The organism is Bifidobacterium simiiventris, assembly GCF_019331715.1.
Classification (GTDB): domain Bacteria; phylum Actinomycetota; class Actinomycetes; order Actinomycetales; family Bifidobacteriaceae; genus Bifidobacterium; species Bifidobacterium simiiventris.
Genome location: NZ_JAHBBG010000016.1, coordinates 1 through 48280, shown reverse-complemented (window position 1 = coordinate 48280; position 48280 = coordinate 1). Strand labels below are relative to the sequence as shown.

The window sequence follows — 48280 nt, the reverse complement described above, 5'->3', positions numbered from 1 at the left end:
ACCGCGCGTGCGCCTTCGAGGATCACGGTCTTGCGCCTCGCGTTGAGGATCGTCTCGGCCAGGGGGCGGGGGATGTAGTCTGTCATGTACATCATTTTATACTATTGATGTACAAAAAATAGTGCACGGAATGTATAGATATTTGTTTTGTTAAGTGGGGAGTTTTTGATGGGAGGGGATGATAATGGCGATGTGGATTGCTGTATGAGTTATCCACATTGTTTTTGCGGCCGTAAAACGGCTATTTTCTGCGGAAATTGACCGTTCGACCACATGGGTCGAAAAATCGCTGGTGAGCGGCCGCAATCGTCTATGCTTGCCCTACTTGGCTTCACGGGGAAGCCGGGGCGGCGCGGATGCCGCGTGTGCCGTATGGACGAGCGATTGGCGGTTTCTTGACTGCCGGAAAGGCGATGTACTATGGATTTGTATTCAAATTTGCTATATAAATCGGAGGAAAAAATGAAGGCTGCCGATCTGATTGATAACTTGGTCCCCATCAGCGTGTTCAACCACGGCGGCGCGAGCAAGGCGTTCGCCAAAGTCGGCAACGACAAGCCGGTCGTGGTGCTCAAGAACAACCAGCCGGCCGCCGTCATTATCAGCATGGACGACTACAAGCGATTCACCGAAGCTGAAGAGGACTTCGCGCTGTACCTCGAGGCAATGGAACGCGAAAAGCGTGACGACGGCACGCGGCTGAGCAGAGATGATGTGTTCGGCAAGGATTATCGGCCAATCGACGACGGATATGAGGTGGAATTCGAATGAACGATTGGACGATGGAATTTACCAAAGATGCGCGGAAGGACATCGCCAAGCTGCGGGAACCCGCGAAAAGTCATGTGTATCTGGCGTTGGACAAAGTGGTGCAAAATCCGTTGCCATTCACCGAAGGCGGTTACGGCAAGCCGTTGGGCAACAAACGCGGGGATAACCTGACGGGATGTTTCAAGGTCAAACTCAAAGGCGACGGCATCCGCGTGATTTACAGGTTGGAGCGAGCTGAATCCGTGATGCGCGTCCTCGTCGTCTCGGTGCGTGATGAAGCCGCAGTATACAAGGAGGCCATGCGTCGGCTGGGATGAGCGCAGGGGCGTGCAGATATCCGTTTAGCTGGGACTTTGACTGAGTTCGTGGGCGTTCGTACATACTGTATGGACACCCACCCACCTGTCAGGGATAAAGGATGAGGGCCGTTTACAGAAAGTCGGCTGTCCGGCCGCTCCGTCGCGGCATTTCCAGCAATCTGGACAGTTCTCGGATCGTTGCGATCGCCGCATCGTGTTCCTGCAATGACAGACTTGCGGAATACTCGCTGTCATCACCTTCCAACAGCATGGTTTTCAGAGTGCGTACATTACGTCGGTCGCTGGGGCTGCGATTGTCCAATCGGGCGAGTTCCTCTTCCGGCTCATCGATGAGAGAGGCCAATCTCATCGCGTCCGCCAAATGTCGTTCCCGTCCAAACTGACTTGTTTCTCGATATGATGCCGCTTTCATCAGCAATGCTCCGAGCAGATCTGGCACGCAGATTGTTGCAGCTTGGTCACCATTGCGAAGATCGACCAGCATACTGCGAGAGACAGCTTTCCTCGAACCGGGCATGCCCAGTAGACGTAGACCATTGATTTCGCTTCTTGGCTGCAGGAATGGTGACAGATGATTGTCGACTAACAAATCAACTACATCATTTCCCCGTCTCATTCGTGTTGTGTACTTGGTCAAAGTGCCAGCCTCTAGCACAAATCCCATGTCCGACAACAGATTTTTCACGTGCCGGACTCCGTTCGCGTGAGTCAGTACATCGACCAGAAAGTCTGCATCTGCGGTGGCGCGGCTTTCCTGCCCGCGCATGAATGCGTGCAGCTGCACCATGAGCCCGCCGGCCAGTCGCCATGAAGTCGGATCTTCGGTTTGTTTTGCTAGCTGGAATACGGTCGACCACGGATGCGTTTGCGCTGGTACCGGCGCGGTCGGATTATTCATAATTGGTCTCTTTCTGATAAGCGGATAACAATTCGGCCAATGCGTTTCGTCCGGCGATGCGCTCGCGAATATCGGTTGATTCCGCTAGGTCGATGGCGGCGAACGCTGTGAGTGATGTTCCGTTTTGTTGATTGATGTACTGGGATACGTGGAACCGTATTTTTGTCGGTTTCAGATCGTTATTCAGACGGTACTGGCGTTCTATGCTCCTCAGGCCTTCCGGCGTTATGTAGCCTTCGGCCATGTCCGTTGCCATCAGTTGCAACTGTTGCCGTATATCTGGAGAAGACGCGGATTCCTGTATCGAGTTTCGTACGGCGGCTACGACTTTGTCGCTTGCTTGATATTCGCGGACAATTCCGCGATTGCGCAGGTTGCGTATGAGCGTATCCACATCCGTTCCGGCGAGCTGCCGTCTCATCCGATAGTTCTGCTGTTTGGTTAGCCAGTTGATATGCGATCCTGACAGTGTGTACAGTACGGCGATCGATGTTCGCTCGGCGTAAGGGCGGCCGCTGTGCCCGATATAGGCTCGGGCATGGAGCATGGATCGTAAGGGGATGAGGCGGATTCTTGAGTTGACAGGTACGCTTTGCAACTGGCCGGCGCGGACCATCGCTTGCACCCGGTTCACGCTCACCCCGAGTCTGTCAGCGACTTCCGCCGGGGTGAAAAGCCGCTCGTCGGTTTGTACTGCCATATAGAAAGTATACATAATTATCATTTCAAAATGATAATTAATGTCATATCGTGTGTGGTCGGAATGATGCGTGCGATGTGTAGGCGAGATGCGAAGGTCCGGCGGTGTTGCGCACGAGTGTGACGTTCCATGCGCAACACCACCGGACCTTCGGGCGGCGGCAGTTAGTGATTGGCCGGCGGGAGAGGCACTGACCTGATCGCTTATTTCTCGCCGCGCATGACGGCGGACAGGGAGAGCACGCGCGGGTTGGCGAAGACATCGTCGGTGTGCACGACGTGGCCGTCCGAATCGGTCAACGGGATGCGCCAGTTCGGGTATTCGCTCGATGTGCCCGGCTGGTTGACCGACTGACGTTGCCCGACGCCGTCCATCAGCGTGGCCTGACGCAGCAGCGACGGCGTGTCCAGCAGCATGCGGTGCATCGCCTCGACGATCTGCTGGATGTGTGCCTCGACGTTGCCGGCGGCGACATCGTTCGCAACGTCGGCGGCAAGCCATCCGCCGCCGACCAGCAGTTCGATCATCGCCCGACGTTCAGCCTCGGCCGACGCCTGGAACTCTTCGACCGACGACGACAGCAGCCCCAGTTCCTTGCGCAGCTTCACGTGCTCGAACTCGAGGTATCCCGCGGTCGGCGGCAGATCGTGCGTGGTGACCGATGCCATCGCCTGCCTGCGATAGTCGCTCGGCGGCGAATACGGGTCGCCCGCGTTCGGTGAATTGTCCACGCGCGAGAACCATTCCACGTCCGTGCCGAACACGCCGTGCGCCGCAAGCACGTCGCGAACGTAGTCAGGCACCGTGCCCAGATCCTCGCCGATCACCATGCCGTTCGCGCGCGTCGCCTCGATGGCCAGCACCGCGAGCATTGCCTCATGGTTGTACGTCACGTACGCGCCGCCCTTCGCGCCCTTGCCCTGCGGGATCCACCACAGGCGGAACAGGCCGAGCACATGGTCGATGCGCACCGCGCCGGCATGCGCGAACATGGCGTGCACCATCTCGCGGTATACGCGGTAGCCCGTCTCCTCCAAGTGATGCGGGTTGAACGGCGGCTGGCCCCAATCCTGACCCTGCTGGTTGTAGAAGTCCGGCGGGCAGCCGACCGTTACCCCGCCCAGCGCGAAACGCTCCGGATTCCACCACGCGTCCACGCCGAGCATGTGCACGCCCACGGCCATGTCCTGCATCAGGCCGAGCGCCATGCCCGACTCCTTCGCCGCGGTCTGCGCGGCGGCCACCTGCTCATCCGCGATCCACTGCAGCCAACGGTTGAACTCGAACAGGTCGCGGTGATCGGCCACCAGCTCGGCCACCTCGGGAGAGTCGCGGTCGTACTTGTCGTGCCACGAATCCGGCTCCCACGGCGCGCCCCACACCTCGAACGCGACGCACCACGTGGCGAACGCGTCCAGATCGGGGCCGGCCTGCTCCTTGAACCGCTCGAACGCGGCCTTGCGATCGTTGGCGATGCCATCGTTGGCTTGTGCGGCAGCATGATCGAAGATGATGCGCAATGCCGCACGCTTCGCCTCCCACGACGCGTTGATGTCGAGCGGCTGCGGGTCGTCGTTGCGCGCGGCGACCGAATCGTGCAGCGCGTCGACGCGCGCCCGGTCGGCGGCGGGCAGCGTCTCGTACTCGGGGATGTCCTGCGGGCGGATGTACGTGACGTTGAGGAAGCGCCGCGATTCCGGCAGATACGGCGACGGCTCGAGCGGCGGGATCGGCGCGCACGCGTGGATCGGGTTGATGAGCAGGAAGTCCGCGCCTGATTTCTCGCCCGCGTCGGCGGCGAGGCGGCGCAGGTCACCGTAGTCGCCCACGCCCCACGACTCGGCGGAACGCGTGGTGTACAGCTGGTCCATCCAGCCCCAGCGCGGGCGTTCGGCCACGGCGGCTGGCACGGGGATGCTCGCCGGCGCGACGATCAGCGTCGCCTCCTCGTGGCGCTCGCCGTATGTCACGCGCAGCGTGTGGTAGCCGATCGGCAGGTCGTCGGGCAGGATGAGGAAGCGGTCTCCCGAATCGATGCTGGGTAGGATGTCGGCCTGGTCGGCGTGCGATTCGTGGCCGTCCTCGAAGAGGATCGTCGCGTTCGGTTCGTCGTCGATGCTGCCGGGGTTGCCAACGGTTGCGTTATCGTCGCCGCAATGCAGGGTGATCGTGACTGATTTGCCTTCGATGATGACGATGGTCGGTTCAGGCAGCAAACGTTCGCTCTTGGCGGTTTCGATCGCGGCGAGGGACTGCTTGATGGCCGCATCGCTGGATGCGTCGATGCCGAGCGCGGCGAGCACGTTGACGAGCACGTCGTCTTCGATCTCGACGTAGGTGCCGAGCTGGTCGATGTATGAGGTGGAGACGCCGCCCGCCTTGGCGAGGCGGATCAGCGGGCGTGCAAGCCGCTCGGGGCTTTCGGTGCGCGGCTTGGAAGGTGTGGCCATGTGGGTGCTCCTTAGCGTTCGGTTGTGGCGTTCCCGGCACGTTCGGACGCGACGGCGGCTATGCCCGCCGTGCCTCGACTGCGTGGCCCGGCTGCGCCCGGTGTGCAAGTATCGTTATCGACTACCATACCGCACGATGACATCGTTTGCAATATATGCGGTGTTTTGTATTAGAAAACCTTGGTATTTCAATAAAATACGTAATGAATAACCTTGTCATTTCCTTGTGTATTTCTCGCCGTTTGCGCACTCATGCGGCTCCTTTCTGTTGGCGGGCATAACTCTCCCGACTCTCCCGGGCATACGGCCGTTTTGAGGCACGGAAACGGCCGTATGCCCGGGAGGCAAGACCCTGGGTTGGGAGGTAGAACCTCAGAGAGGTGGCGGAGTGGTGGAGTTGCGGAGTTGCAGAGTGGTGGAGTGGCAGAGTTGCGGAGTGGCGGAGTAACGGAGTGGTGGAGTTGCAGAGCAGTGAGGTGGTGGAGTCTAACGGCGTTGTATCCTGGCAGTCCTTGATGGTTGCGTTAACGACACGCCGGAATCTCGCTGTGGAGAACGGTGTCCAAAATGTGGCTGGTGATTTTTGGGATTGCGAGAGGCGTTGCAATGCTTACGTTCGCTGCATACCTTTGCAATCGCGACACTCCGAAAACATCGGGGGGGGGGGGGCTTCCGTTTGCCATCGTTTGCAATGAATGATGCTACAATCAGAAACCGGTGAGAGAAAGTACATATGACAGAGCGGTTGGAGAGCGGAGAGTGATCCGACTGATCTGGTCAGCGAACGGTCCACAAGACCGGTGACCATATGCGCGGACTCTTTGAAGAACTGAATACGGTGGGTGACCGAAGCTGATTTCCGGCCGTGCGATGCGAGTTGAGTAACGACGATTCGCGTCGATGACGACGGAGGTTCCGTGCGGACTGAGTAACGACGGTTCGAGCGGAAGTGATATCACTTTCGGACATCTGCTGTGAACGATAACCGCGAAATATCAAAGGATATCGATGGTTGACTGCTGCGTGCGACGATAGCACGCGTGAAGCGGCCGATGGCCGAGATACCTGATATGAGCGGCGGTGCATAACCGGTGATCGCGAGGCGTCGTGGTGACCGGTGAATGAGGTAACGACGCGCAATAGGCGGGACGAGTGCATGGAGGCATCGGCTCATCTCGCATAACACAACACCATAGGCGGAGCTGAGAACCGCGACGAACAGCCTAGCGCAAGCTATACGCATCCGCGTGACAACGTGTGCAAAGCATACGTGGTCGCACAGATGGCGCACCTCTTGCGAACGATGGCAGTTCGATCGTGGCTCGAAGGGGAGAGAGACTATGAACACACGACCGGCGTACGTACGTGACCGGAGAGTGGCGAAGGCCAAGGATCTGGCTGCCGCCTTCCTTGCCGTCACCATGTTCGTAGGCACCGCCGTCGCCGGAGCCATCACCGCCCCCTACGCCGCCTATGCCGACAATAACCTCGCTGATGGCGCTCTTTGCACACCGTCTACCCAGTCGATGGGCACTGACGCCAACCCGGCCAGCAGCCGTGATTCTGGCGTCGCCACGTGGATCGGCGGCAACATGTACGTGGGTAAGAAGCCTGCGGATGCCGCTGCTTGGAAGAACGGCACCGGCCCCGACGGTTCGTATGCCGTGGAGGCCGAGGGCCTGACGGTCGTCAACGGCAAGTTGATGATGAAGCCGGTGAAGAACTCGTGGGTCGGTGCGGGCTTCCGTTTCGGCATTGCCGGTTTTGGTACGCAGTTCCGTCCTGCAAAGAACAGCACGACCTTGGTGGTCGGTGGCAACACCAGCGACACCACCCTGCCGAATTGGACGAACGTGCAGGCATGGTCTCATCCCGGCTTCCTGCGTGATAACGGCCATATCGCGTCGATCGCCGGCGAGAGCTCCGACCTCTGGGGAAAGACGGGCACGAAGTCCCTCGGCAAGAATCCGTCCAACACGGACGCCTCGGTCAACTGGACAGTGACCGATCCGATGGAGCACGTCACCGTCAAAAGTGACGACAACGACACGAACGCCTCCGACGACGTCAGGAACCTTTCCGAGTCCGCATATTACCAGGATTACGTCATCGAGGACATCTCCGCCCCGCTCGCTTTCCAGACCGCAACGGGCAAGGTGACGCAGAGTGTCTCCACATTGAGCACGCTGACCCGTCACAAGTACAACTATTACGACGAGGGGAACGACAAAAAAGGTAGTTCCCTCCAGTACGATTTCACGTACACCGATGACACCAAGAACGGCACTGGCCGCGGCCTTTCGACCACTGACTCGTACACCAACCGTGAGAAGCTGATCACCTTCACCGGTACGTACAATCCGACGATGGAAGTGTTCAACCTCGACGCGAGCATGCTCACCGATTACAAAGACGGCACCCGTTACCGCGGTGTGGCTTTTGCGTTCGAGAACATCGCCGACACTGCATCCGTGGTGATCAACGTGACCGGCAACAAAAACAAGAACATCTCCTTCCACAACGGTTGGCAGTTCTGGTGGAACGGCACGGAGATCTCCGACGGTTATTCCAACTACAACAGCAAGAGCAACGATGAGAATCTGAAGAAGAAGTCGGAGCTGTACGCGAAGGCCGCGCAGAAGATCCTGTGGAACTTCCACGACACGGACAACCTCACCATCTATGGCGGTATCGCCAACGAGGGCAAGGATAATAAGTACACGGAGGATGACCCGGCCGCCGCGATGCTGGGCAGCATCATCGTGGTCGGCAACGCTGAATCGGGCGATGCAGATGCCAATAAAGACGGCAAGGCGGATGGCAATGCGGATAACACGATCGGTAATTTCGAGTCGCATGTGACCACGAACGGCCGTGTGTACACGGAGGGTGATTTCTCCATGTACAACCCGTACTATGCGGCGAAGTTCACCCAGCCGGGCGCGAACGATGGCGACTCCTCGTCCGTCATCGACATGGATCAGGAGCGCCACAACTTCCCGTGGAACGGTCAGACCACCACCGAGTGCGCGGCGATCGCCTGGCAGAAGGCCGACGAGTCCGGCAATGGTCTGAAGGGCACCACGTGGGCGATCTACGGCACGTACGCCGATGCGGCGGCCGGCAAGAACGCCCTGTACACCGCGTTGAAGGACGACGACTTCGCCGACAAGGACACCACGACCACGGGCGGTTTCAAAGTCGAAGGCCTCAAGCCGAACGCCACGTACTACATCAAGGAAGTCGCCACCGGCAACAGCGATTACCAGCTGAACACGAACATCTACTACGTGAAGACCGGCGACGCGAACACCACACAGCCCGTGACCCAGTCGGTCACCAAGGGCGTGGATGGCACGTTCACGTTCGGTACGACCGACATGAAGGACGGCAAGATCGTCAACAAGACTGCCGGCCATGCGGTTGCGTGGAAGAAGATCGCGGACGGCGACACAACGAATACGCCGTTGGCCGGCTCGGCGTGGCAGATCAGCAAGCAGGGCGACGATAAGACGCAGGTCTGGAACATCGAAGACAACGTGAACGCGGCCAAGTCCGTGACCGTCACGCCGACTTCGACCGAACTGAACGCAACCAACAACTACAAGGCCACGCTCACCGCCGCAGTCCAGCCGTCCGATGCCGTGCAGAACGTCACTTGGACGTTCACCGACGCGTCCGGCAACCCGAAGTCCGACGAATCCGCCGCAGTCCTGAGCCTGAGCCAAACCAACGAATTGCGCGCCGATGTCATCGGCACGAGCGACAAGGACGCGGCCGTCTACGTCAAGGCCTGCTCCGTCTCTAACCCGGACGTGTGCAGCAGCGTTGTCGCGATCACCGTCAAAGCCGCAACCGTGACCAGCTTCACGGTCAAGGATTCCTCGAACAATACGGTGCAAAACAATGCGTCGTTCACCGTTGCGCAGAACGGTTCGCTCGGTTTCACTGCAGCCGTGACCCCGAGCGTGCCGATCACGTGGACCTCTAGCGACGAATCCATCGCCACGGTCTCCTCGCAGAAGGACGGCCAATCCGCAACCGTGACCATGCACGCGCTCGGTTCGGCCAAGATCACCGTGAAGGCCGGCAACAAGACCGTCTCGTTCACGATCGCGACGCCGAGCACCACCGTGTACTTCAAGAAGTCGCTGGTGAGCTGGTCGAACTACTACCTGTACTACGACGACGGCACTGGTGGCTCATGGAAGTTCGCGAAGATGGATCGCACGTGCGGCGACTACGTGGCGGTGACGATCCCGCAGACGACCAAGGACAAGCATTTCCTGCTGCGCGACCGCGACAGCAAGGATGGCAGCGACGGCTGGTTCAAGGGCAACGCCGGCTCGGACTTCACCTTCACCGGTAACGCGGTGCAGGTGGTGGACGCGTATAACAACTTCCAGGGTTCGACGGCTCCGTCCGGGTGTGCGGCTGCGTCGGCTGCGGTTGACGAGGGTGCGTCGGCGCAGCCTGATGATGTGGCTGATGCCGACGATACGTCGGTTGCCGTGACTGATTCGACGACGGCGGATGCGTCGGCTGACGGTCAGTCGGGCGTTGCGAAGGCTGCGGCTTGCGTTGCGAAGGATGACGACGGCACGAACCCCGGCACGAAGTGCGATATCGATACGGTCGCCGGTCAGTTCAAGGTCGATGGTTTGGATGCGGGCACGTATCTGATTCACGAGCTGACCGCGCCGGACGGGTACACGCTGAACACGACCGTGTATCAGTTCACGATTGATCCGCAAGGTAACGTGACGTGGAACGGCGGCTACGCGGACGGCAATACGTCCGGCACGTTGAACGATCAGCTCAAGCCGGGTGCTGACAATGCGATCTCCGACAAGCCGACTGAGGTGACCTGGAACAAGGTTGACGCGAAGGGCGGCAAGCTGGACGGTTCGCAGTGGAAGATCGTCAGTCCGTCGAAGAACGCGGACGGTACGGTTAACACTGCGCAGAATACCTACTGCGTGGCCGATAACGTGACTGTTACGACTGATGCGAACGGCAATGTCACGACCGATCCTGCGGGTACTGCGTTCGCGGATTGCGCTGGCACCAAGCTGTCCGACGCGGCCACCGAATCCGGCGTGATCACCGTCAAGGGTCTCCCGGTCGGCGAGTACACGCTCACCGAAACCAAGGCTCCGAACGGCTATCAGTTGCCGGAGAACGTCACGTACAAGCTGAACGTCGTCGCGGAAGGCACGTCGACCATCACCAACTCGAACGGTTCCGCACTGACTAACTCGGACATCGCCAACTCGTCCAAGCCGGTCGACATCCAGATCCCGGTCAAGAAGACCCTGAAGTACACCGACTGGCCGAAGCCCGACGGCAAGTACGTCAAGTTCACGTTCCAGATCGCGAAGGCTGAGTCCAGCCCAAACGATACGCCGATCCCGGCCGATTGTAACGGCAAGCTGCCGTGCACGATCGACCTCGCGCCGGAATCCAACGCGACCGATTTGCAGAACGTCACCAAGTACTTCGGCACGATCAAGTTCACCGACGCTCAGCTCAACAGCGATGCGGGCACGAACGGCGACTACGCGAAGAAGTACACGTACGTGATCACCGAGGTCGTGCCGACGAGCGGTGCCGTGGAGAACCTGCGGTACTCGAAGGCCGAGTGGAAGGTCGAAGTGACCGTGAGCCGTGACATGTCGGACGGCAAGTACCAGGGGCTGAAGGTCGCGTACAAGGTGACGCAGACCAAGAACGACGACGGTACTGAGATGAGCGGTTCGGGTGAGACTGATTCGTTCAATTCGGTTCAGAACGGTGAAGGCACGACGACGGGTGATCGGTCTGAGATGGCTGGCACCGCGTCCGGAAACCTCACTGCCAAAACGACGTTCGTGAATACGAAGGTGCTGACGGGGTTGCCGTCGACGGGTACGGATTGGACCGGTCGGATGGTGCTGCTCGCGGGTGCCGGATTCATTCTTGCTGGCATGTTGATTGCCGGCGGATACCAGTTCGCCAAGCGACGGGAGGCCGTATCTGCCTAAACCATCATCGCCAGCACGTGGCGGGTAGGCTCCTCTCGTGCCGTGAAGCGGCCTCGGCCCCCTCGGCTGAGGGGGCTCCCGGCGAAGCCGGGTGGGGAGCGTCACACCCCGCCACCCATAGCTCAAGGGCCAACCCCAAGAGCTTCCACCCAAACCCAAAGATTTCCCAAAATTGTCCAACTCCTTAATCCAAGGAAAGGAAGAGAAATGAACAAGATCATCAAGCAGGCGCTTGCCGGCGTCGCCGCCTTAGGCATCGCCGCCAGCGGCCTCGCCCTCGGCGCCGCCTCCGCCTATGCGGCGGACCCGGTGACCGGTACCGTCTCGCCGGAAGCAAACGGCATCATCACGATCACAGGAGACTCCCACACGTTCTCCGGTTACAAGCTGGCCTCGTTGGATTCCATCTCCTATGAGACCAAAGCCGGTACCACGTCGATGACCGGTTTCACCATCACCACGAACAGCACCTACACGTCCGACATCGTCGAGGTGCTGAATGGCATCGAAGATTCCGCGTCCAAGACCACTCCGAAGACGACGCTGGGTGCAGAGTACTCCGCCGATACGGCGTATGCCGGCAACCCGATCGGCTGGCTGGCCAACAAGAAGTACAACACGACCAATGAGATCAAGGCTCCGTGGGGTGGCTCCACGACGGGTACCGATTCCGAACTCCGTCAGTTCGCCACCAAGCTTGCAGCGAAGCTGAAGAACAAGACTACTGATGGTACTCTCAATAGTTCCACGAGCGGAGCTGAAAACTCGGTCGCTCAGGGTCTGTGGCTGCTCCGTGATACTACGCTCCTGACGGATAAGCAGGAAACCGCATCCATCCCGATCATTGTGTCCTCCACCTACAAGGCGAAGATTGGCACTTCGGCCACGGAAGTCAAGTTCGACGACGGCATCGGCTCCATTACGCTGAAGAACACCAAGCCGGAAGTCGGCAAGCAGGTCGTCAAGGACAATGCGACCGCTGCTCAGCAGGCTCAGGGTCAGCACGATTATCAGGCTGAAACTGTCCCGGACTACTACGTCGGAGAAACCGTTCCGTATGAGCTGTCTGCAACGCTCCCGTACTACACCGGCTATGACATCGATCCGACGTTGGCTAACGATAATAAAACCCGTACCTTCCAGATTCTCGATACTGCCAGCGCTGGTCTGACCGTGACCGAAGACAGCATTGAGTCCGTCAAGGTGCTGCCGCTGAAGAATGGCACTTACGACACGGCCAACGCCACCACGCTGGTGAAGAACAAGGACTACACCCTGTTGGTGACGAAGGTCGAGTACGGCACCGGCAATGTCGGTGCAGCCAATCAGGATGCCGGCAAGAACACTGCCACCAAGATCGCTATTAACCTCGGCAAGTACGTCAACAAGTCCGGAAGCCAGACGACTGACACCACGGATGATGACGCCACTTCCGTTGCGAACGGCATCCTTGAAGGTGGCAAGGTCGTCGTCATCCTCAAGGCCACTCTGAACAAGAACGCTCTGAAGTCCGATCCGGACAACACGCAGCCGAACCCGAACAAGGTCGCTCTCGAATACTCCAACAACCCGGAGAACCTGGAGAACAAGCACACGACCCCGGGTGATGAGGTCAACGTGTACACCTACCGCTTCAAGATCAAGAAGACCGATAAGGGTGGCAAGTTCGATTCCGCGCTTCTGACCGCCGAGTTCAAGGTCAAGGCCCCGCAGGGCTGGCTGAAGTCGTACGACGAGAACACCGGTTGGTCCTTCGATTCTGATGAGTCGAACGGCAATGTTTTCAAGCCTACCCAGCAGGGCGCGGGCGATAACGCCGAGGCTATCATCGAGGGTCTTGTCGGTCTTGATTCTGGTACGTATACCGTGAAGGAGACCAAGGCCCCGAATGGTTACTCTTCCCTCTCCCTGCCGGAATTCAACTTCACGATTACTCCGAAGGGCGAGAAGGATGCTGATGCTCCGACCAAGGACGAGCACACCAAGAACCCGTGGGGACAGCAGACTTGGGGCGACTTCGTCATCGGCGATGTGACCTTCTCTGGTCTGACTGGTACCGATAAGGTTTCCGGCACTGGTGCGAGCTTCGTAACTGCGGCCGCCAAGTCCGGTGACGAGTTCCAGTACACCGTCTACAACGCGAAGAACATCACCCAGCTGCCGAAGACCGGTGGCGCTGGTCTGGCTCTGATCGTGGTTGTCGGTGGCCTGTTCATCGCCGCGGCCGGCATCTTCGGTCTGCGCGCCCGCCGCTCCTGACCCCGCGTCAGGACTGGGACGGAGCCTCGGCCCCCTCGGCTGAGGGGGCTGTCAGCGAAGCTGACTGGGGGAGCGTCACGGCACGACAGTGCCGTCATAACACAGTATCGGCCTTCTGCCGATGCCGTTACACAGCGGCTCACGCCGCAGACGCTCCCTCAGTCTCGCTAACGCTCGACAGCTCCCTCAGCCGAGGGAGCCAAGGCTCCGCCGGCCCCCATAACCAACACTTGATGCCACAGAAACGCGCACAACTCCATCTCTCCACTCCGCTCGTTCCCGCGCGCATCAACCCCACCTCCGGCCGCTATCTCCCAAACTCCACGGCCGGAGGTTTTTCTGTATCTATATCGGAAGGAATGCAAAATGAAAGATATTATTATATTGCTTGTATCGTCTCTGTTGGCGGGGGGCGGATACATTTTCACGCCGCTAGCTGATCATATGAGAAAAGGTATAGATAATTTTCTTAACTCCAAAAAGGTAGTTGTAGAATCAGATTCTAAATTAAGGGCTAACGATCAGAGTATAAAGTCTAATTCCTTTAAGGAGTTGCCATTTGAATATAAGATATTCTTTCTTTTGCTGGCTGTTGTGATTATTGTACTTGGTTCGCTCTTTGGGGTGGAAGTCAATGGAGACCGTCGACTATGGAAAATGATTATATATCCTATTTTTGCTATTGTTGGAGGATGTTTTCTGGCCTTTTGTGCCACCATTGGCTTTAGTGTGCTTTCCGGCGATTATTTTAAAAAAGACGAGTCTGTAGAAGAAGCGGATGAGAGTGAGACGGATAATGGGGGTGCAGAATAGCGTTCAATCAGAACGTAGTATTGCTGTTGATCTCTGATGTAAGCAAGGTTGATGAAGCGTTCAGTGAGACTGCGACGATCAGGAAAGGAGTAGTGAAATGGCTGGGAGGGGATATTCCCGATATTTAAAAGAGAGGATCGATTTACTGGGTGAGGAGGTTGAATTGTTGAGAGATAAAGTTGGTAGCTTTTCTAAGGTGAGTAAGATCGATTTTGCTTCTCTGATTATTTCACTTGTTGCTCTTGTCTTGTCAGCTATTGCTTTTGTCTGGAGTATACAGGCATGGAATGATGAGGGTGCAAATTTTGTAATCAAACCTCTTTCTGATTCCACATTAGGTACGAGTACATATAAGGAAAATAGAAAACAATATTCTCAACAAATGGAACCGGTAATCCTAACCAATACAGGTAGAACTCAAGGAACCGTGGTCATGGTTGATAGACAAAATGATGATGTGGAGATGGAGGCCTGCATTCCCAATATGAATGATGATGGCTTATCCATGCCGGATGAACTTTCTCATGCATTATTGTCGAACCGTCAAATTACGTTGCAACCGGGGGAGTCCCGTCTGATTTTCTTTACCGAAAAAGGCAATCCTATTCCCGAAGGTGGGAATGTTGATACTCAGATCACGATGGGGGATGGCCCTGTGATTTATCGTCTTTATCGTGCAGATGGAACGTTTGTAAAAGTAGAACCTAGTGGCGTAATATCTGAATCTGTTAGAGAGCATTACGAGAAAATGCTTGGATATGATAATGTGTTGCTTGGCTGTATACAAAATTCACAAAGTTCGGAGTGATCGCATAATCACTATGTGCGAGGACGGATGTGTAAATAGGGCTTTCTTGTTTTGATCGGAACAGTATGTCGCTGGAGGGTTGTTCCTCCGGCTTTTTCTGCCTCACTTTTCTGCCTCATTTTGTTATCAAATGAGGCAGAAAACATGACGGTGATGCAGAAAAGGATGAACTGTCTGCGTCTGGGACGGCTGCTGCCGACGCCCTGCCGTCGGTTCACGCAATCGCGTCGACGGCCGGGCGTAATCGCGCGGCCAACTGCGGGACGTCATGCGTGACGGTGTCGTACAGCGATTCCACGTCGATCTCGCCGTATTCGTGCACCAGCACATTGCGCAGCGCACGCAGTTCGTTCCACGGCAGGTCCGGCATCGTTTCGCGGCAGTCGTCGGACAGCAACCGTGCGCACTCCTGCACTTGCGTCATCTCCATCGCCACGGAATTGAACCGCATCCGATCCGCGAACAGTTCGTCCGCAGACGCGACGCTGCCAGCATCCTCAATCGCGTGATCCAGGTGTTCCAGCAGCCGAATCAGCGTGGTCTGGTCGCGAAACGTTTGATCGGCGTGGTCGTGCCTGGTTCGGTGCGAACGTATGCGAGCCATCATGCCACCTTCACCATGTCGTGTGCGATATGGTCGAGAAATCGTTTGCTGGCCCGGCTGCGCTGGGCGCTGCGCAACAGCGAATCGTATGAGGTCAGCGACGCCGGGCGTCCGAGCGCCGATTCCAGATCATCGCGCAGCCCCTGCATCGTCATCAGCGAATGCGAGGCGTCCGGCCGCAGCCGATACAGCAAATCGACGTCGGAATCCGGCTGCGCGTCGCCGCGAGCGACCGAACCGAACACGTACATGTCCGCGATGCCGTACTTCTCGATGAGTTTCGACACGATAAAACGGATGGTGGCGATCTCGAGGACACTGGACGAGTCGTCGAACGAATCCGGATGGTCGCGGTCGGAGGCTGCGTTTGTGGCGGTGGCGTTCGTGGAATTAAGGATGGTCGCCAGCGCGCGTTCATAGCGTTGCAGGAAATCCTGCGTCGGGTTCCCTTCGCGTTCCGCGCGTGACAACGCGGATTGCGTGGTGCCCATCGCCGACGCCACCGCAAGTTGGCTGATGCTGGCGTGAATGCGAATGCTGCGCAGCTCTGCGATCGTCTTCATAGAGCGAGTATAGCATATGTGATATATCCGGTGATCGTGACGGTGCGTCCGATACGGAGGCGGACGCACCGCGGCGGGCGATGTTGCCGTGGATGGGGGAGTCGGGTATGTTGGTAGGCAGTAACGAGCAGTTGTGCCGCGCGGCGGGCGAAAGGGAGATTCGCCTGCGGGAGACGCGTGGCGCGGCGGCGCACGAAGCGGTGGATCTGGAGTTGTCCGCTTGGGTTAGGGCAAGTATGCGTGACGACGACGGAGGTGCGTGATGCGTGACCGCGGGATGCGGACCGTGCATGTGGGGGATGACGGGGACGGCGTGAACACGTCAGGGCGTACCAAGGGTGTGACGCTCCCTCAGTCAGCTTCGCTGACAGCTCCCTCAGCCGAGGGAGCCGAGGGGGGAGTTGCGTCGGATCGGGCTGTGGGCGTGACGCTCCCTCAGTCTGCTTCACAGACAGGTCCTGCAATTACGGAGCCTTCGGCCGTTTTGTCGGCTCGGCTGTCGCCTTGCCCTCGCCTAAAAACTCCTCCGGAGTTTTCTTCACGGCTCGGCCCATCAGCCGAGGGAGCCGAGACGACTGAGAAGCGTAGCCGTAGTTCGCGCGTCTTTGGCGTGTTGTCGGTGATCTTTCTGATCATCGGGTTTGTGATTATCGCGACGCCGTTCGTGATGCGTGCGATCAACGAGTATGAGCAGAACTCGCAGGTGTCGCAGACACAGAGTGAGGTGGCGGGTTGGCCGTATCCGCAGGCGGAGAACATGTTGAAGGCGGCGCGTGCGTATAACGAGCGGCTTGCGGCGTCGGGTCAGACGACGATCGGCGAGGTGCATGACCCGTTCTCGAGCAATGCGGGCCAGTCGTCGGCGTCGGGCGCGGATGATTCGCTCGCCGCGCGGGACAAGGAATACCAGGGCCTGTTGGATACGGGTCAGGGTGTGATGGGTTCGATCCGTATTCCGAAGATCGATGTGAACCTGCCGATCTACCACGGTACGAGCGATGACGTGCTGGCGGTGGGCGCCGGGCACTTGTATGGCACGAGTCTTCCGGTGGGTGGTTCGTCGACGCATGCGGTGATCACGGGTCATCGTGGCCTGCCGAACTCGCTGCTGTTCACCAGACTTGACGAACTGAAGGTGGGTGATTCGTTTTATATCGACGTGATGGGCGAGACGTTGGGCTATAAGGTGGATCGGATCAGCGTGATCACGCCGGATGATTCGAGCAAGCTTCGTATCACGCCGGGTGAGGACCGGGTCACGTTGATGACGTGCACGCCGTATGGTGTGAACTCGCATCGTCTGCTGGTGTCGGCGGTGCGTGCGGAGATCCCGAACGAGATCCCCGAGCCTGACGAGATCCAGTCGGTGAACACGACCGCGCTCGCGTTGACCGGTTTGGCGATTTCGTTCCTGTTGATCGTCTCGTGGGCCGTGCTCGCCTCGCGCGCACGCCGCAACCGCGAACAATGGAAACCCCAACGCCACTCTACCCGCCGCCGCGCCCCGCGCATCCGTCGGTGAGCCGATCCGCCTAATCACCTACCGGTCCCACGGGATGCACCACTGAGAGCGCATTGAACGGGGCAAATCCCCTACCAGATAGCCGAGGAGGCGAACCAACCGCACCTCGGCGGGGCCGCTCGGCCGTCCCGGATCAGTTCGTGAGGCCGCAGTACGTGACTTCGATGTAGCGGTTGGCGAGACCGACGAACTGGCCGGTCGTCGCATCGCGGATCGCACCCGTCTCCGGATCGATGATGCCGCCCGTCTCGGCGTCGATCAGCGTGCCGTCGGCCTGCGTGATCACACCGGTCTTCTCGTCATACGTCGAACCATCATCGGTCGTCGTACCATCGGTCGTCGTACCATCCGTCGTACCGTCGGTCGTCGTGTCCGTATCGTCCGTCGTACCCTCGGTCGACGCGTCGACCAGCGGCTCATGGTTGCGCAGCTTCGTCCACACGGCCTCCGCGCCTTCCGCGAACTGGCTGCGGTTCGCGTCCTGCACCCACGGTTCGACCGGAATCGTCTGCGAATACAGGTGCGTGATATCAAAGTCCTTGAGGCTCATGCCCAGGCCCGCGAGCGTCATCGCATCGGCCAGGCTCGCGCTCATCTGCACGGATTCGAGACCCGCCTTGGCAAGCTGGTACAGTTCGCTGGTCTGCGTGAAATAGTTCTTCGACAATGCGGTACTGATGATCTTCTTGATGAGATACTGCTGACGCGTGGTGCGCATCGTGTCCGAGCCGTCGGTGCCGGTCGCATGACGGGTACGCGCGTACTGCGTGGCGGTGGTGCCGTCCATGTGCACGAGACCGCGCTTGAGATCAAGGCCGGTGTACACGTCGGACATGTCGGTCGGCACGCAGATATCCACGCCGCCGATCGCGTTCACCATCTTCACCAGACCGCCGAAATCGATCACCATGAAGTTCTTGATATCCAGGCCGCCCAGCGAATTGACCGTCTTGAGCGTGCAGCTGGCCGCCGACGCGACGTCGCCGCCCTGCGCGTACGCGTTCGCGAAGATCGAATTGAACTGCACCGTATACTGCGCCGGAATCTCGCCGTTCGAGGTCTGGCAGCTCGGCGCGTCGATCATCAGATCGCGCGGCAGGGACACCAGATTGATCGTCTTGCGGTCGGCCGAGATCTGCATGATCATCGTCGTATCGGAATTATGCAGATTCTTCGTATCGTCGGCATCACCGCCGATCGCCGTATTGTCGCTACCGTCACGCGTATCCTGACCGATCAGCAGAATGTCGATCGGCGTGTTCGCGTACGGGTCGATCAGCTTGTCTTCGGTATCGGACTTGCCGTCCTGCGCGATCGCATGGATCTTGTTGTCGCTGATCGTCGAATTGATATCGGAATACGTCGCCGCGGCGAACGTGCAGACGAACGCCAACACCGCCACGATCGCCAACGTCACGCCAGTGAAGACCTTGTGGGTCGCCTGGTATCCCAACGAATGCTGCGGCATGCCGGGGCGATGCCATCCGAAGTTGGGCAGGTGTTCCACATGTTCAGGTCGCCTGGTCATATACTGCCTTCCTGTTGGGATCCTGGGGCCGCGTCAATCGCGTAATAATCGCCAGTGTACGCGCATCGCTCGCCAGTGTAACAGAAGCAAGGAACGGACAACCGGGGCTGCAGGGCACCCAAACGGCCACGTTCTCAGGTTTCTTTCAGTGTTATTGCAGGACTACAGTAGAATCCGACAAGAAAACATCCACATAGCACGGTCATAGTGTTGCCACGGGATGCCTTTCGCCTATGGGCGGCCTCGCTGGCGGCATCCCGGCCAACGCTCACCATGCAGCCGTGCCGCTTGCGGACAGCTCGACGACGATCGCCCGCGGCCCAACCGGTCGCGCCGCGCCCCGCCGCACGCCGTTCGCCGGAGACATGGCCGCACGAACCACAGAGGACTGGAGAAGCCGTATGTTCGTTCTGAAGAACGCTTGGGCAGAACTGATGCGCCACAAACTGCGCACGCTGCTGACCCTGCTCGTCGCATTGCTCGCCGCTTTCGGCACGTTGTTCGGCTGGTCGGTGCAGCAGGCGAACACCACGGCCACCACCACCGACCGCGAAGCCCTCGCCCCCGGCGCAATCGTACGCCTGACCGACGCACAGCAGGCCAAATACAACGGCGCCGACAAGACCTGGGTCAAGAACTACCTGTCCACCGAAGACTACAACAACTACTACGCGGTCGTCACCGCAAACTCGATCACGCTGTCCAACATCAACGCGTCATCGTCGTTCCCCGTACGCCAGACCAAAAACTCCGTACAAGCCATCGCCGGCACCGACGACCAGGACGCCAGCAAAACCGGCGGCGAACTCACCCTCAAATCCTTCACCTCCGTCGACACCGCACGCAACAACGACCTCGGCGCCTACACCGTCATCCAAGGCAAGCACCTGAGCTACTCCGGCAAGGCCCCCAAGGGCGCGCTCATCTCCAAGGCGCTCGCCGACAAGAACAACCTCAAGGTCGGCGACGAGATCACCGTCGCATCCCCGGCCGACGCGTCCAAGACGACGACGTTCACCGTGCGCGGCATCTACGAATACAACGACTCGACCGCGCCCGCCGGCCACGGCTCTGATGCGAAACTGTCGAAGGACAACCGCGACAACGCGATCTACGTCTCCTACTCGACCATGTACAACCTCAACTGGGGCAACGAAAGCGCGACCGACTGGAGCAAGCCGAACCTGAGCTACGTGTTCGAGTTCTCCAGCCTGTCCGACTACAACAAGTACGCGAAGAAGATCGCGTCGAAGATCGACAAGAAGCATGAGTTGGCCTCGCCGACCATCGAGGCGTACGAGAAGAAGACCGAGCCGCTGACGGCGCTCGCCTCGCGCATGGGCGTGGCCAACGTGGCCGTGCCGGTCGTGGGCGGCGTGCTGCTGCTGGCGCTTGTGCTGCTCGGCGTGGTCCGCCGGTCGGCCGAACTCGGCACTGCGCTGGCCTCCGGCGTGACCCGTGGCCGCATGGCGTGGCAGTTCATGCTCGAGGCGTTCTTCCCGGTGTTCCTCGGCCTGTTCGTCGGTCTGCTGGCCGCCGGATTCGGTTCCAAGGCGCTGGGTGCAGCGCTGGCGGGCGGCTATGCGACGCCGGTGACGAGCGCGATTGTGTGGCGTGCGGTCTGGACCGCGCTGGGTGTGCTGGTCGTGCTGATGATCGTGGCCGGGCTGCGTGCGGCGTTCTTCAAGACCTCGACGCTGTTCGCGGCGCGTGACGGTTGGGGCGTGACGGATGCGGCCGCCGCTGACGGGTCTGATGGGGCTGTCGAGTCCGGTTCGGCTGAAGGCGAGCCTGAATCGGCTGATAGTGAATCGTCTGAGTCCGGTTCGGCTGAGTCTGGTTCGGCTGAGTCCGCGGAGGCGACGGCATGAGCGCGACCGACGATATCGACAACGGCAACGTGACCGAGAATCACGAGATCGACATGACCGACGCAACCACCGGAGAGGAACCAACGATGACCGATACCGAATCGAAGGAACACGAGGACGACACGACCGCGGATGCCGTGGACGCCGCGACAGACGGTCAGGCCGCCGAGCCGATCGCAGACCAGTCTGCCGTTGCGGATGACGCCGCGACGGATGCCGCCGCCGAGCCGGCGCATCCGGCCGAACAGGTGCAGTTCAGCATCGTGTTCGATGACGACGACGAGCACGACGACGTCGCGGATCTTGCGGACGTAAGCGTTGCGGCCGACGGCGTGACTGATGCCGGGGTCGCCGATGCATCCGCGGCCTCGGCTGCCGGCTCGGCCGTCGCCGATTCTGCCGACGGAGCCGGCGCGGGCGAAGGCGAGGATGACGGCGTCGCTGCGGAAGGCGCCGCGACCGTCGCCAGCCACGACAGCGTGGCGGCCGAAAACGCTGCGAAGGTCGCGCAGACGCTGTCGCTCGGCAAGAAGGCGAGCGCTGCGGCTTCGGGCACTGCAAACGCGGACAAGAACACAGTCAAAGCCCCCGCCGCGCTGCGCCTGTCCGAACGGCTCGACAAGGAGCTCGGCGGTAACGCGGCCGATAAGGTGCTGCTCAAGTCGTACCCGTCGCTCGCGCTCAACAAGGTGACCGTCACCGACGGCAAGACCGGCCACAACACCCTCGATAGGGTGAGCGCCGACTTCTACGCCGGCCACATCTACGCGGTCAAGGTCGAATCCGACGACGAGCGCGTCGCGCTGCTGAGCGTGATGACCGGCATGACGCGTCCGAACGACGGCGCGGTCATGAACAAGAGCCTCAACGTGCTCGAGATCGAGCCGGGCGAACTGCGCGGCCATCGTCTCGGCATCATCCCGCAGCGGTACGCGGTGCGCGCCGACCTGAACGCCGAACAGAACGTGCTGTACGCGATGAACGCGTCCGGTCGCACGTTCCTGAAGCCTAAGCCGGTGATCGCGCGCGAACTGCTGCAGCGCGTCGGGTTCGACAGCGAGACGCCGAACACGGCCGTCGGCAAACTGCCGCTCGTGCAGCAGCGTCTGGTGGCGATCGCGCGTGCGATTTCGTGCGACGCGGAGGTGATCATCGCCGACGAGCCGACCGGCGGACTCGATGCGGACGAGAGCGTCGCCGTGCTCAAGACCCTGATCGGGCTGACCCACGGCGATCCGAAGCGCTGCGTGATCGTGGTCACCGGCGACGACGAGGTGGCCGAGGTCGCCGAACGCGTCACCTACCTAAGCGACTGAGCGGTTCTACCGGGCGTGCCGTCCGGGTTCTCTGGACATCCCTTCCCGGGTCCGCCGGGTATCCCTTCCAGGTCCGCTGGACATCCCCTCCCGGGTCCGCTGGGTATCCCTCCCGGGCTTACGGCCGTTTCCGCGTCCCGAACCGGCCGTATGCCCGGGGAGTGCGGTCCGCTTCGGTATGCCCATCCGGGCATACGGCCGTTTTGGATGCGGTATCCGGCCGTATGCCCGGGAGGGTTGTTGGTTTGCGGATTCCTTCCCGGGCTTACGCCCGTTTCTGTGCCCCGAACCGGCCGTATGCCCGGAAGCGGTCTCTGAGCACTGTCTCAGCGACCGCTTCCCGCTATTTTCATGGCTTTATACCGCTCATCGGTCTCGTATTCGGATTTTCGTCGTCGGGATATTCGGATTTTGGTAGTTGATATACTCGGATTAATGCTGTTGGGATATTCGGATTTTCGTCGTTGGGATATTCGGATTCGTGCAGTCGATGATGGTGGTCTGTGGAAAGGATATGCGGCATGAGCGGGAGAATCACGAGCGATATGACGCCGGACGGTTACCGTCCACGTATTGTCGACGAACAGATAGCCCGATATCAGCGGATCTTCGGCGCGATCGAAATCGCCGGAACAAAGTGGTGCGGCAAAACGTGGTCGGCCCGCGCCCACGCGGCCAGCATCACCTATGTGGACCGGAACAACAATCTATCTGCGGCCAAAGCTGATCCATCGCTGATGCTGCTCGGTGAACGCCCCCATGTCATTGATGAATGGCAGTTGGTCCCCGCGATCTGGGACGAGGTGCGGCATCGGGTCGATGACGACCATGGGGCAAAGGGGCAATGGTTGTTGACCGGCTCGTCCACACCTCAAGGCGCGCAGGGGCCGCAGCATAGCGGTGCGGGACGGATCGGGCGTATCAGAATGAGCCCGATGAGCTTGGTCGAATCGGGAATATCCTCCGGCGTGGTCAGTCTGAGGGGATTGTTCGAGCATCGCTTCGAGGCGGCGCGTAGCAGTGTCGACACGCGTGGACTGTTGGAAGCGGTCTGTCGCGGCGGCTGGCCGGAAGCGCATGATATGCCAGTGGCCGACGCGCAGATATTGATTCGCGAGTACCTTCGTCTGACGCTGACCGAGAGCGTGGCTCGGCTGGGCAAGAGCCCGGACATTGCTCAGCGGCTGATGGGATCATTGGCCCGCAACATCAGTCAGCCGGTCACCTTCCGCACGTTGAGGAAGGACATGTATGGTGCCGAGGAAAATCTCGATGATTTCGTTTCCGAACGTACCGTTTCCGAATATACGAAGATGTTCGAGGACATGTTCGTCATCGATCAGGTCAGAGGATGGGTGCCTCCGGCGCGTGATCCGAAACGATTGCAGACCAAGCCTCGCCGGTATTTCGCCGATCCCTCCATTGCGGCGGCTGCATTGGGTATGAATCCGAGTGCGTTGATCGATGATTGGCAGACCTTCGGCTTCCTGTTCGAGAACCTGTGCGTTCGTGATCTGCTGGTATATGCGCGAGCCCTGCCGGATATCGGCATGGAACCGGTGCGATACTACCATGATGATTCCGGTCTGGAATGCGATGCGATCGTCGAACTGGTCGATGGCCGATGGGGCGGCATCGAGATCAAGACCAGCGAAGATAAGGTGCCGGAAGCGAATGCGAGCCTATTGCGATTGAAGGAGAAGCTGCTGAAGAACCCTGGGGCGAGGGTCAAGGAACCGGAGTTTCTCGCTGTGCTCGTCGGTGTGGGAGAGTTTGCGTATCGGCAGGATAACGGGATCTACGTGATACCTGTGGGTGTATTGGGTGTGTGAGATGGTGATGTCGGGCAGCGGCGGTCTTTGACTACCTGTGCGGTTGTTCTAGCAGTAAACGGACGCTGAACGGGCCATCTGCGTCCGAATTCCGCTAGAATTTGGGAAATGCTAACGGTAAGCGGACGCCAGTAGGCAGAACAGCGTCCGCTTACCGCTAGAAGACGCCGGCTACTGATTGAATACGGCCCCATGACACGCCCGGATAAGACCACTAACCCCGAAACCACCACTGCGTCGGATGGGGCGGCAAAACGATGAAGACCCCGGAACGTGGGTTCCGGGGTCTTCATCCGATGGCTCCTGCGGCTGGGCTTGAACCAGCGACCGTCCGATTAACAGTCGGATGCTCTGCCAACTGAGCTACGCAGGAATATTTACGCGCTCCGAACGACTTGTTCCGTTCAGTGCAACGGAAGAAGAGAATACTCGGGTTCATCTCCCTGCGCAACTCGGCGTGTCGCGAGCAGTGGGGCCTCAGGCTGTTTCGCGCACACCTGAAGAAGCCGGTCCGCGTGAGGCCGGACGCAGACACGGTCAAGTACGCTGTTGCCGTCACCTGAAGAAGCCGGTCGCCGGTCGGCGGAGGGGCTGCCGTCATATTTGGAATTGGTCGTTGACGACCATGACAGCGGATGGTGATGTTCGCATGTGGTGATGATGTGATCGTCCATCGTCTATCGGAGTCTATCGGACGAGAGATATGGGTATGGTGGAGAGGGCGTGCGGCGGTTGAAGAAGATGTGATGATGGATCGCCGGTTGTGAAGCTTTCGTGAGGAGCATGGATGATGCGGTGGAAATCCGGAAAAGGTCGTGGAACGGTGGCTGTAAGCGTGGCAGTCGCCGCATTGGTATTGGCCGGATCGTTGACGGCGATGCCGGCGGTGGCGCTGACGGATACCGCGGTCGAGGACACCTCAACCGGTGATACGCCGGTCCTGAAGCTGGCCGACCAGCAGCCAATGAGCTCGGATGGCACATCCGGCACCGCCATGCCCGACAATCCCGATGCTGAACTGCCCCAGCAGGTCAGCGAGACCATACCGGATGACGCGACGGTCGTGTCGGAAGAACTGGCGGTGACGTCCGAAGGTGAAGTCAAGGATCTGGAGACCGGTCAGACCGTGACCGACGAGACGATCGTCGGCACACAAGACGCGCCGGCCGATCCGTTGGCGAAAACGGACGGTAAATCGTTCATCCCGATCGATGCGAGCGATGTCAAGGCCGCGGTCGCGGCCAACGGCGGCGACGCGAACGCGCCTGCGGCAACGGCAGAGGGCGACAACGCGGCGGTATCCGGCACCTCCGGAACCATCGCGGAAAAGACGAATCAGACCGCGCACGTCTACGCCGCATCCCTCGGCAACAATCAGTACGGCGCCCACTGGGGCACCTACAACGGATCCGCCGCGTTCTTCGAGGCGGACGGCACCCTGTTCGTCCAGCAGGCCAAGGGCGTGATCGACGTTTCCGAATGGCAGGGCACCATCGACTGGTCCAAGGTCAAGGCCGCCGGCGTGCAGGGCGCGATCATCCGTCTGAGCTTCGGCTACGGCGGTCGTCTGGACGCGCAGGCCAAGCGCAACGTGAACGAATGCAAGCGGCTCGGCATCCCCTTCGGCATGTACATTTATTCCTACGCCGAATCGGCGTCGGACGGCACCGAGGAAGGCAAGGACGTCGTCGCGAAACTCAAGCAGATCGGCGTCAGCCCGAGCGACCTGAGCTATCCGATGTTCTACGATCTCGAGAACTGGACCGGCACATGGGTCGGTCATAAGGCCCCTACCGATCCGAAGGTGTGGAACGGGGCAGTCAACAACTGGTACCGCCAGCTCAACACCGCCGGTTACGAGAACCTCGGCGTGTACTCCTACACCAACTATCTGAATACGGCGCTCAACACCACCAACATCCGCTCCAAGGCGCGCTGGGTCGCCAGCTACGGCGAGAAGACGAACTTCCCGTTCTCCACCAACGACCGAGGATGGCAATACACCTCGCAGGGCAAGATCAACGGCATCAAAGGCTCGGTCGATCTCAACGCTTTCGGCGTGAAGACGGTGGCCACCCACAAGCCGGCCGCTCCGGAACGTCCGGCGATCACCGTATATCGCGTCTACAACCGCAACAGCGGGCTGCACCATTACACGATGAACCGCAACGAGGCCCGCATGCTGGTGTCGCTGGGATGGAACGATGAAGGTGCCTCATTCAAGGTGGGAACTTCCGGTATCCCCGTATACCGCGAATACAATCCCAACGACGGCAACCACAACTGGACGATGAACAGCAACGAGCACAAACACTTGGTCAGCCTCGGATGGCATGATGAGGGCATCGCTTGGTACGTGTCCTCGTCCGACACCGTCAATGTCTACCGTCTGTACAATCCGAACAGCGGCGAGCACGTATACACGACGTCATACGGCGAGTACAAGGCGGTAGGCAAGGCCGGTTGGAAGCAGGAAGGTGTGGCCTGGAAGTCCCGTTAACGGACTTCTGGACTCCCGAAGAGCCCAGAAAAATCTATTGCAACTGCGCGATCGTATACGATACAGGACTGCTCTGGTCTTTCACTACCGGCAGCATCACGGTATCGTTGTCCATCGCGATCGCTGGGCGGGAATATCCAGGCGCGGAACCGAGTTTCTTCACCGTCTGCTGATCGAACCGGAATGCGTATATGTCGGCATTGTCCGCCTGTGAACCGGCTCCCCATACCAGCCAGTCGTCATTGAGAGAGGCAACAACGGTGGGTGTGGCCACATGCAGCCAGGCTACGGGCTTCGAGAAGTCCGAGTTCCACATGCCGATGTAGCTTTCCGCGTTCGTCTGGAGATCGGTCATCGCGATCGCGCGATAGGATGAGCTGGCCCAGACCCCGGTGATGCCCCAGGAATGGTCTTTACCCGAGATCGAGAATACAGTGTTCGATTTTCCTGTTTTAGACGAGTACTGATTCAACGACTGATATGCGACCTTGTCGTCGCCAAGGCTTCTCGCGTCGGAGGCGTACAGCACGCCGTCCGGCACAGCTGCAGGATAGCTGCCGTCGGCGATAGCTTCGGTGTTTTTGCCATCGAGCCTCATTTGCACGATCTTTGTCTTCCATGAGCCATCCTTGATGATATTGGATGCGAAGAAGGCGTTGTCCTCGTTGAACGTCGGCACAATATCGCCGTCGACGGTAGGGGTGTCCTCTCGCTGGTTCAGATCCTTTGCGGTGGCAAGCGTGACGGTTCCGCCATCGGCTGACCATGTCTGGATCCGCCAGTTGTCATAGAGCGTCTGTGCGCTTCCGTTGATGGTGGAGGATCGCCAGACGACCCGTTGCGCGTTGCCGGTGCCGTCCTGCGGTTCGTATGCGCCGGATGTTCTGGCCTGCTTCTGTTCCAGCGGTTTCGTGCCATCCGCGGAGATCATGGCCGCCACATAGGAGGTGATATCGTCGGGGGTGTTGGTGGACGAACCGAATGCCGTGTTTGCGTCGATCGGAATGGAACCGATGACCGAGTAGTCTCCTCCGAACGTCCATGCCCCGGACAGCGTGGCGTCCGTCGCCTGTTGGGAGGCGTCAATGACCGTGGTCGGCGCATCGGCGCCCTTGAATGAGAACGGCAATGACGAATTGTCCTGTTCTGCCGAGACATCATTGCTTGGATTGTCGGAATCGCCGTTGGACGGTGTCGCGGAGCCGTTATTCTGAGTGGTTGCGCTCTGGTTGCCGGGTTGGCCGGATGCCTGGTCCGATCCGTTGCCGCGATGGGTCAGATACAGGCCGAGCGCTGCGGCTATGACGATGATGCATGCCACAGCGCTCGCGATGACCGCGATACGGCGGCGAGCGGACGCCTTGGATTCATTATGGTTATCTGAAATGTTGCTCGCCATGTCGCGTCTTCTTTCATGAAATGGCCGAAGCGGTGCCTGTCTGGATGGTGGGTGATCGGTGCCGAGACCTTTACTCAGCGCGGGGTGATGATACCGGTGTGATCTGCGGTCATCGACACCTGAAGGAAGGTATCGTTGAGCCAGCGCAGATTGTACGTAGACTTGATCGGCGTCAGCGGATCCACAATGGTGACGTTGCCCGTGTACTGGTTGTAACCGTCCACCACGATCGCATGGTCGAACGTGGAATTCGGGTGACCGTTGAGGTGCGGGCCGCCGCGGCGCTCGCCTTCGACCAGCATGGGGGCGTAGCGTGTGTCATAGGAGCGACGCACGGCGTTGCGGATCGTATCGTAGGACGGGCTGGGGTATGAGGTGAAGGAGTCGCTGCCGACCCAACTGTTCATGCCCTTGGCGATGTCGTAGAACATGACGCCGTTCCACTGCATGTTCATGTACCGTGCCAGTGCGTCGACGGACAACGCGGTGCCGCTTGCGGAACGGGTGAAGTTGGCCGCGCGGAAGATCATGTATCCGGAGGTGGGGGCGCAGGTGTTATAGCCTTGGGCCAGCCAGGAGATGTTGTGGCTAAACACGGTCTGCTCGGACTTTCCTGCCGGGCCGACGCCGTACCAGGCCAGTCCTTCGTCCTTCCAGCCGGCCTTGACCAGCATGGTGACCTCGTTGCGGTTCAACGTGTAGTTGTGCGCGCCAGCCTTGGCGTTCTTGTTGTACTGGCGGTACAGCGGATACGCGCGGACTACGTCGGAGGAGTACCAGCCGATGCCTTCGTACTTCCAGCCCTTGCGGACCAGCATATCTCTCTCATGGCTGTTGATCGTGTAGTGGTGGTCGCCCGCGTTCGGATTGTACATGCGGTAGACGGGGGTCGTGGACTTGACCGGTGCACGCCAGCCGATGCCCTCGTAGCTCCAGCCCTTCTCCAGCAGCATCTTCCGTTCGTTGGTGTTCATCGTGTAGAAATGCTCGCCCGAGTTCGGGTTGTACATGCGGTACATGTCGACAGAGCCTTCGGACTTGGTTTTCTTCGCCTCGTTCGCGGTCTTGTTGGCGTCCTTACCGGTGACTTTGCCGTTACCGCCGATCCTCATCTGGATCTCATCGTCAGATTCGTCGTCGGTTGACTTGTTCTCGTCCGATGACGCTTCGTCGGACTGCTTGTCGTCAGTGGCGGCGTTCTTCTGCTCGCTTTTCTCGTCGGTGGACGCCTGCGGTTTGTCTGCCTGCTGTTTGTCTTCGCCGTTGACGTTCCCGGATTGCGTGCCGGTCGTGGCGGAATCTTTCTTGTCCGTGGCGTTCGCGTCACCTGACTGCTCGCCGGTTTCGGTCGTTGCGGATTCGGAATCGGACTTATCGGGCTCGTCGGTAGTACCGGACTGGCCGTCTTGCTGTTCCTGATCCGTATCGCTTGTTTCAGACTCATCCGAGGCCTCGCCATTGGCGGTCTGATCCGTCGTGGTGCCGTTGTCGTCGGCTGCGGAGGCATCCTGCTGATCGTCGGTCGTCGCCGTCTCGTCGGATTGCGCTTCGGTTTGGGTCTCGGCCTGATTGTCGCCGTCCGTCTCGGACTGCTGAACTGGAGCGGACGTCGTGCCGGAATTGGTGGCGGGCTCATCCGTCGGAGTGGATTCCTGCGCCCAGGCCGCCGGCGCGCAGGCGAACAACGCCGTTGCGCACAGTACGGCGGTAGTGGTCAAAATGCTGCGATGAACTCGATCCGTGCGTCGTGACGATCGCATGATACTTCTCTCCCTACTGCACATCGAACATGTCAGGTATAACCCTTCCGTTATAGCAGTTAAGGGGGTCTGAATGAACGTTTGGTGTCGCGGATAAGCGGATGCTGCGGCCCGTTCGGATAATGGCTATGCTGGTGAGCGGGCAAGAAGGAAGGGAGCCAGTGGCGATGTTTCGAATGATGAAGTTGCACGCGATGCGTGTGTTGGGATTGATGGTCGTCGTCGCGGTGTCGGTATTCATGCTGGCCGTGCCCGAAAGCGACGCGATGGCTGATTCCGGCGGCGTGCGTGATATGTACCGTCTGTACAATCCGAACTCGGGCGAGCACTTCTATACCGCCGACGGCAATGAGCGCAACAGTCTGGTGAATGTTGGGTGGACGTATGAGGGCATCGGCTGGCGTGCGCCGGTGAAGTCGAGCGTACCGGTCTACCGTCTGTACAATCCGAACGCGGGCGACCACCACTACACGTTGAACAGCTATGAACGTGATTCGCTTGTACGGGCCGGATGGCGGTACGAGGGCATCGGCTGGTATTCGTCGGACACGAACCGTGCGTATCCGCTGTACCGCCAGTACAATCCGAACGCCAAATCGGGCGCACACAACTACACGTTGAACCGCAACGAGGTCACCATGCTGGTCAAGGCTGGCTGGAAGGACGAAGGACTGGCCTGGTACGGCGTCGGAGGAGGTGCCGCCGCGCCACAGCCGCAGTACCGGCGCTCGTCCGGTGGGGCCTACCCGAATCTCGGCGCTATTGCGAACCTCAACATCGACGTGTCCATTGCCGATCAGCGAGTGTATGTGAAGAGCGGGCCGACCGTGGTCTACACGATGATCGCGTCCACCGGCATGAACGACGCGACGCCGCGCGGCACGTTCCGTATCGGTGATCGTGGAGGTTCCTTCTATAACGCGTCGGAAGGCATGGGAGCCAATTACTGGGTCGCGTTCGAACCGACGAACATGTATCTGTTCCATTCGGTGCCGACCGATGTCGCCGGCCGTTACATCGTTTCCGAAGGCAACAAGCTCGGGCATCCCGCATCCCACGGCTGCGTACGTCTGAGCATTCCCGACGCGCAGTGGTTCTATGGTGTTCCGCGTGGCACTGTGGTCAACATTCACTGACCGCCTATAATGAGTTCTTGGAGCAATCATCGTGGATTCTCCGAAGAGATCATAATGGAGGCAAAGGAGAGAACATGAAGAACATCATGCGTCGTGCGTTCGCGGCAATAGTCGCGATGCTGATGATGTGCGCGTCGTTCGTGGCACTGCCGTCGAGCGCGATGGCCGATACCGGCGGCGTGCGTGACATGTACCGTGTGTACAACCCGAACTCTGGCGAGCACTTCTACACCGCCGACAGCAACGAGCGCGATCATCTGACCGGTCTTGGCTGGAAGTACGAGGGCATCGGCTGGAAGGCTCCGGTCAAGTCGAGCGTGCCGGTCTATCGCATGTACAATCCGAACGTCGGCGACCATCATTACACGATGAACGCCAACGAGCGCGACATGCTGGTCCGCGTGGGCTGGAAGTACGAGGGCATCGGCTGGTATTCGTCGGACACGAACCGTGCGTATCCGCTGTACCGCCAGTACAATCCGAACGCCAAGGTCGGCTCGCACAACTACACGTTGAACACCAACGAGCGCGACATGCTCGTGCATGCTGGATGGAACGATGAAGGCCTGGCATGGTACGGCGTCGGCGGTGGTTCCGCGGCCCCTGCCCCATCCCAGCCCAGCCAACCCGCGGAGCCGTCCGAGCCGTCGGTGACGGGTCGCGTCATCACCCCGGGCGCGTGGTGCAAGAAGTCCGAAGCCGGCGAGAAAGGCGTGAGCAAGACTGGCGAGCAGTATGTCTGCGCCTACCATGACGGTAACAAGATACCGCACTGGTACCCGGCGAACTGACGACGATGGAATGAAGTAGTAGGGCGGCAATCGCGAGATTCCGCCCTATTGCCATGAAAGGGCTCAGATGATCACGAAGATGGCTCATGCCGTCCACAATGTCCGGGAACGATACGTCATCATCGCGGCGATCCTGTCGATTCCCAACCTATGCTGTCTCTACGCGGCATGGCCGGGATTCATCCAAGCCGATCATCAGGCCACCATCACCGGCATCGTCACGGGGGAGCCCTCGCAGTGGCATTCGCTGATGTGGGGATACCTCGCCGTGCCGTTCATGTATTTCACGCCGTCGTACGGCTTCTACGGATTCGTGCAGATCGCGTGTTTCGTTGCGGCTGTCACATTCTCGCTGTATCGGCTGGAGAGGCTCGGATTGTTGTCCGGGAAGGCGTGCATGATCGCGGCGGTGCTGTTCGCGCTGTGTCCCACGTTTCTGATGTACAACCTGCTGTACAGCTCGGATCTGATGTTCGCCTATGCATTGCTGGCGCTTACGGTGATGTTGGTCGAACTGTGCATGACACGTGGCGAGGTGCTGGGACGACGCTGGTTCGTCGTGTCGTTCGGTTTGCTGCTGCTGTTCGCGTTCGAGCTGCGCAAGAACGCGGCCCTGGTCATCGTGTTCGTGTTCATCGCGCTCATGATCCGATATACGGCGATGCGTGTGCGCATCGTGTCTCTGTTCGCCGCCATTGCCGCGGCGATCGTGGCCTTGAACCTGCTGTTCGGCGTGGCGCTACAGGCCCAGCCGTCCCCCTCGCAGGAGATGCTGTCGGTTCCCGCACAGCAGATAGCCCGGGCCGTGCGCGACGATGGCGACATTCCGCAGTCCGCCGCCGCGGTCATCGATACGGTCCGAAGCCGGGAGGATTGGAAGAACCTCTATGACCCCATCACAGCGGATCCGGTCAAGGGCGGCACGGCGTTGACATCCGACTTCGTCAAGGCGTGGTTCGAGATCGGCATCCGCAATCCCCGGTCCTATGTCCACGCATATCTCGACATGATGTATCCGTTCTGGCAGCTCACTCCTGACGCGGGGAACATCATGATCGGCATTGATTTTTCCAATCATGACGAACTGACCATCGGCACATGTAGGAACGCGTGTCGCAGCGGGTATGTGGAACAGTTCTCGACGAAGCAGACCGGGGCTCAGGGCTTCTTTTCTGGCATCTACTACCGTATCGCCGGCATGCGGCTTCCCTTGGTGGCCGACATCATGAATTTCGTGTTCTTCAATCGCGCGCTGCCCTTGTGGACGATGGTCATTGGTCTGTGCGTCGCGGCACGCAGACGTAAGACCAACGATTACATGACAGTGACGATACCTCTGTACGCGACGCTGCTGTCGCTGCTGTGCTTCGCGCCGGTGCCGATGTTCCGGTATTCGCTGCAAATGTACTATCTGCTGCCGGCGGTGCTGCTGTATCTTCGCCGTGTGACAGTCGGCAGGGCCGAATCGTCACTGGTTGCGCAGACGTTGCAGCAAGGCGAACCTGTTTGATTCAAGAATGAACGTTTTGCGGTTGTTCTTGGCGATGACGTCAAGAATGATGCCCGTTACGATGAGCAGCAGTCCGGCGATCACCAGCATGACTGCACCGATCAGCGTCGGGAAATGCGTGACCAGGCCGGTCTGCCAGAATTCGACCAGCACGGAACAGCACAGGACAAACCCGACCAGCCCCACCACGAAACCACTTCCCGCGAAGAACGGCAGCGGCTTGTACTCGCGGATTAGACGGAAGATGGTGTTGATCACCTTGATTCCGTCGCCGACCGTGTCGAGCTTACTGACGGAGCCGACGGGTCGATCGCGGTACTGGATGGGCATCTCGTACAGACGCAGGTTATTGTTCAGCGAATGGATGGTCATTTCGGTCTCGAGCTCGAAACCCCGAGAAAGTATCGGATACGTCTTCGCGAACGTGAAGGTGAACGCACGGTATCCGGTCATGATATCGGTCACGTCCGCGTGAAACAGATTGTTGATCGAGCCGCGAACCAGACGGTTGCCGAAATTGTGGAATGGACGCTTGTTCTCCTTGAAATACGTGGAGCTCAGACGATCGCCGATGACCATGTCGTAGCCTTCAAGCAGCTTGGCGATCATGGCCGGGGCGGCGTCTGCCGGATACGTGTCGTCGCCATCGGCCATGACGTACACGTCGGCATCGATATCCTCGAACATCGCGCGGATGACGTTGCCCTTGCCCTGACGCGGCTCCCTGCGCACGATCGCGCCTTCCGCGGCGGCGATCTGCGCGGTTCGGTCGGAGGAGTTGTTGTCGTACACGTAGATGCTCGCATCGGGCAGGCTCTCGCGGAAGTCCCTGACGACTTTGCCGATGGTCTGCTCCTCGTTGTAACAGGGCAGCAACACCGCGACTTCCGGGGACTGTTTGGAAACCATGACGTGCATCCTTCTCTCGGTGAACCTGCGCAGCTCAGTATACCGCGCGACGCGGCATTTCCGTCTCGCCTCATAAGGCCGCCGCGGACGGGGAACGCCGCCTTGCTATGATGCAGGAATAGGTCCACAGGGTATGTCGTTGAAGGAAAGGCGTCGCTTGGGTATGCGCAGACTCCGGAAAGCCATTGATGTATACGGAAGGGAAGCGCTCGCGATATTGGTGGCGATGGCGGCGTCCGCCAGTCTGACCGCGGTCTCGCCCCGGTTTCTGAGCCTGTTGTTTCATCTGGACAGCATTGATACGACTCGGTCGGTCGTCATCATTCGTTTTCTATGGTTTGCGATGCCGGTGTCATTGCTGTGTTTTTTGTTGTTCTGCGGGCCCCGTCGCACCGGCGAATGGCTGCACCGGTATCGGTGGGCCATCGGGGCCGCGCTCATCGCTGTAGCGGTGTTACTGAATGTCAGCGGGTCGTCGTTGGGTATGTGGGACGATTGGCTTGGCCATGACATGTCGCAAGGCGTCGTGTGGGGCACCCCGCGCAGCATCCGTTCGGACGAATACATCGTCGGCACTCCGCTCGCGTTCTCGCAGGCGTACAACGACTACGGATACTTTAATGCTCTGTTCGGCAACAAGTCCGCCGATATGTTCATCATCAAAGACGCTCCCGTCATCACGTGGGCGGAGATCTTCCGTCCGTTCCACTGGGGATACCTCGTATTCGGCAGCGCCCGTGGACTGGCGTTCTATTGGTCGGCTCGCCTGGTCGTACTGTTCTTGACGGCGTATGAGTTCTTCCTGTGCATTGTCAATGAGCGCGTCGATGGCGTGCGGTCCGAACAGGTGAAGCATAAGGGCGTGGCCTGTCTGGGCGCATCCTTGATCACGTTTGCGCCGTTGACGCAATGGTGGTTCGCGGTGAACTCCCTGCCGGAGATGCTGATCGCCGTGTTCACGGCCATCGTATGCTTCGATCGGTATTTGCTTGACCCGCGTTCCAGCAGGAGGGCGGCGTACCTGGCGGTAATCTGCGGATGCGCTGGTATGTACGTTTTGTCGTTGTATCCGGCTTGGCAGATCACATTGGGATATGTGCTGGTGATGCTCATCGCATTCACGATCGTGCGCCGCTGGTCGCACATCCGCATATGTGCCGTCGACATCGTGGTCATCATGGGAGAACTGCTGCTGTTCGCCGGCATCATGGCCACGGTCGTCGTGTTGTCGTTCGATACGATTCAGTCGACGATGAGCACGGTATATCCGGGGTCGAGGAAGTCAGTCGGTGGCGGGTACCAGTGGCCGCAGCTGTTGTCGTCGACGGCGACCCTGATGCTGCCGTTCAAGGAATTCGTGGTGAAGAAGGGCGTCGCCCTGAATACGGTCGAGATCTCGCTGTTCGTGGACCTGTTTCCGATTGGCATCGTGCTGTCCGTGATCAATATGGTAAGGGTCCGCAAGGCGGACGTGCTGAGCATCCTGCTGATCGTGGTCGTGACGATACTTGCCGTGTTCATGTGCGTCGGGTTCCCGCTGTGGCTTTCCTCGGCGCTGATGCTGACGGCTGTGCCATCAGGGCGCGCCATGGTGGCTTTCGGTGTGGCCAATATTATCCTACTGGTGCGTGCGGTGGCGCAACGGCAATGGCATTTGCCCGCGGTGTGGATCATCCTGATCGGCATCGCTTACACCGCCGCCGACATATGGGGGGCGCACCGGGTGTATTCGGTGTATATGGATCTGCCGGCCTGTCTGGTATGCCTTGCCCTCTGCGTCATGCTTGCAATGTCGGTGCTTCCGCACCAGGTCGCCGTGCGATCTGTGGCAATGATCGCGTCCGTGGCGGTGCTGTTCGTATCTGGCATGTCGGTCAACCCGGTGCAGCATGGCACCGCGCCGCTGACCGGGCAGCCGATGGTCGCTCAGGTACGATCCGTGCAGCAGAACGATCCCGGCATGTGGGTGACGGATGGCACGGACAGCGCGATATTGGCCAACCTGCTGGTCGCCAACGGAATCCGCACATTGAACGCGTTGGAGGTGACTCCTGATATGGGCACCTGGCGCAAGCTCGATCCCGACGGTGCTCAGGAAAAGATATACAACCGATACGCCTATATCTCCGTCAACCTTGAACAGGACGCGCAACAGACGTTCCAGCTGATCTCTCCGGATATGTATCTGCTTCGCGTTTCTCCCGCTCAGCTGAAATCGTTGGGAGTCTCCTACATTCTGACGGACAAGGATCTGACTGCACAGCGGTTCGACGGATATGCGTTCGAGCAGGTCGGGCAAACGATCGACGGGCGTACGCCTTATCGGATCGTAAAGCGATGAGCCGTACCCCCGGTGCTTCTCCAATCCGGCAGGTAATGTTGATGTTTGGCTGATAGAACATACGGTTTCGCTGTGTTTGAGGAGTTGTGTCTGTGAATAACATTCTGGAGATTTTCACGAGGAAAAATCGTCTGCTGCTCAGTGCCATGGTCAGCACGGATTTCAAGCTTCGATACCAGCAGTCAGCCCTTGGGTACCTGTGGTCGATCCTAAAACCGCTTATGCTGTTCACCATCATGTATATGGTGTTCGTGCGGTTCCTTAAGTTCGGCGCCGACGTACCGCATTTTTCTGTCGGTTTGCTGCTTGGCATCATCATGTGGAACTTCTTCAATGAGGCGACGACCGGTGGCATGTTGTCTGTTGTCAGTCATGGCGATCTCATGCGTAAGATCAACTTCTCCCGTTATACGGTCACATTGTCCGCCATCGCCAGCGCTCTCATCAATTTCGGCATCAACTTTGTGGTGGTGCTCATCTTCGCGCTTATCAATGGCGTACAGCTGCGTTGGTCGGCGTTCCTGGTGATTCCGATCTTTCTCGAGCTGGCGGTATTGTCCACCGGTATCGCGTTCTTTCTTGGTGCGTTGTTCGTTGATTTTCGCGATCTTAACCCGATCTGGGAGGTCGTAATGCAGGCTGGATTCTACGCCACCCCGATCATCTACCCGATCTCCTTGGTCACCGTACAGGCCGGGCCAATGGTGTCCAGACTCATGTACTTTAATCCGATCACACAGATCATACAGGATGCTCGCCATGTGCTCATTGCGCCGGAGAACCCGACGGTATGGCAAGCGTATGGCCACCACTGGGTCGGCCTGGTGCCGGTGGCACTGTGCATATTGATTTTCGTTGGCGGCTTGCGATTCTTTACCATCAAGTCCGAGAATTTTGCCGAGCTGGTATGACGGAAAGGAGCAATCGCAATCATGCCGAATAACACGTTGCCCGACAACGTTGCACTGCGCGTCACCGACGTTACCAAGGACTTCCGTCTGCCCACCGAGCGCACGAGCACGCTCAAAAGCGCCCTGTTCAGCCTTGTGCGCGGCACCACCGGCTACAAGATGCAGCACGTGCTCAAAGGCATCTCCTTTGAGGTCAACAAAGGGGACTTCTTCGGCATCGTCGGCAAGAACGGCTCTGGCAAGTCCACGCTGCTGAAGATCATCTCCCAGATCTACACGCCGAACTCGGGTAGCGTGCAGGTCAACGGCAAACTCGTGCCGTTCATCGAACTCGGTGTCGGTTTCAACCCGGAACTGACCGGACGCGAGAACATCTACCTCAACGGCGCGATGCTCGGCTTCAGCCACGAGGAGATCGACGCGATGTACGACGACATCGTCGCCTTCGCCGAGCTCGAGGACTTCATGGAGCAGAAGCTCAAGAACTACTCGTCTGGCATGCAAGTGCGACTGGCGTTCTCCGTGGCCATCAAGTCGAAAGGCGACATTCTCGTGCTCGACGAGGTGCTTGCCGTCGGAGACGAAGCGTTCCAGAAGAAGTGCCAGGACTACTTCTTCGAAGCCAAGCGTGAAAAGAAGACCATCATTCTCGTCACTCATTCCATGGGCGACGTGCGCAAGTACTGCAACAAGGCCATCCTTATCCAGGACGGTAAAATCACAAAGATGGGCAAGCCCGACGAGGTCGCCAACGCATACTCGAACATGTTCCTCGAAAAGCAGCAGCAGGTCGTCGTCGAGACCAACAAGAAGGTCGAACTCGAAACCGGCAACGGCATCAAGTTCGATTCCATCAACGTCACCATAGACGGCAAGGAGCGGCAGCTCATCGACATCAACGAGGACTTCGTTGTCACCGCGAACATCGAATGCGAACGCGACATCGAGGACGGTGTTTTCGCGATCAATCTGATCGATCAGGAGGGGCGCGTGTCCGTGGCCACGTCCACGAAGGTCAAGGACGAGCATATGACGTTCAGCAAGGGCAGACATCAGGTGCGCTTTGAGATCGAGAATGTGCTACCTTACGGCGACTATCACATCAACATCGCCGCCGCGTCCGGCTACGAGCTGCTGCTCAAGCAGGAGAACGTGTACAAGTTCGGCGTGAAGAAGGACCGCTTCTACAATCAGGTGCTCACGCATCCGCATGTGGACATCATCGTGGACTGACCAGACGACAGGCGGGAGATACCGATGGGATCGTTGACTCGAGAGCGGACCTTGTTCGCCGCGCGCCGCGTCCTGATCACGCAGAGCGTGCTGGCGAACATCGGCGGTAGCGAGGTGCAGGCAGTTGAGCTGGCGCGCTTCTTCCGCAGTCGCGGCGCGGACGTGACGTTGTTCGCGTGGCAGGTCGACGATCCCATGCGTTCGATCGTCGAGTCCGAGGGCTTTCGCGTGACGTTACGGTTCGATCCCGCCGCCGATAGGCTGCACGTGGCCGATTTCGACGTGATTTGGGTGCAGCACGAGGTGTTGCCCGAGTCGGTGATCCGTGACCTTGCCCGAAGCGCCGACGACATCGGCGATACTGCTGCCGGCGGAGTCGATGTGCCGGCCATGCCGGGGGAGCGCTCGCGGTGCCGTTTCGTGTTCTCGCATATGTCGCCGTTCCGCGAGCTGTACATGGAGTTTCCGTATCTGCGCGGCTTGGAGCCGTCCGTCGCGTCGATGAGCGTGTTTAATTCGGCGGAGACGTTGGAATCGCAGTCCGAGTTCCTGCCGTCGGACGATGCGCGCGTGATGGTGTATCCGAATCCCGCTCCACTGGAATACGCTGACTGCGATCCGGTCGATACCGATGAGACATGCGACGGCGGACATTCCGGTCTGCGTCGTGTTCTCGTTGTGTCGAACCACGCTCCCGGCGAAGTGGTCGCCGCAATGAACGAATTGGCCGCACGCGGCTGCCAGGTCGACTATCTGCGCGAGGTCGCCGCCGTGGACGGTGGCTCACGCATTACGTCGGTCGATCTGCTGTCGCGTTACGACTGTGTGGTCACGATCGGCAAAACCGTGCAGTACTGTCTGGTCGCCGGCATCCCGGTGTACGTGTACGATCATTTCGGCGGTCCGGGTTATCTGAACGACGACAATCTCGAACTTGCGAACCATTACAACTTCTCCGGCCGTATGAAACCGTATTCGCGCTATCTGACCGAGGCGCGTAACCAGGCCACCGGCGTGCGTGTCACGGACACGGGTGCATTGGCCGACGACATCCTCGACGGCTACGATCGGGCCCGCTTGTGGCAGCGTGCGCATCGCGCCGAATTCGTGAAACGGTACGGCATCGCATCGGTTATGGACCGGTTGTTCGCACGCATCGACGCCGAAGCATACGAACGCCCCGCTTTGAGTTCTGACACGATCGCTTACCTGACCCAAGCGCAGCGCACGTACGCCGACTTCACTGTCGAACGCCGCGACCTCATCAAACCAGACCGGGACTTCTACGCGCAGCGCGCGCAGGTGTTTGCCTCGGACGACGGCATGTTCCATGTGAGTGGGCTCGTTCAGTCCTTGCCGCTCACCAAGCAGATCTCGTTCGAGATCGATCCCGAAATCGCCGGCCACATTCGCATCGACTATGGCGAACGCCCCTGCACGGTCAGCGGGTTTACGGTCGAAGACGTTGACCGCGCTCAGATCCGGGTCGAATCGAACGCGTTCCATGAAGCGGACGACGAGTATGTATTCCTTTCTGGCGACCCGCAGATCCTGCTGACGTTGCCGCCGGAACGCACTGGCACGGTGACCGTGCGGGCCACGGTGCTGAGTATGACCTCGTCGGGGCCTGTGATTGACCACATGCTTGACCGCATGCGCCAACGGGACGCCCAGCGCGCTGAGAACAGTGCGCTGCTTGAAAGCCGGCTGGCCGAAGCCGAACGGCACGCCGAACTGGCCGAACGGCATATACGGGACATCGAGGAGTCGAAATGGTGGAAGCTCGGAGAGTGGCTGCGCGCCGCGCTTCACAGCGTCAGGAAGAGTAAGTAGGAGTAGGTATGTACGTCATTCTGGACAACTACAGCTACCGCGCCGAAGTGGAAAGCTGCACCACGGATTTTCGCACGGCCGCAGATGGCATGCGCATCGAGGAATGGGTGCTGCGCGGTTGGTCCCTGGATCTGGTGCGCAAACGGGCGCTTGAAATCGTGCTGCCCAAAGGCACGAACGGCACGATCACGTCGCTGCCGAGGCAGGACGTGGCTCGACAGTTCGACTTCGACGATGAGAACGACATCGGCTTCGAACTGCACGTGCCGAAAACGGATACAGCGTTTGACATCGTCTTCCGTGAATCCGCAGGCGACGTCACGCAGACGCTCGACCTGACGGCCATCAACGACTCCTTCGAGCGTCAGAAGAAGGAGGACGTCGAGCGTCGACTCATCCGCATCGCCGCGCAGCTGCTCACGGCCGAAGGCTGGCGCAAGGCCGCGCAGAAAATCAACGACCGCATCCATCCTCCCGTCGACTATTACAGTCAGTGGATTAAGGACAACGAACGCGGCACCGCGGCGCAGGCCTCCGCCGAACAGCGCGACTTCACCATCAAGCCGCTCGTGTCCATCGTTGTGCCCGTGTACAACGTCGAAGAACGCTGGCTGCGACGGTTCGTTGAATCCGTGCAGCAGCAGTGGTACTCGAACTGGGAACTGTGCATCGCCGACGACCATTCCAGCGCCGCGCACGTGCGTCCGGTGCTCGAAGAGCTGGCCGCTGCCGACAAGCGCATCAAGGTCACGTTCCGCACCGAAAACGGCCGAATCTCCGAAGCGACCAATTCGGCTATCGCATTGGCGACCGGCGACCTTGTCGGCTTCATGGACAACGACGACGAACTCGCCCCGCAAGCTCTGCACGAGATCGTCAAGGAACTTAACCATCATCCGGACACTGATTTCTTCTACACCGACGAAGACAAGATCTCCGAAGAAGGTCAGCGCTTCGACCCGTTTTTCAAGCCCGATTGGTCACCGCACCTGCTGCTCGGCCACAACTACATCACCCATTTCACCGTGGTCTCCCATGACCTGCTGAACAAGGTCGGCCCACTACGCTCCGAATTCAACGGTAGCCAAGACTACGATTTCGTACTACGAGCCACTGAGCAGGCCAAGCGCGTCGTGCACATCCCGCAAATGCTCTACCACTGGCGCACCATCGCCACGTCGGTCGCAGGTAATCCCCGCAGCAAAATGTACGCGTACGAGGCCGGTCGCCGCGCAATCGAAGCCGCATACGAGCGTCGCGGCATCACTGCCACGGTGACCATGCTTGACAATCTCGGCACGTACAAAAGCGACTTCTCGCATGCCGACACGCCTCGCGTCGGCATCATCATGGCCGGATACTCGGCCGACGGAGCCGAGCGCATCAAGCGCATCACCGACTATCCGCAGTGCGACTTCATCAACGCGGTCACCACCGACGTGACGGAATACATCAAGCAGAGCAACACCGAATATGTCGTGTTCCTCAATGGCATTCAGCCGGACAACGGCAGATGGCTGAAGGAAATGCTCAACTTTTTCGCCGATCCGACCATCGGCGTCGTGACCGGCAAAGTCGTCACGCCGCAGCAGCGTATCGTCAACGTGGGCGTCACGCTGCGCGCACTGCGCTCTAGCGACCCATTCGAGGCCCGCGGCGACCTCGACACCGGCATCGGCTACTACTTCCGCACCGTGCTGCCGCGCGACATCTTCTCCGCCACCGAAGACTGTCTCGCCACGCGCGCCGCCGACTTCCTCAGTCTCGGCGGATTCGACCGATCTCTGGCGGACGGACTGCGCGGCATCGACTATTGCGTACGACTGCACGCCGCCAACGGCCGTACCGCACTGTTCGACCCGTACGCGCTGTTCCGCGACTCGCGCAAGCAGCCGCTCGATATCGCACAGCACGACATCCGCGACTACTGCTCCGTGCACAAGCATCTTGTCGATCCGTTCGCGGCCGCATACTATCCGCCAAGCAAACACGACGGCAACGCCGCCCCCGCATATGGTGTCACGTATTCGATTGATGAATTCACCTGCGAGCATGGCGACGGCGAAGACACACTGACCGTGCGCGGCTGGGCCGCCGACCTCAACAGCAACGACGAGGTCGACGTCGCCGTGCGGGTCAACGATAAGGACATCGACGCGGACATCACCCGCTCGGTGCGCTTCGACGTCAGCCACATGCTCATGATCCCCGAGAAAACGCAGGTCGGCTTCGATCTCACATGTACCGTCAAGCCGGGAGACAAGGCGGAACTCGTGCTGGATGCTTCCGCAGATAGCAAGACGATCCTGCTCGACGACAGTGTGAAAGTGGCCCAGGCCAAAAAGCGCTCGCCGATCTACAAGCTGGCCCGCGCCGCATTTCGCGCGGCTCGAGATCGCAAGGCCATCCTGCGGTTCGTGCGCGATCGCTACATCCGCCCGCAGCAGGAACGCAAGGTCTACCTTGACCACATCGCAGCGACCGAACGCTACGACGAGGCCGCGGTGCGCGCCGACATCGCCGGCTTCGTGCACAGGCCGCTGCTGTCCATCGTCGTGCCCGTGTACAACGTCGAACCGCAGTGGCTCAAGCGTTGCGTCGAATCCGTGCAACAGCAGTATTACACGAACTGGGAGTTGTGCCTGGCTGATGACTGCTCTACTGACCCGCGTGTGCGCCCGATGCTCGAGCAAATCGCCACGTCCGACCCGCGCATCAAGGTCACATTCCGTGAGAAGAACGGCCATATTTCGCGCGCAACCAATTCGGCACTGGAAATCGCAACCGGTGACTACGTGGTGCTCATGGACAACGACGATGAACTGCCGCCGTTTGCACTGTACGAGGTCGCCAAATGCGTCAACGAGCATCCCGACGTGGACCTTATCTACTCCGACGAGGACAAGATCGACGCGCATGGTCACCGCAGCGACCCGACGTACAAGCCGGACTGGTCGCCTGACCTGCTGATGAGCACCAACTACATCAGCCATCTAGGAGTATATCGGCGTTCCATCGTCGAGGAGCTCGGCGGATTCCGATCCGGCTACGAGGGAGCACAGGACTACGATCTCGTGCTGCGCTTCACCGAGAAAACCGACAAGACACGCATCCGGCACATCGCCAAAGTGCTCTATCACTGGCGCATGCTGGCTACGTCCACCGCATCCGACCCGCATTCCAAGAACTACGCATTCGTCGCGGGCCGCAAGGCGCTCGAATCGGCGCTGGAACGCCGCGGCATTGCCGGCAAGGTCGTCATGTCCGAGCTCAACGGTATCTACGACGTCGACTATGACATAGCCGACCCGGCGCTCGTGTCCGTGATCATCCCCACCAAGAATGGCTACGACAACATTGAACGCTGCATCACATCCATTCTCGACAAAACCACGTATCCGAACTACGAAATCATCATCGCGGACAACGGCAGCACCAACCCGAAGATGTTCGACCTGTACGAGCAGCTCGAACGCCGGGCCGGCGATGAGCATCCGATTCGCGTCGAAAGCATCGATATCCCGTTTAACTTCTCGCGCATCAACAACATAGCCGCCAAGAGCGCGCGAGGCAATTACCTGTTGTTCCTCAACGACGACACGAAGGTGATCGCGCCTGATTGGATGGGGACGATGGTGAGTCTGTGCCAGTTTGATCGTGTCGGTATGGTCGGAGCGAAGCTGAGCTACCCAAACAACCGCATTCAGCATGCCGGAGTGGTGCTTGGCCTTGGCGGCGTGGCCGGCCACGTGCTTGTCGGTACGCCGCGCAACTGGATCGGTCGCTATGGACGTCTTATGGAGAACGCGAACTATTACGCGGTCACCGCAGCCTGCTGCATGATTAAGACCGGCGATTTCTGGGCGGTGAACGGTTTCGACGAATCGTTTGATGTGGCATACAACGATGTTGACCTATGCATTCGTGTGCATGATCAGCTCGGCAAAGACAATGTGATGGCGCATCAGGCCGAACTGTTCCACTTTGAGTCAGTTACGCGTGGCTATGATACGAAAAGTCAGCAGAAACTGGAACGCCTCGAGCATGAATCTGACCGAATGCGCAAGAAGTATGCGACGATCATCAATAACGACCCGTATTATAATCCCAACTTGACGCGAATAGGTGGGGATATGGGCATCCGTAGGGGATGACGATGATGTTCTGATGTAATGGGGAAGCCGAAGAGGCACTGCTTTCGACCTTCCCATTACATCAGGGCTTACAGCGCATCAAATGATATTTTTAATCCTGCGATCGTAGATATGCTTTTCTATGAGCCTAATGCGGTACAACGAGAAGCAAATGCATCGTTGCCATGGTGCTAGCGTTGAGATCAGTCCCCGTATGGTTTGCATATCCGTATGGCATATTCGCTGATTGTCAGGTTGCATTGCATCCGGGGCATGGGCTGCCTCGTGATGCTGCTCAATCATGATGTAATAGCTGCGAGCAGGCGTGATGCCGCGGTCCAGAGCATACCGGAAGTTTGCGATGCCGGCCTGCACGTTGTCATGGAAGAACGCTGCTCCGGCCTCTTTGTGCGTCACCGATCCTGCCGATTGCAACCAGTTGTAGAGATTCACGTCGATATCGGCCACTTTGTTCATGCGCGAGTACAGTTCTCCGGAAACCATCACATCCTGCGCATACATGCCTTCGGGGAACCGCAGGCCATCCCACAGCTTTCGCCGATACAGCCGGCACCAGTTCGCCTCGTTGAAATACCGCGCTTCGGTATTGCGCCCGAACACGTCGCCCAGCATGCGCAGGGTTTTGCAGAACACCGTCTGATAGGCGAGAAGCGGATTGCGGAACACGGTGATCCTCTTTGGTTCGTCCGCACCGATCGCGGCCTCCCGAGCCACGGTCTCCAACTGCGATACGCCGAACTGGCGCCAACGCGCCTTGCTCATATCGGCGCCGGTCGATTCGAGCGCGTGCAGCAGCAGCTCGATGTTCCGCCTGTCGAGGATATCGTCGTTGTCCACGAACGCGATGTAGTCACCGGAAGCGGCGTCCAGTCCTGTGTTTTGGGCTTTGGCGATGCCGCCGTTGGGCTGGTGAATGACCGTCACTCGTGGATCGGCTGCCGCGTATTCGTCGCAGATTGCCGGCGATGAGTCTGTCGCACCGTCATCCACGAGAATCACCTCGAGGGTGCGATGGCTCTGCGCAAGGACCGAGTCGACGCAATGGCGCAGATATCGTTCCGAGTTGTACACCGGAACGATGATCGAGACAAGGCTGTTGGCGGTCATGGACGAGGACTTCCTAGGTCGCGTTGTACGGTTATCGACTGTTCCAGTATGTCACAGACTCGCAGGATGTCACTTCGACGCGACCGTGAAGAAATCGGTATCGTCAAGATATCCCTTACCGGCGGTCATATCGTATTGGACCAGTTCGTAATCCGTGATGAGTCTCCTGGCCTTGCTGGAAAGATCCTTGTACCGCACGGGATTGCCTTCGGAGTCCAGATAGATGGTGGAGGAGTCGTCTCCGAATCCATGTGTGCCAAGCACCAGCCGTCCCAGAGCGGGAATCTCCTCATGGACCTGACGTAGCATCTCGAGATACGCGGAGATCTTGGCATCCATATGTTCGGACGCCATCGTCATGAAGAAATTGGACGAGGCGTAGCTTGATGTTCCCGCGTCGATCTTCGTGTTGCCGGCCGACGCCTGGTTCGACCAGATGAAGTAATCGGTCTCGTGCAGCGCCAGCGTATTGTTCTCGTCGCTGGCGGCGGTCTGGTAGATGCCCGGCAGATGGTCGCCGTAGAAGATCACCGTGACGGGCTTGGACATCTGGTCGAGTTGGGAGAGGAAATCCGCCGTGGCCTGATCGGTGAGGCTGACGCCCTTCGCATAGGTGTCCACGGAGGTCTTCTCGTCGCCGGAGATCGCAGAGGCGTCGGCTTCCTTGAACTGGTTGTCCGCGTACCAGTCGTTGTAGGGCATGTGATTCTGCATAGTGACGAGTTGCACGAACTGATGTTTCGCCCCGTTGGCGTTCAAGGCGTCCACCACACTCTGATACGCCGCCGCGTCGCTGGTGACCGGCGCGTTGTCGATGCGGTCCTGATGCGCGATGGGCGGGTTGCTGTCGAGCGTGTAGAAGTGGCTGAATCCGAATTTCTTGTAGTCCGAATCGCGCAGGTACATGTTCTTCACGTACGGGTGGAACGCGATCGATCCTTCCTCGCCGTATTTTGCGTTCCAGATCTGGTTGAACGTGTACGGGTTCTTCTGGTGCGGCACGAGCTCCTGGTACGGCGACTGCATGGAATCGTCGAACAGGCCCATACTCAATCCGGTCAGAGCCTGGTATTCGATGTTCGCGGTACCGCCGCCGTATCCGGGCGAGAGCATCAGGCCGGAGGTTGTCGTGGTTTTCAGCGCGCGGATGTTCGGCATCGGATCCTCGGTGAACGTGATGCCGGGCACGCGCGTCGGGTCGGAGAACGACTCGGACAGGATCATGATCACCGTGCTGTCGGTGAAATTGTTCGTGCGTTCGGTGTTGGTTTGCTTTGCCGCGGTCGAATACCGCTGAGCCAGTTCCTGCATCGCGGCCTTGTTGTAGCCGTCCGGCTTGTCCATCGTCTTCGCGTGCGCCAGACGCAGAAAGTTCATCGCCGGGCCGTTGGCACGGGCATCGCCAAGCGAATCCCATAACTGCGCGGCGTCTCCCATGCTCGTCGCCCACTCGTATGACCACGAGCCGGGGATGCCGAGATTCCACGTGAACGAGAACAGGGTCGCGGCGCTCACGATCACGGTGACAAGCCGCGTGCAGTTGCCGGCGATGACCTTCGGATTGCGGAACGGATGCTTCCAGCGGAACGGGATTACACAGGTGCGGCGATCGAGGATTTGTAACGCTACACAGATCACCACAAGCAGCACAAGCCCTTTGATCGAACGATGCACCAAGGCAAGATCATCCTGCGGAATGAACGACCAGATCTCGCCGGTATTGCCGCCGGACAGGAAACTCAGGTCGGAGGGGATGATCGGCTCGCTGCGCAACGCGACCTTGATATGGTTGGCTACCGCGAACACCAGCATGACGGACGAGAATACGGCCGTCGCGATCCAGAACCGGTTGAGCAGGAACACCAGAACCAAATAGATCAGGCCGAGTACCAAAAAATTGAGCAAGGCATTGCGTTGCTGGAATAGCCAGACCTGCACCACGAATTTCGTGAGCTGCCCGGCAATGCTATTCCACGCCTTCGTCGACGTGTCGACCGCGTTGGGATCGGCATACGTCGGTTCCGCATAGACGCTCCACTGCAGCAGCAAGGTGGCCGAAACCGTGACGATCGTGAAGACGACCGCGTAGAACGCGTATGAAAAGCGGATACGTCTGTTCCACAGGTTTCGTGCGATATCGAAGGCTGTGTTCAATATGGTGCCGAATCGGGACTGCATGAACGGTTCCATCCGCGTGCGGCATCGCGCGCAGAACCTGGCGAATCCGAAACGGTCTTCGACCGGGCGCTGCGCAGTCGTGTCCGCTGAATCAGATTGTGGGTCGGAAGAAGGGCTATTCGCTGTTTGTGGTGGGTGATGGTCAGGTGGTGGTGACGGCTTTGAGGTCGAGTTTGCCGCAGGTCAGGTAGATCATGGTGGCGAAGTAGTCCATGTTGCGGAAGCCCCTCGCCCGTCGTT

At 59.2% G+C, this 48280-nt stretch carries 30 protein-coding genes and 1 tRNA gene; 19 read left to right on the top strand and 12 right to left on the bottom strand.

The window, feature by feature from the left end; all coding sequences use genetic code 11:
* Nucleotides 1-462: 462 nt before the first annotated feature.
* Both KIH76_RS10820 and KIH76_RS10815 read left to right on the top strand, forming a co-directional pair.
* Nucleotides 463-771 carry a type II toxin-antitoxin system Phd/YefM family antitoxin gene (locus KIH76_RS10820; protein WP_219070666.1) on the top strand — a complete coding sequence of 103 codons (309 nt, stop codon included), beginning with the start codon at nucleotides 463-465 and terminating at the stop codon, nucleotides 769-771.
* Entirely contained in the window at nucleotides 768-1088 is a 321-nt protein-coding gene (locus KIH76_RS10815; RefSeq protein ID WP_219070665.1) for a type II toxin-antitoxin system RelE family toxin, read from the top strand. Before KIH76_RS10820 ends, KIH76_RS10815 begins: the two co-directional genes overlap by 4 nt.
* Nucleotides 1089-1200: 112 nt before the next feature.
* Here the strand turns inward: KIH76_RS10815 and KIH76_RS10810 are convergent, their stop codons facing one another.
* The 3 genes from KIH76_RS10810 to malQ form a co-directional block, all read right to left on the bottom strand.
* Nucleotides 1201-1989, bottom strand: a complete 789-nt coding sequence (locus KIH76_RS10810; protein WP_219070664.1) for a hypothetical protein — start codon at nucleotides 1987-1989, stop codon at nucleotides 1201-1203.
* Entirely contained in the window at nucleotides 1982-2704 is a 723-nt protein-coding gene (locus tag KIH76_RS10805; protein ID WP_219070663.1) for a helix-turn-helix domain-containing protein, read from the bottom strand. Before KIH76_RS10805 ends, KIH76_RS10810 begins: the two co-directional genes overlap by 8 nt.
* 188 nt (nucleotides 2705-2892) lie before the next feature.
* Nucleotides 2893-5139, bottom strand: a complete 2247-nt coding sequence (malQ, locus tag KIH76_RS10800) for a 4-alpha-glucanotransferase (protein ID WP_219070662.1) — start codon at nucleotides 5137-5139, stop codon at nucleotides 2893-2895.
* 1340 nt (nucleotides 5140-6479) lie between these two features.
* On the opposite strand from malQ, the gene KIH76_RS10795 reads away from it, so the two are divergent.
* From KIH76_RS10795 to KIH76_RS10780, 4 genes are all read left to right on the top strand, one after another.
* Nucleotides 6480-11162 (top strand): SpaA isopeptide-forming pilin-related protein, encoded by a 4683-nt coding sequence (locus KIH76_RS10795; RefSeq protein WP_236036996.1) that lies wholly within the window; start codon nucleotides 6480-6482, stop codon nucleotides 11160-11162.
* A gap of 207 nt (nucleotides 11163-11369) precedes the next feature.
* Nucleotides 11370-13421, top strand: coding sequence for a SpaA isopeptide-forming pilin-related protein (locus KIH76_RS10790; protein ID WP_219070661.1), 2052 nt, complete (start codon nucleotides 11370-11372; stop codon nucleotides 13419-13421).
* A 366-nt stretch (nucleotides 13422-13787) separates the two neighbouring features.
* Nucleotides 13788-14234: a hypothetical protein gene (locus KIH76_RS10785; RefSeq protein WP_219070659.1), complete on the top strand. Its 447-nt coding sequence runs from the start codon at nucleotides 13788-13790 to the stop codon at nucleotides 14232-14234.
* Between the two features lie 97 nt (nucleotides 14235-14331).
* Nucleotides 14332-15042 carry a hypothetical protein gene (locus tag KIH76_RS10780; protein ID WP_219070657.1) on the top strand — a complete coding sequence of 237 codons (711 nt, stop codon included), beginning with the start codon at nucleotides 14332-14334 and terminating at the stop codon, nucleotides 15040-15042.
* A 214-nt stretch (nucleotides 15043-15256) separates the two neighbouring features.
* Here the strand turns inward: KIH76_RS10780 and KIH76_RS10775 are convergent, their stop codons facing one another.
* Nucleotides 15257-15649 (bottom strand): HepT-like ribonuclease domain-containing protein, encoded by a 393-nt coding sequence (locus KIH76_RS10775; protein WP_236036995.1) that lies wholly within the window; start codon nucleotides 15647-15649, stop codon nucleotides 15257-15259.
* On the bottom strand, nucleotides 15646-16209 hold the full coding sequence (locus KIH76_RS10770) for an XRE family transcriptional regulator (protein ID WP_219070655.1): 564 nt from the start codon (nucleotides 16207-16209) through the stop codon (nucleotides 15646-15648). The genes KIH76_RS10775 and KIH76_RS10770 overlap by 4 nt, the downstream gene beginning before the upstream one ends.
* A 643-nt stretch (nucleotides 16210-16852) precedes the next feature.
* On the opposite strand from KIH76_RS10770, the gene KIH76_RS10765 reads away from it, so the two are divergent.
* Entirely contained in the window at nucleotides 16853-17731 is an 879-nt protein-coding gene (locus KIH76_RS10765; protein ID WP_420829275.1) for a class C sortase, read from the top strand.
* Nucleotides 17732-17864: 133 nt separating this feature from the next.
* Here KIH76_RS10765 and KIH76_RS10760 read toward each other — a convergent pair whose 3' ends face one another.
* Nucleotides 17865-19259 carry an LCP family protein gene (locus KIH76_RS10760; protein WP_219070653.1) on the bottom strand — a complete coding sequence of 465 codons (1395 nt, stop codon included), beginning with the start codon at nucleotides 19257-19259 and terminating at the stop codon, nucleotides 17865-17867.
* 401 nt (nucleotides 19260-19660) lie between these two features.
* Here KIH76_RS10760 and KIH76_RS10755 point away from each other — a divergent pair, with 401 nt between their 5' ends.
* The 3 genes from KIH76_RS10755 (at nucleotide 19661) to KIH76_RS10745 (ending at nucleotide 24278) form a co-directional block, all read left to right on the top strand.
* On the top strand, nucleotides 19661-21130 hold the full coding sequence (locus tag KIH76_RS10755; RefSeq protein WP_219070651.1) for an ABC transporter permease: 1470 nt from the start codon (nucleotides 19661-19663) through the stop codon (nucleotides 21128-21130).
* A complete protein-coding gene (locus tag KIH76_RS10750; protein ID WP_236036993.1) occupies nucleotides 21127-22446 on the top strand; it encodes an ATP-binding cassette domain-containing protein in 1320 nt (439 codons plus the stop codon). The genes KIH76_RS10755 and KIH76_RS10750 overlap by 4 nt, the downstream gene beginning before the upstream one ends.
* 521 nt (nucleotides 22447-22967) lie before the next feature.
* Nucleotides 22968-24278, top strand: coding sequence for an ATP-binding protein (locus tag KIH76_RS10745; RefSeq protein WP_214373628.1), 1311 nt, complete (start codon nucleotides 22968-22970; stop codon nucleotides 24276-24278).
* 297 nt (nucleotides 24279-24575) lie between these two features.
* Here KIH76_RS10745 and KIH76_RS10740 read toward each other — a convergent pair.
* Nucleotides 24576-24651 (bottom strand) — tRNA-Asn (locus KIH76_RS10740).
* Nucleotides 24652-25155: 504 nt separating this feature from the next.
* On the opposite strand from KIH76_RS10740, the gene KIH76_RS10735 reads away from it, so the two are divergent.
* Nucleotides 25156-26778: a glycoside hydrolase family 25 protein gene (locus KIH76_RS10735; RefSeq protein WP_338023672.1), complete on the top strand. Its 1623-nt coding sequence runs from the start codon at nucleotides 25156-25158 to the stop codon at nucleotides 26776-26778.
* Between the two features lie 34 nt (nucleotides 26779-26812).
* Here the strand turns inward: KIH76_RS10735 and KIH76_RS10730 are convergent, their stop codons facing one another.
* Both KIH76_RS10730 and KIH76_RS11645 read right to left on the bottom strand, forming a co-directional pair.
* Nucleotides 26813-28177: a hypothetical protein gene (locus KIH76_RS10730; RefSeq protein ID WP_219070650.1), complete on the bottom strand. Its 1365-nt coding sequence runs from the start codon at nucleotides 28175-28177 to the stop codon at nucleotides 26813-26815.
* Between the two features lie 74 nt (nucleotides 28178-28251).
* A complete protein-coding gene (locus KIH76_RS11645; protein ID WP_236036992.1) occupies nucleotides 28252-29895 on the bottom strand; it encodes a hypothetical protein in 1644 nt (547 codons plus the stop codon).
* A gap of 209 nt (nucleotides 29896-30104) precedes the next feature.
* On the opposite strand from KIH76_RS11645, the gene KIH76_RS10720 reads away from it, so the two are divergent.
* The 3 genes from KIH76_RS10720 to KIH76_RS10710 all read left to right on the top strand — a co-directional run bounded on the left by KIH76_RS10720 (nucleotide 30105) and on the right by KIH76_RS10710 (nucleotide 33374).
* Complete coding sequence (locus tag KIH76_RS10720; RefSeq protein ID WP_219070669.1) at nucleotides 30105-31073, top strand: L,D-transpeptidase family protein; 969 nt, start codon at nucleotides 30105-30107, stop codon at nucleotides 31071-31073.
* Nucleotides 31074-31147: 74 nt separating this feature from the next.
* On the top strand, nucleotides 31148-31864 hold the full coding sequence (locus KIH76_RS10715) for a hypothetical protein (RefSeq protein WP_219070648.1): 717 nt from the start codon (nucleotides 31148-31150) through the stop codon (nucleotides 31862-31864).
* A gap of 67 nt (nucleotides 31865-31931) precedes the next feature.
* Nucleotides 31932-33374 (top strand): DUF6020 family protein, encoded by a 1443-nt coding sequence (locus KIH76_RS10710; RefSeq protein ID WP_219070646.1) that lies wholly within the window; start codon nucleotides 31932-31934, stop codon nucleotides 33372-33374.
* On the opposite strand, the gene KIH76_RS10705 is transcribed toward KIH76_RS10710, so the two are convergent.
* Complete coding sequence (locus KIH76_RS10705; RefSeq protein ID WP_219070645.1) at nucleotides 33333-34283, bottom strand: glycosyltransferase family 2 protein; 951 nt, start codon at nucleotides 34281-34283, stop codon at nucleotides 33333-33335. The two genes, KIH76_RS10710 and KIH76_RS10705, sit on opposite strands and share 42 nt — an antisense overlap.
* Before the next feature lie 133 nt (nucleotides 34284-34416).
* Between KIH76_RS10705 and KIH76_RS10700 the strand changes: the two genes are divergently transcribed.
* The 5 genes from KIH76_RS10700 (at nucleotide 34417) to KIH76_RS10680 (ending at nucleotide 44755) form a co-directional block, all read left to right on the top strand.
* The gene (locus KIH76_RS10700; protein WP_236036991.1) at nucleotides 34417-36624 is read left to right on the top strand and encodes a DUF7657 domain-containing protein; all 2208 of its coding nucleotides are present in this window, start codon (nucleotides 34417-34419) and stop codon (nucleotides 36622-36624) included.
* Between the two features lie 92 nt (nucleotides 36625-36716).
* On the top strand, nucleotides 36717-37535 hold the full coding sequence (locus KIH76_RS10695) for an ABC transporter permease (protein WP_338023670.1): 819 nt from the start codon (nucleotides 36717-36719) through the stop codon (nucleotides 37533-37535).
* A gap of 21 nt (nucleotides 37536-37556) precedes the next feature.
* On the top strand, nucleotides 37557-38768 hold the full coding sequence (locus KIH76_RS10690; RefSeq protein WP_219070644.1) for an ABC transporter ATP-binding protein: 1212 nt from the start codon (nucleotides 37557-37559) through the stop codon (nucleotides 38766-38768).
* Nucleotides 38769-38792: 24 nt separating this feature from the next.
* Complete coding sequence (locus KIH76_RS10685; protein ID WP_219070642.1) at nucleotides 38793-40601, top strand: glycosyltransferase family protein; 1809 nt, start codon at nucleotides 38793-38795, stop codon at nucleotides 40599-40601.
* A gap of 8 nt (nucleotides 40602-40609) precedes the next feature.
* Nucleotides 40610-44755: a glycosyltransferase family 2 protein gene (locus KIH76_RS10680; protein WP_219070640.1), complete on the top strand. Its 4146-nt coding sequence runs from the start codon at nucleotides 40610-40612 to the stop codon at nucleotides 44753-44755.
* Nucleotides 44756-44833: 78 nt separating this feature from the next.
* Here KIH76_RS10680 and KIH76_RS10675 read toward each other — a convergent pair whose 3' ends face one another.
* Together KIH76_RS10675 and KIH76_RS10670 are read right to left on the bottom strand one after the other, a co-directional pair.
* Nucleotides 44834-45862, bottom strand: a complete 1029-nt coding sequence (locus tag KIH76_RS10675; protein ID WP_219070639.1) for a glycosyltransferase family 2 protein — start codon at nucleotides 45860-45862, stop codon at nucleotides 44834-44836.
* A 69-nt stretch (nucleotides 45863-45931) separates the two neighbouring features.
* Nucleotides 45932-48040: an LTA synthase family protein gene (locus KIH76_RS10670; RefSeq protein ID WP_236036990.1), complete on the bottom strand. Its 2109-nt coding sequence runs from the start codon at nucleotides 48038-48040 to the stop codon at nucleotides 45932-45934.
* Nucleotides 48041-48280: the final 240 nt, after the last annotated feature.

Excerpts from the sequence above, each read along its gene's own strand:
- KIH76_RS10820 (WP_219070666.1), top strand. The coding sequence starts at position 463 with ATGAAGGCTGCCGATCTGATTGATAACTTGGTCCCCATCAGCGTGTTC.
- KIH76_RS10815 (WP_219070665.1), top strand. The coding sequence starts at position 768 with ATGAACGATTGGACGATGGAATTTACCAAAGATGCGCGGAAGGACATC.
- KIH76_RS10810 (WP_219070664.1), bottom strand. The coding sequence starts at position 1,989 with ATGAATAATCCGACCGCGCCGGTACCAGCGCAAACGCATCCGTGGTCG.
- KIH76_RS10805 (WP_219070663.1), bottom strand. The coding sequence starts at position 2,704 with ATGTATACTTTCTATATGGCAGTACAAACCGACGAGCGGCTTTTCACC.
- malQ (WP_219070662.1), bottom strand. The coding sequence starts at position 5,139 with ATGGCCACACCTTCCAAGCCGCGCACCGAAAGCCCCGAGCGGCTTGCA.
- KIH76_RS10795 (WP_236036996.1), top strand. The coding sequence starts at position 6,480 with ATGAACACACGACCGGCGTACGTACGTGACCGGAGAGTGGCGAAGGCC.
- KIH76_RS10790 (WP_219070661.1), top strand. The coding sequence starts at position 11,370 with ATGAACAAGATCATCAAGCAGGCGCTTGCCGGCGTCGCCGCCTTAGGC.
- KIH76_RS10785 (WP_219070659.1), top strand. The coding sequence starts at position 13,788 with ATGAAAGATATTATTATATTGCTTGTATCGTCTCTGTTGGCGGGGGGC.
- KIH76_RS10780 (WP_219070657.1), top strand. The coding sequence starts at position 14,332 with ATGGCTGGGAGGGGATATTCCCGATATTTAAAAGAGAGGATCGATTTA.
- KIH76_RS10775 (WP_236036995.1), bottom strand. The coding sequence starts at position 15,649 with ATGATGGCTCGCATACGTTCGCACCGAACCAGGCACGACCACGCCGAT.
- KIH76_RS10770 (WP_219070655.1), bottom strand. The coding sequence starts at position 16,209 with ATGAAGACGATCGCAGAGCTGCGCAGCATTCGCATTCACGCCAGCATC.
- KIH76_RS10760 (WP_219070653.1), bottom strand. The coding sequence starts at position 19,259 with ATGACCAGGCGACCTGAACATGTGGAACACCTGCCCAACTTCGGATGG.
- KIH76_RS10755 (WP_219070651.1), top strand. The coding sequence starts at position 19,661 with ATGTTCGTTCTGAAGAACGCTTGGGCAGAACTGATGCGCCACAAACTG.
- KIH76_RS10750 (WP_236036993.1), top strand. The coding sequence starts at position 21,127 with ATGAGCGCGACCGACGATATCGACAACGGCAACGTGACCGAGAATCAC.
- KIH76_RS10745 (WP_214373628.1), top strand. The coding sequence starts at position 22,968 with ATGAGCGGGAGAATCACGAGCGATATGACGCCGGACGGTTACCGTCCA.
- KIH76_RS10735 (WP_338023672.1), top strand. The coding sequence starts at position 25,156 with ATGCCGGCGGTGGCGCTGACGGATACCGCGGTCGAGGACACCTCAACC.
- KIH76_RS10730 (WP_219070650.1), bottom strand. The coding sequence starts at position 28,177 with ATGGCGAGCAACATTTCAGATAACCATAATGAATCCAAGGCGTCCGCT.
- KIH76_RS10720 (WP_219070669.1), top strand. The coding sequence starts at position 30,105 with ATGTTTCGAATGATGAAGTTGCACGCGATGCGTGTGTTGGGATTGATG.
- KIH76_RS10715 (WP_219070648.1), top strand. The coding sequence starts at position 31,148 with ATGAAGAACATCATGCGTCGTGCGTTCGCGGCAATAGTCGCGATGCTG.
- KIH76_RS10710 (WP_219070646.1), top strand. The coding sequence starts at position 31,932 with ATGATCACGAAGATGGCTCATGCCGTCCACAATGTCCGGGAACGATAC.
- KIH76_RS10705 (WP_219070645.1), bottom strand. The coding sequence starts at position 34,283 with ATGGTTTCCAAACAGTCCCCGGAAGTCGCGGTGTTGCTGCCCTGTTAC.
- KIH76_RS10700 (WP_236036991.1), top strand. The coding sequence starts at position 34,417 with ATGTCGTTGAAGGAAAGGCGTCGCTTGGGTATGCGCAGACTCCGGAAA.
- KIH76_RS10690 (WP_219070644.1), top strand. The coding sequence starts at position 37,557 with ATGCCGAATAACACGTTGCCCGACAACGTTGCACTGCGCGTCACCGAC.
- KIH76_RS10685 (WP_219070642.1), top strand. The coding sequence starts at position 38,793 with ATGGGATCGTTGACTCGAGAGCGGACCTTGTTCGCCGCGCGCCGCGTC.
- KIH76_RS10680 (WP_219070640.1), top strand. The coding sequence starts at position 40,610 with ATGTACGTCATTCTGGACAACTACAGCTACCGCGCCGAAGTGGAAAGC.
- KIH76_RS10675 (WP_219070639.1), bottom strand. The coding sequence starts at position 45,862 with ATGACCGCCAACAGCCTTGTCTCGATCATCGTTCCGGTGTACAACTCG.
- KIH76_RS10670 (WP_236036990.1), bottom strand. The coding sequence starts at position 48,040 with ATGCAGTCCCGATTCGGCACCATATTGAACACAGCCTTCGATATCGCA.